A 57,671-nucleotide genomic window follows, 5' to 3' on the forward strand; every position below is an offset into this window, starting at 1 on the left:
TTCTTCGCGCAGCAGCTTGTGCAGGCTGACTTCGAGCGTCTGGCCATAAAGGTCTTCGTTCACGTCGAAGAGATGCACTTCAAGTCGGCTTTCCTGCCCGTCGTCGATCGTGGGGCGGCGTCCGATATTGGCAACACCGGGTGTGACCCGGCCATCGGGATGGCGCACACTCACTGCATAGACGCCGCGCGCCGGTTCGACATGACGCCCGAGCGGAATATTGGCTGTCGGAAAACCGAGAAGACGCCCGCGTTTGTCGCCATGGGCGACTTCACCGGTGATGAACCAGGGCCGACCGAGCTCCTCGGCCGCGCGTTCGGGATATCCTTCCTGAAGAAGGCGACGGATGCGCGACGAAGAGTAAGGCCCCCCTATATCCGTCAATGGCGGCACTACGGTAAGACCGATACCAAGACTCTCGAGCTTCTGCCCGAGATAGGCGATATTGCCGCTCCGTCTGTGACCGAAAGCGAAATCGGGCCCACAAGCCACATGGCGCACGCCGAGCCCCGCATGAAGCACGGTCTCGACAAACTGATCCGGTGTCAGATGGCTGAAATCAGCATCGAAGCGAAGCTGGAAGACGTGCCGCGCACCCTGCTCATGCAGAATGCGCGTACGGATCTCCGGCAGCATCAGACGCAAGGGAGGGTCCTGAGGACGAAAGAACTCGCGTGGGTGCGGTTCGAAGGTCAAGGCCCCGAGCGTCAGATCGGGGCGCGCCGCATGGAGCGATCTGAGAAGATGGACATGGCCCAGATGCACGCCATCGAAATTGCCGAGGGCCACGGCAGCTCCGCGCGCCTCTGGCGGGATTGCCGTCCAGTCCTCGTGCAGGGTCATGAAACAGGCAGCTCGAACTGCTGGCTGACACTGCGCAGGTCTGCGGCCTGATGGACGCCGGGGTGAGGCTTCGTACCGTCTTCTGCACGAACGAGCTGGCAGGTTCTGAGCCCTGCTTCGGCAGCGGCATCGAGTTCTGCGCCGATGTCGGAGAGAAACAGGATCTGCCCCGGTGCAACGCCCGCCCGTAAGGCGATCTGCCGATAGCTCTCGGCAATTTTCTTGCCACCCACATCGAGGTCGTAGAATGCCTCGAACAGGTCTGTCAGATCGCCCGCATCGGAATAGCCATAAAGCAGGCGCTGCGCGCTGGCGGAACCGGAAGAATAGACGGCAAGACGCAGCCCGGTAGCGTGCCAGGCTTTGAGCGCAGGCGGTACATCGGGGTACAGACGCGCCTTGAGATCGCCGCTCTCGAAACCGCTTTTCCAGGCAAGACCTTGAAGGGATTTGAGAGGGGCAACCTTTTCGTCACGTACCGTCCAGTCGTGAAGCTGCGCCACCGGATCGCAACCGGGATTGGCAGCCTCGATATCGGCCAGAGCCACTTTCACCAGCGGGTTTTCCGCCTGCTCTTGCAGAAGCGACGGCATGATCTTGTCGGAATAGGGAAAGAGCACGTCCTTGACGAAAGAGATCGGCAGGGTTGTCCCTTCGATATCGAGCAGGATCAGACGAATGGCACTCATGCGGCAATATCCGGAATGGTCACAGGAAACCGGCGCGCAATCTCGTCGCCCGTATAATCGGCGACCCAGCCGGTCGTATCCGTAAAGACGCGAAGCGCGACGACGTCGGGATCGAGCCCTGCATCGAACCAGTGAGGCGTTCCGGCAGGCACGGAAATCAGATCGCCCTGAACGCAGAGCACCGAATAGACACGGTCTCCCACATGCAGGACGAATGCACCCTGACCGTGGACAAAAAACCGGACTTCGTCTTCGCTATGCGTATGCTCGGACAGATATTTCTCGCGCATGGCCGCGATCTGCGGCGTATTGCGGTCAAACCGCACCACGTCAGCGCTTCCGGCTCCCGTCTCGCCCATCAGCCCGTCGAGATAGGGACGATAGGCTTCGAGGATATCCTCCGTCGGTGCATCCTTGGCGGGCGTGACGGGCGATTGCCAGCGCTCGAAGCGGACATTCAGCGGCCGAAGGGTCTCGGCAATTTCGCGCCCGTCCTGCGTGTCGAGCAGAATGGTTCCGGGAGCATCGTCACGATAGATCGTTAGTCGACTCATGATTTCCGTCTTTCCAGTTCGCAGGCCAGCAGGAACTCCAGACCCTCGAGACGGGCAAGCGCCATGGCCATATCACGCCCCCATACATAGACACCATGACCCCGGATGACATATCCCGCGGGCATGCCTCCGAGCGACGGAGCGATCACGCCTGCCAGCCGGGCGATATCCTGATCGTTGTGGAAAACGGGCACATCGATGCTCGTTTCATGGGTCGATTGCCTCTCGAACACCTTGAGCAACTCGTATCCCGCAAGGGTAATCGCCGGAGCGGGATCCATCATGGACAGAACGGTCGCCGCCACCGAATGCCCATGCAGCACAGCGCCGATTGCCGGATCGAATGCGTAAAGCTGTGTATGCAGCAGTGTCTCGGCACTCGATTTCTGAGAGGCATCGAGCGGACGACCCTGGGGGTCGATTTCGATCACGTCTTGTTCGGTCAGAAAGCCCTTGTGCCCACCCGAGCGCGTAATGGCGATGCGACCGTCGGCAAGACGTCGGCTGAGATTGCCCGCTGTTGCGGGCACCCAGCCGCGCTGGTCCATTCTGCGCCCCGCCTTGACGACGTCCTGCACCGCATCCGACCAGTGTCGGTCCGAAACCTGCATGATCGAAACTCAGTGATTGACGTTGTTCACATTCCCGCCGGAGACGGGGGGCGTGTACTGGGGAGACTGGAAATTGCCCTGGGGGGCACCGGGCGCAGCACCGTGAGGCGGCGGTGCGATCTGACCGTTAGGCTGCTGACCTGCATGGGAGTCCATGGACTCGTCTTCAGCCATGTTCTTCTTGAAGGATTTGATACCCTTCGCGAAATCGCCCATCAGACCGCTGATCTTGCTGCCACCGCCAAACAGGATGAGCACAACGGCAAGCACTATCAGCCAGTGCAGGGGACTCATGCTACCCATAATCTCTCTCCTCGCTCGACGGACTCATCCTGTCGTCTTGTCTCTTGCTTCTCACATGGCGTGATCGGGCGACACTTGCAAGCGCGCAATATCGTCCAGATCGCGAGGCACGATAAAGCCATAGGTCGGATAGGCACGTGCACCCATATTCCTTATCGGTGCCCAGTATACACGCACGAGTGACCAGTCGTTGTTTCTGGACACATCGATGATCGGAACGGAGCGATCGATACGGCCCGGCTCCCAGTTTGCATGTTCGACCAGAATCTTGCGCGATGACACGGTGCTGCGCACGATCGATACATGCCCCGAAGGCAAACGCCCGGTCGAGCGGAACACAAGAATTTCGCCTTGTGCGGGCGTCTGCGTGCGCCGGTACTTGCCCGATGCCCCGCGCCACCAGGAGGATGCCGCGCCATATAGTGTGACCCCTGTTTTCGCACGGGCATAAGGAGCGCATTGCAGCGGGCCGTTGAAGCTTGCGCGGCTGTATTCCCTCGGGCCACCCCCGCATGCCGCAAGCCCCAGACACAACCCGAAACCCAGCATGATCCTCTTCATGAAGATTTCAGCGCCATGACGCGATCCTCCGCTTCTTCGAGATTCATTGCCAACGCCCGCTCGGCCACGTCACGGCCGAACCCGGCACGTGCAAAAGCGGCCAATGCCCGCTGGTGCCGGTGCAGGCGGTTTTCTTCTTCCGCTGGACCGTCGTTCCCTTCTGTCGCGTCCCCCCGCATGAAAGGACCCAGTCGCCTTTTGCGTGCCAAGACAAGCGCGGCTCCCAGCTCACGCTCACGCGCCGCATCCTCGCTGCGATGACCGAGACTTTCTTCCAGCGCGTTGCCGAGAACCTCTGCCCCGATGCCTTTCTGAGCCAGGCTGGCGGCTACGGCGCGGCGCGAGCGACCGGACCGGGTTAGGCTGAGAGAGCGCGACCGGGCAAAAGCGGCATCGTCCAGCGCCCCGATACGCCGCATATCGCCAACGATCGTGTCGATCATGACCCTGCTCCGGGCTCGGTGAAGCTCGATCTGGTCGGTTTCACCCCCATTGGCGGCGCAACGACGTGCCCAGCGCATCACGGCACGGTCCAGTACCTGAGCCAGTCCCTGTTCGGTCGCAGCAAAGCGCGCGAGATGACGCAGGGCCGCCTCGCGCAGGTTTTCCGCTGTCGGCGGAGGAGTCTGATCCGGAATCGCTGACATGACGCCAATGTGCCATAACTTCGTGGCAGCACCATGGTAAAAACCTGCCGGAGATTTGCATGACCCGCGCCTCGCTCGACCGCCTGCTGGCGACCCTCCCTCTTTCCTATCCCGGGCCGGGCGGGGCCGTTGCGGTAATCCGCAAAGGCGAGGTCATTGCCCGGCACAGCTGGGGATATGCCAATGCCGAAGCGCGTCTGGCTTTTACCCCGCGCACCCAGTTTCGCATGTGTTCGATCACCAAGCAGTTCACCTGCGCCCTGCTCGATAATGCCCTGCGCGACAAATGGGCAGACAGGAACGCGCTCGATGCCTTCGTTGCGGCCTCGCTACCTGCGCTGCAGGAGCCGCCGCCCGGCATTTTCGATCTGGCGCACAACCAGTCCGGCCTGCGCGACTACTGGGCAGTAGCCATGCTGCACGGCGCCCCCACTGAATCGGCTTTCGGCGCCGCGGAAGCCAGACGCGTGATTGCCGGCACACGAAGCCTGCAGTTCAGGCCCGGCACAGCCTATTCCTACGTCAATCAGAATTTCTATCTGATCTCGGAAGCGCTGGAAGCCTGTTCGGGTCGCAGCTTTGCCGAGTTGCTGCAAAAACAGATCTTCACGCCCCATGGCATGGAAAGCGCCTTTCTGGCAGCCAACACGCAATCCATGCCCGATGGCACGCAGGGCTATGAGGGCAATGAGCAGAGCGGCTATCGCCCCGCAGTCAATAATATCATCTGGACCGGCGATGCCGGGCTTGGCGCCAGCCTCGACGACATGATCGCCTGGGAAAAAGCCATCGATGCCCAGCGCGACGATCCTGAGGGCTTTTATAACCGCCTCTCCGCCCCCGTCTCCTTCCGCAATGGCGCGCCGGCACGTTACGGGTTCGGTCTGCAAAGAGGCAGGCTGTTCGGTCATGAAATGACCGGCCATGGCGGAGCTCTGCGCGGCTGGCGGAGCCATCGCCTTCATCTGGCAAAAGAGCGCCTCTCGGTTGTCGTTCTGTTCAATCACATGTCCGAGGCCCATTCGGCTGCCGCAGAGCTGGCCGCGGCTGCACTCGGCCTGTCCCGCCCGCCCTCCGATGCGACGCAGGGCAATCAGGCAATGCTCGGACATTTTCTGGATCGCGGGACAGGGCTTTCGGCTTCCATTGCTCCCACACCATCGGGCGAGCGCCTCTCGCTGCGCTACGCCTATCCGCCCGAGACGCTCGACGGCTGGACCCAGGATCATGCCGGTCGGGACGGGACACGCCTGTCCCTTCATGACGAAGGGCTCATCATGTCCCGACCGCAGGAAAACCGGGAAGTTCTCCTGACGCCCCTGCCCGAAGGCCAGAGGAACACGGGCCAGAGGAGCACGGGCCAGAACAACCTGGGCCAGAATAACGCAGGCCAAGCGAAAACAGGGTTCGCCGGACATTATGAATGCAATGAACTGGAGAGTATCCTGACCCTGACCGATGCAGGCGATGTACTCTATGGCGGCTTTTCCGGCATGCTGGGCAAAGGACGCATGGAGCGCCTCCTGCCTTTCGGCGACGATGTCTGGCTGATCCCCTGCCTGCGCGCGCTCGATCATTCGCCGCCCGGTTACTGGACACTCTGGTTCCAGCGCGACGAAACCGGGAACGTGGCGGGAATACGCGTCGGATGCTGGCTGGCACGCGATCTGTTCTACAGGCGTATTCCAGAGTGAATTTGACGAAAGGGGCGGATTAACCCCATCATATGAATGCAGCTGCGTGTGCCCTGCCCTGTCTTTCAGGTGCGGGGCTCTTGCTGTTGCATTTTTCCAATCTTTTCGAACCGGGCTCTCTGATCGCCATGATTTCCGCTCTGATGCCAACATTCAAACGAGTCGACCTTGCTTTCGAGCACGGTCAGGGCGCTTGCTTGTATACGGCTGACGGGCGACGATTTCTCGATTTCGGGGCAGGTATAGCCGTTTCGTCTCTCGGCCATGGTCATCCCAGTCTGGTCAAGGCCATTGCCGATCAGGCCGCACGCGTCATGCATGTGTCCAATCTCTACCGGATTCCGCAGGCCGAGACGTTGGCGGACAGGCTGGTCGCGCATTCTTTTGCCGATAGCGTTTTCTTCTGCAACTCGGGCGCGGAAGCCAATGAAGGCATGGTCAAGATGATCCGCAAGACCCAGTCGGGTCGCGGTCATCCCGAGCGCACACGCATCATCTGCTGCGATGGCGCCTTTCATGGCCGGACGCTGGCCATGATCGCAGCAACGGGCAATCCGGCCTATCTCGAAGGGTTCGGCACACCTGTCGACGGCTTCGACCATGTTCCTTTCAACAACATGAATGCCCTGCGTGCTGCCATCACCCCGCAGACTGCAGGCATCATGCTCGAACCGATCCAGGGTGAGACGGGCATCAAGCAGGCCGATCCGCAATTCATGACCGGGCTGCGTCAGGTTTGCGACGAATTCGGCCTGATTCTGGCTCTCGACGAGGTCCAGACCGGTATGGGGCGCACGGGCAATCTGTTCGCTCACGAAGCCTATGGCGTAACACCCGATGTCATCTCCGTAGCCAAGGGCATTGCTGGTGGTTTCCCCATGGGGGCCATTCTCGCCAATGAAGAGGTTGCCTCTTCAATGGGCGCTGGCTCGCATGGCACGACATTCGGTGGCAACCCTCTGGCCTGTGCTGCGGGCAATGCCGTGCTCGACGTCATTCTGGCCGACGGTTTTCTCGACCATGTGGCCCGTACAGGCGAGGCTCTTGGCGAAGCCCTCAATGCGCTGGTGCAGGCACACCCGACCGTTTTCGAACTGGCGCGCGGCAAGGGCCTGATGTGGGGGCTGAAATGCCGCCTTCCTGTCGCCCTGGTGCAGGCACGCGTGATGGAAGAAGGCCTGCTGACCGTCACGGCAGGCGAGAACGTGCTGCGTCTTCTGCCTCCCCTGATCGTCACAGCCGAGGAATGCCGCGAAGCCTGTGCCATGCTGTCGCGTGCAGCACGCGCTCTGGAAGCTGAAATGGAAACAAAGAACAAGACACTGGAGAGCCAGGCATGAGCAACGGCACCGATCACTCCGCCTCTTCGGCAATCCGTCATTTTCTGGATCTGCGCGATCTCGATTCCGCAACGCTGCGCGATATCATCGATGTCGGGCGGGCGGTCAAGGCGATGCAGGATAACCGGCGCGTCCCCATGCACCCCGATCATCCCCTTGCCGGGCGCAGCATGGGTCTGATGCTTTCCAAGCCCTCGACGCGCACGCGTCTCTCATTTGAGGTTGGCATGCGCCAGCTCGGTGGTGACGTATCCGTTCTCTCACCGACCGACATGCAGATCGGTCGTGGCGAGAGCCTGGCCGATACTGCACGCGTGCTGTCACGCTTTCTGGATGTGCTGGTGGTCAGAACCGGCGAGACGGCCATGGTGGACGAGCTGGTCCGCTGGAGTTCCATTCCGGTGGTGAACGGTCTGACGCCTGATTCGCATCCGGTGCAGATCTTGGCCGATATCATGACCTATGAAGAGCATCGCGGCCCTGTTGCGGGCTCTCACTGGGCCTGGATCGGCGACGGCAACAACGTGGCCGTCTCGCTGATCGAGGGGGCCGTGCGTTTTGGCTTCTCACTCACTCTTGCCACGCCTGAATCGATGAAACCCAGACAGGAAGTTCTCGACTGGGCCGCATCGGAGGGCGGCAGGATACGCCTTGTGCATGACCCTGTTGAGGCTGTGCGCGATGCATCCTGCGTCGTCACCGACACATGGACAAGCATGTCGGATTCTGAATCGGCAGCACGCCTTGAAACGCTGCGTCCGTATCAGGTCAACACGGCCCTGATGCAGAAAGCAGCCCCCAATGCCCTGTTCATGCACTGCCTCCCTGCCCATATCGGAGAGGAAGTGACCGAGGACGTCTTCGAAAGCTCCGCTTCGGTCGTATTCGATGAGGCCGAAAACCGTCTTCATGCCCAGAAGGGCCTGCTTCTGTGGGTTCTGGGAGGCACGAACTGGCGGGATTTCGGTAAACCTGCCCGCCCCTGAGGGGGCCGGGTCTGACCCGCAGCCAAGAAGCAACCGACGAAACGACGATGATCGAGACACCTGCCTTTCTGGATACACAGCGCCCCGAAACCGTGCCCGACCTGGTCGTATCCCACGGAATAACGCCCTTCCATCTGGCCAATCGCCCGGTGCGCGGGCGTCTCGTTCGTCTGGGCAAACTGGCCGATATCATGCTCATGCGCCATGATATTCCCGATTGCGGTCGTCAACTGGCCGGAGAAGCCCTGTCGCTTGTTGCCGGGCTGAGCGCTGGTCTGAAATTCAAGGGATCCTTTTCCCTCCAGATCAAGGGCGATGGCCCGATATCGATGCTGGTGGCCGATTGCACCGATAGCGGTGAGCTACGCTTTTACCTGCGCGCATCCGGGGAACTCGAGCAGGCCCCGGCAAAGGCCCTGCTGGGTGACGGCTATTTTGCCTTCACCATCGATCAGGGTGCCCATACGGAACGCCATCAGGGCATCGTGGCGCTTGAAGGCGAAAATCTGGCCGATATGGCCATGCATTATTTCAATACCAGCGAACAGCATCAGTGCTGGATGCGTCTCTATTGCGAGAAGACAGCCGATGGCTGGCAGGCAGGCGCCCTCCTGCTGGAAAAAATCGCCGAAGAGGGCGGTATCGCCCGGAAAGATGCTGAAGGTGCCGGCACCGGCACTGACGGGGCTATCGACGAGGATAGCTGGGAAACGGCCTGTATTCTTGGCAATACGCTGACCAGCGCAGAACCCTTCGATCCCACCCTGAGTGCCACGACCCTGATCGAACGACTTTTCGGCACGCAGGATGTCCTGATAGACCGCCCCCGTGCGGTCAGTCTCGGCTGCCGGTGCAGCCGCGCCAGACTTGCCAGTGTCCTCGCGACATTCCCCGATGATGATCTCGATCACATGGCTGAAGACGGCCAGATCACCATGAACTGCGAGTTCTGCAATGTCGGGTTCAGTTTCGACCGTGCCGAGATTGCGCGATGAACCCTGCCGAAGCCTTTCTCGATACGGCAACCATGGACGGCGAGAAAATTACCTCGCTTTACGACCAGTGGGTAGCGAAAGATGTCGTGTATCTGGCTGACGACATCATCTGTCTGACATTGCAGGATGCCATGAGCGGCCGTCAGGCCGTCTGGTATTTCGATGAAAGCCGCTCTTATTGCGGCTCTCATATCGAGGTTGTGCAACGCCTGCAGCCAGCGGATATCCTGACCACGGTTTCTCCATGGTTCGACACGCTGGCACGTCACGCGCTCAGCGCCTCTCCGGAACCTCTTCCCGATGCCCGCCCCATCCCGCTTTTTCTGGCGACGCAGCTTGCGGCTGCCTGGTCGGTACGCATGATGGGCGATCTGCGTCAGCTGCAGACCGCATTGCTCGAACAGAACAAGGAAGTCGCGCGCATCGACGATGCCGTCCTGTCATCGCGCAGGATACGCCGCCTGCTCGGCACGCGTGTCGGGCCGGAAAGCCTGGTTGTGCTTTCGCCGTTCTCCGACGCACCCTTGCGGTCCCAGATTTCTTTCGTCGTCGATCACCAGCTGATCCATCGTTTTTACGATACAAAGCATGATTGCTGTTTCTACCTGTCCTGGTGGGAAAAACAGCTCGACCAGCAGCCGGGCTTTTATTGCCCCAAGGCCAATATCCTTATCAGCGATGATGGAATGGCAGGCATGTTACCCTCTCTCATACTGGGCTGGTATCTCAGCAATCCGGATCATGTTGGGGCGATCGAAGCTGCACAGGCTTTCGAGGCGCGCGATTACGGGTTGGGTCAGGCATCGTCCCTCACCATCGATACGGTTGAGGATAAACCCGCTCTGTCTTCTGCACCCTCTGCCTCCTCGGCAGATATGATTTCCGAATCATGGGCGTTCCTGCACCAGCATCATCCGGGCGACGATCCTGCACCGAGTCATAAAAACGATCACAAACCGTCAAGCGGCCTGCTCGGTCGTCTTCGCTCTCTCGTGAAAAAGAAATAACATCCGCCGCATTGTCAGGAGCAGGTCATGTCACGAGTCCGGTCTTTTCTTCGTTTCGGTTCAGTCTGTCTGGTTCTGGGCTGCGTTGCGCCCGTCCTGACCGCCTGTGGAGGCAGCGAGCCGCAAAGCTTTGCCCCGCTGGATTACAGCTATCTCAGCAAGATGCATCTCAATGTCGCGCATCTCGAAATCGTCGATTCTGCGCCGCCGGGTAGCGTGCCGGGCGATATCTCGGGCAAAGCCCCCACCACGCCCCAGCAGGCGCTCGAACAGATGGCCCGCGACCGCCTGATTGCCAGCGGATCGGAAGGGAACGGCACGTTCACGATCACCAAGGCAAGCATTCTGCATGCTCCGGGCGGTACCCTGCTGGGCGAACTCGAAGCGCATGTCGATGTCTCAGCCCCGGCGGGCGGTCGTGCAGGCTACGCGCTCGCTCATATCACACGCAGCCTCAACCCGGGCGACAAGGATCCGGAATCGCGCGCCGTACTGTACGATCTGACAAGCCAGATGATGCAGGACATGAATGTCGAGCTGGAATTCCAGATCAAGAAATCGCTGCGTGACTGGCTGGTCGATGCCAGTGGCGCACCGCTGGCCGGCGCGATCCAGCAGCAGAATATCGGGCCCGGCGCACCTGTCGCTGCCCCGGTCAGCAGCGCAGTTGCTGACACGCCTGCCGCATCGTCGATCTCGACCGCTAATGCCCCGATTGCATCGGCAGCAGCCACCACCGCACCTGCTGGCGATACGTCAGCAATCAGCAATGCAAAGCCGCAGGAGCCAGACGCCATATTCCCGCTTGGCGATGACACCAGTGCCCCAGCCGCTCCAGCAGTCAAATCGCCTCAACCCGGGGTTCTCACCCTGCCTGCCGGTCATTCCTGAGCAGTCATGGTCAAACCGCCTGCCTCGGTGTGGGCGGTAAACACCGGTAACCAACAGAATGCCGCTTGCATTTCCACCGGCAATCGCGAAGAACGATCATCGACCCATATGATGGGACATCCATTCCGTTGTTCCGTCAGGAGAACAGGTTGAGCGCGCCATCGCCTTCACGCAGACGTTTCGTCCGCAATGCCGCCGGAACAACGGCTTTCTTTCTTCTGGCCGGACAGGAATTTCCTTTCCCGGCCGTTGCCTCACCCATGCCAGACCGCAAACCCGCTTTCTTCTCTCCGGAAGAATTCCGGTTTCTGGATGCGGCCTGCGAATGCATCTATCCCCATGATGCACTCGGCCCCGGCGCCAGCGCACTGGGCGTGGCCTATTTCATAGACGGACAGATGCAGACCCCCTATGGCCGGGGAGAGCTCTGGTATATGTCCGGCCCGTTTCAGGAAGGCCCGGCAAATCTGGGCTATCAGCTTCCACTGGCACCCTGTGATCTCTACCGTCAGGGGATCGAGGCAGCCGATCACTATGCCCGTACCGAGCGCGGCAAAACCTTCGCCGATCTCACGCCTGAGATACAAGTAGAGCTGCTGACCGCCTTCGAGGGCGGTGCAGTCAATTTTCCGGCCTTCAATGCGCGTCTGTTTTTCGAGCAGCTGCGTACCAATACGCTCGAAGGCGTTTTTGCCGATCCTGCTTATGGTGGCAATCTTCACATGCAGGGCTGGATGCTGCTTGGCTTCCCGGGCGCACGCGCCGATTTTATGGATTGGGTCAACCAGGAAGGTGCAGCTTATCCTTTCCCTCCCGTATCGATCGGCGCCCGGAAAGCCTGATTCTTTTTTTGATGCCTGATGTTTCATTGTACCGAGTGCCAAACGCATGACTTCAAAACGGACCGACGTTGTCATCATTGGAGCTGGCTGGGCCGGCGCCATCCTCGCCAAAGAGATGCGCGAGGCAGGACGTCGGGTCGTCATGCTCGAACGCGGGCCAGAGCGCAAAACAGCCGATGAAGGAACATATCCGGGTTCGATCGATGAATTACGTGGTGCAATACGTCACCGTCTTTTCCAGAACCCGGCCAAGACAACCGTCACCATACGCAATACGATCAACCAGACTGCCCTGCCCTACCGCCAGCTTGCTGCCTTTCTGCCGGGTGAAGGGGTCGGGGGTGCAGGTTTGCACTGGTCGGGCGTGCATTTTCGCGCCGCCCCTGACGATCTGCGTCTGCGCAGTCATGTGATCGAACGCTATGGTGCAAAATTCATTCCCGAGACCATGAATCTTCAGGATTACGGCGTCACCTATGAGGAGCTGGAGCCGTTCTTTGACAAGGCGGAGAAAGTATTCGGCACCTCAGGCGAGGCCTATAAAGTTAATGGTCAGGTAGTCGGACAAGGCAATGTGTTCGCGCCATCGCGTAGCAACCATTTCCCGCTTCCCGCCATGCAGGATGTATACACCGCCAGTCTTTTCAGAAAAGCGGCTACCGAGTCCGGGTATCACCCCTACTCCCTGCCAGCAGCCAACGCATCAAAACAATATACCAATAGTTACGGTCTACAGATGGGCCCGTGCAATTTCTGTGGATATTGCAGTGGTTATGACTGCTATATGTATTCAAAGGCCTCGCCGAACATCAATATCCTGCCCGCCTTACGCAACGATCCAGAATTTACCCTCATCACCGATGCCCATGTACTGAAGGTCAATCTGGACAGCGACCGACGCCAGGCCACAGGCGTAACCTATCTCGATCAACGCGCGCAGCGTGAGGAAACGATCGAGGCCGATCTGGTCATTCTTGCAGCATTCCAGTTCCATAATGTTCATCTGATGCTGCTTTCGGGTATCGGCACGCCCTACGATCCGATCAGCAATACGGGAACGATCGGCCGCAACTTCGTCTATCAGACGATCACCACTTCACATGCCTGGCTATCCGAAACGCAGTTCACCAACCAGTTCATCGGCGCAGGTGGGGCGGGGGTCGCCATCGACGACTTCAACAGCGATAATTTTGACCACGGGCCGCTCGGTTTTATCGGGGGATCGCCTGTCTGGGTCAATCAGGCTGGTGTCAAGCCCATTGCAGCCGCCATGACGGGGGGCGGAAAATCCGCGCCACGCTGGGGCGCAGGATACAAGGCCGGACTCGTCGATACCTATCGTCACTCGCTTGCCATGGATGCGCATGGCAGCAACATGGCCTATCGCGATGTCTATCTCGATCTCGATCCAACGTGGAAAGACAGCTACGGCCAGCCTCTGCTGCGCATGACCTTCACCTGGAAGGAAAACGATATCCGTATGAACCAGTATGTGGTCGGCAGGATCGAACCGATCATGAAGGCGCTCGGCGCAAAGCGCTATGAGCTCGGCCGACTGGAGCATGGAGAGGCATTCGATACGCGGCGTTACCAGACGACCCATCTCGGCGGCGGTGCCGTTATGGGAACCAGCCCCAAAGACAGCGCCTTGAACCGCTATCTGCAAAGCTGGGACGTGTCGAATGTCTTCGTCATAGGCTCGAATGCATTCCCACAGGGCATGGGGTATAATCCCACAGGCACTGTCGCTGCGCTCGCCTATTGGGCTGCTTATCACATACGCACGCATTATCTTTCAAAGCCCGGCCCCCTGGTCTCCCTCTGATGCGCGGCTTCCTGCACAGCCGCGTCAAGCGCGGCCTGGTCCTCGGCCTTCTGGGCATCCTCGGCTCACAGGCAGCAAAGGCCTCCCCGCAATCCGATCTTATCGACAAAGGCCGCTATCTGGCCGCAGCGGCCGATTGCGCAGCCTGTCATACCCACGACCGGTCAGCACCTTACGCCGGTGGCAACCCGTTCGTTCTTCCGATTGGCACGCTTTACGCACCTAACATCACACCGGATAAAATGCATGGCATTGGCAATTATACCGAGGCCGATTTCACGAATGCGCTCCGAAAGGGGATCGGTCGCGATGGCAAGCCGCTTTATCCGGCCATGCCCTTTCCCTCATATGCCCGCATAAACGATAGCGATATCCACGCGCTCTGGACCTACTTTCATTATGGTGTCGCACCTTCCACCAAGGCCACACCGCACAACACGATAGCATGGCCACTTTCCATACGCTGGCCCATGACACTCTGGCGCCTGAGCTTCGCCCCGACGCCAAAAGCCGCTCTCGCCAACGCTGAGCGCTTTTCTTCTCCTGATATCGCCCGGGGCGCCTATCTTGTGGAGGGCATGGGACATTGCGGTGCCTGTCATACCCCGCGCGCATTGACCCTGCAGGAAGAAGCACTTTCCAGCGATCAGGGCGCCAGCTTTCTGTCTGGAGGTGCTGCCGTCGACGGATGGACCCCAATCAATCTGCGCGCTGACAACCGCACGGGGCTCGGACGCTGGAGTGAGGATGACATCGTTACCTTCCTCGCTACCGGGCGCAATCTGCACGGATCGGCCTTCGGGGGCATGAGCGATGCGATCGCGCATGGTACGCAACATCTGACCGATTCAGACCTTCACGCCATAGCACGCTACCTCAAGACATCGCTCCCGGCGCACAAGAACGAATCCCCTTGGCAATACGATCCGGCAATTGCCGATGCGCTGCATCATGGCAAGCTGCCCAGTCCCGGCGCGAAGGTCTATGTCGATCGCTGCGCCGCCTGTCACAGGACCGACGGGCATGGCTATGCCCCCGCCTTCCCTCCCCTTGCGGGCAATCCCACCCTGATGGACAAGGATCCGGGGTCGCTCATTCTGATCGTCCTGCGAGGGGCAAGTGTCCCAGCTACAGCCAAGGCGCCGTCATCTCTAACCATGCCGGGATTTGACCCTATTCTCTCCGATCGGGAGATTGCCGATGTCGTCACGTTCATCCGTCAGAGCTGGGGCAACAACGCTGCTGCCGTCTCTGTCGATCAGGTCAGGTCATTCCGTAGCCAGAATGCACGCTGGATCAAAGACACCGCATCCAGCCCTCTGAACTGATCCCTGCAATTGCACCGGATCCGAACCTCCCGGGCGCGGTTCTATCTCAGGAAACGATAAACGACGCAGCCTTGAAAACCGCGCCCGCCCGCCGTGCTTTCCCCGACGGCACGGGCGGCATAAGCGCCCCCTCCACCGGCCCCGTATTTGGTCGCCGTTATTCCCAGCTGGTAACCAGCCTTACCTGCGCCGCCCCAGGGTCCTTCACTGCCATTTCCGGCAAAAACCAGCGTTCCGTTCTGGCCATCGCTGCCTGCACCGCCATTCTGGTTCCACAAACTCCCTCCGTCAGCGCCCCCACCGCTGCCACCGACAGAAATCCGGGCGCTCGAAAACGCACCGGGCCGACCGCCCTCGGCGCTGAGCAAAGGCTGACCACCATAGGTCACAAAGCTTGCTCCGCCGGACTGATCGGGACCGCCCCCCAATCCGATCGTGATAGAAAGCCTGTTGTCTATGCCCGGATCCAGCGCATAGATCCCCCAGGCATCCCCGCCGGCCCCACCACCTGCACCGGAAAATGACCCCGCTTCCGGTGAAATGGCTGTGCATGATGCGCCTCCCCCCCCAGCCCCAACGGCGCGCAGCTCGATTTGCCGCGCCCAGTCGGGGATGGTCAGAATACAACTCGTAGCGCAGATTTCAGGCGGCTGTGTGATCTGCTGGGCGAAATCCTTGGTGGCAAGCTCCGTCAGATCTGGCAGGAACGCAGCCCCCGGCTTAACGACGAGGCCACCCAGATTATCGACCGTGGGGGGTACGTCCAGGCTGTACAATGCAACCACAACAGCGCCCGCAACCACCGGCGCGCGCGTTGCGACATCGAAAGCGATCCGTCCGGTCCTGCGCGTAGGGAGCGACTTGCCGCGATTATCCGGCCCCGCCATGGTCTGATCGGGCTGATCGGCATTATAGAATGGCAGAATATCCGGACAGTCATCCGTCTCGCTACAGATGGCATAAACGGTCAGTGCTGCCCCCGTTACGGGTACCGGAACATGCAATGTCTCATCGTGATGAAACAGACATTGCGTCCTGGCTGTGTCAGCCTCAAGCCCGGCCGTGATACTGCCTATATGCGCCGCATCGACCATATAGGGGGCAACAATGGTTCCCGGTCCGATCGCAAGAGACAGATCTGTGGATGAAGGCTGACAGGCAAGCCCCGCAGCCATGACTGTCTGACGTCCAAGGACAATCTCGGCCAAACGACCGATGCCCTCCTTCGCGTAACGGCCAAGTCTCAGCAGATCCGTGTCGAAAGGTACGGCACCCGCATAGATAATCGGTCGGTCCATTACATTTCCACCCTTACCCAGGCCGTGACACCGCAGGCTTTGACAGCACACAGCGCAGCATGAAGAGCCCGCTGCTCGACAGGCTGTTTGGGATAGATCTCGATCATGAACTGCCCTCCCTTTGTCGATCCGTAGCGGCTTTGCGCAGCGCCATATCCGCCGGCCCTGCACCAAGCGCCGCAGTCACGCACCGTCATCGGTTCGATAATGCGTGGGGGCGCCCCCGCAAGCTCGGTAACCGCCTGCACAACGGCTTGCCGTGTGTTGCGTTGTGCGTTCAGCCGTTCCACCATGCGCCGACGCAGACGCGTATCTCTTTCGAGCGGCAGGCGTATCGGCCCGGCTGCGCCAAAATAGTCTTTCGCTGCCATGTCGAGAAACGGTCCCGATGTCGTGCCCATACGGGTCTGTGCGCGCACTACGATCATCAATGCCCATATATGGGCCAGCACAGAACCAAATCCGGTCAGAAGCGCCTGCAGAACGGGCGCATCCTCGACCTCATCCCCACGATAGGCGGGAAACCATCCCTGCGGCAGAAGCAGGCGGATACGACGTGCAAAATCACGCGCTGTGCCTGGTGCAATACCAGTATCGTAAAGCGTCTTGCGATCGGTCGCCTGCAAGGCAGAAAGATCGCCGTCTTTCAGAACAGCCATCAGCCCCCCACCTGCTCGACCGAGAAAAGCGGAACGCGATAATCCTTGCCATTGACATTGAGATGCAGAAATCCTCCCTCAGCCGAAAGCGGCACAGCACCGCCGGGGCTGGCAACAGGGGAAGACATCTGGATTTCACCCCCCTCAGCCGGATAAAGCCCGAGATTGGGAGACCCTTTCTCACCTTTTTGCACGTAGATTCCAGCTGCCGCGAGCCCGCTCCCTGCCTGCACATTGAGCGTATTGGTCGGCATCGTATTGGGTGAAATCGAGAACAGCAGGTTCCCCGTCATGTTCGTGACAAGCAGCCCGTCATCGGAAAACTGCACACGCTGCCCGTTATCCGTGTGTGCCACGGTCGAAAAAAGCATGGCTCCCGCATCGAGACCCTGCACATTCTCGCGCGTCTCGGGTGTGCGCCATTCGATACCCTGATTGCGCGCCATGGAAAGAGCATTCCCATAGCCGCCATCCTCACCGTTCGTCCCCGTCAACGCCGTGTTGCTGAAAAGGATGCCCGTTTTCCAGGAATCAGGATTACTCACGAAAACGATCCCGGCCTCGCAATCGGCCGTACCCTCGGTCTGGCCGCCACCTGCACCGATCTGGATTGCATAGGTGCCGCCGCCGCAATTGGGATGATACGGTGTCGACATGCCATGAGCCGCACCGCCAAGATTGACGGCTTCGAGTTCCATGACAAAACTGGGCTGATAATTGACGCCCGGCATGCGCCAGGCCTCCCCGTAATAGGCATAGGCCGTCGTCAGGGTCGGGTTTGTCGTATCATCGGCAATTCCCCATGACGCCACACCGATGGAACTTGGAATATGCCCCAGCTTGCTCCGCGAGTTCAGTGCATCCGAGGTGCGTGATCCTGCAACGAAGCCACTGCACCCGAAGCGGGACAGTGAGGCAGCCTGGGCATTTTCCAGCGCCCAGGGACCGATGGATGTCGTTGCCATGAGCGCTGAGAGCCAGTCCTGACGCGCAACGTCGCGTGTATTGAGCGCAGGGTAATCCGAGGCGGCACCGATAAAGAACCTGTCACCGAAACGACTGACCTTGGCGCCTTCCTCAGCAAAAAATTCCCCACTGGGTGGTGAATCGGCAGGCGCACCGGCAATCTGACTCGCCGTGGCATTAAGCGTTTCCACACCACTCGGCGTTGCGACCACAAGAATTTCCGCCCCATCGATCGCGGGGATAGGGAAATAACTGTTGAATTTCGGCATTACCCCTCCTGAACGATCTGTACGGAAATCATGCCTGGCAAAAGCGACTGACGTGCCTGCCCGGGAACATCGTTCTGCGCGCCGTCGAGACTGATCTGTGTCACGGTCGTGACAGCCTCTCCGGCCGCTGCATAAGCAAGATAGGCAAGGCGACTGAACGCATAACCACCGCCTATGCGGGCCGCACGAATATCCTGGTCTATGGCAGCCATGACAGCCGTCTGTACGCGCGCAGCATCTGCATCCTTCACGATATGCACCGTCATGGCGATATCCAGCGACAGGATGAGCGGGCGCTGCACACTAAAGCCAACGCCGAGAGCCTTGCAGTTCTCGACCTGTGCATAGACCTGGCGCAATACCGGCTCCGGCACCCGGTCGCTGCCATCGTCGACGACAACCGTGAAATATCCGGCGCGAGACGCTCCATCCGGCGTCTGACCGTCAAAAACCGCGTAAGCCAGATTATTCTGTACGCCCGCCACCGCGTTTTCAATGGCCCCACGCGAGGCGCTGGCCTTCGCTGCCAGCCATAACGGAAAACGTGCGCGCAGCTGGGCATCAGTTTCCTGATCCGACCCATTGGCAAAGGCTCGTGGATTGGTCACGATGTCGATACCTGCAACCGAAGTACCCATCAGGGAAATGGCTCCGACCGGCACATTGCCCTGCACGCCCTCCATGAGCGCCTCAACCGGCACGGTCACAGATGCCACGCCGGCCGGTCTGATATACCCGCCCGTCTCATGCGACCACTGTTCATGGGCCTCATCGGTCACAACCTGAAAGGTCGTGGCCGATGCCGTGCGCACCAGCACGCCAGGCCGGATCACCGCAGAAATATCACCATAGGAAAAGCAGGTCATCGTCACCGAACCGAGCGACCGGACACCGGGCAGACGTGTCATGCCGAAATCACCGACGAAACTGTCGCAATCCGCGCCCACCGATGTCGCCAGCCGCGTCCTGCACAAAATCTGTACCAGAATATACTGTAGCCATAAGCCAAGCGCCGAAACGCTCTCAATGAGCGCTCGACCCGGTGTCCCTGTGGCCAGTGTAAGTTTGCCTGTGCAACTGGCCTGAGCGGTCGCAACAGCCGTTTGCACCAGAGTGGAGAAAGAACGCAGGGATAACGACATGATCGTTCCAGTGCTGAGCCGACATGAGCCGAGCTGCGCTCAGATCGTGCCATCCTGATTGAAAATCACTGTTTGGCTGCCCGACATGTCCACTCCGGTATACGAGATCGTACAGAGGTACATGCCCGGGGTCTGGGGGGTGAGCACAACCATTACCGGCTGGTCCTGATCGATCCCGGCTTCAAGAGCGAGCTGACGCACGATCAGCCCGCGTGTCTCGTCTTCAGCAATAGGCATACCGATACGCGACGGCAGGCCAGCTCCATAAGTCAGGTGCCAGAGATACGCCTTCGGATTGGTGCAAAGACGGCGCAATACGGACTGACGTGTCAGAAGCGCATCCGAGGCTTCGCGCAATGCGCCATTTTCTTCGCATTGCAGATCCTCTCCGAAATAATGAAAGAAATCGCTCATCCCACGGCCTTCCCGGTCATGCCGTTCGCATAAGGATGAACATGCTCTGCCAGACTGTGCATATCGGTGCGCACATCGCCGCCAGAGACGAATACATCCCCTCCCGAGACGCGAACACCCGCGCCCGAGACGGAAACACCTTTCCCGTCAAGCGTCAGCGATACATCGCCAGCATGAAACTCGATCGAGGTCTTTCCGATAAGACAGCGCAGGGATCCCGCGCCAAAAAACAATCCGTCGCGCCCGATATGAAGCCAGCCGCCACTATCGCTCTGCCCCGGAGAGTCCCTGTCCGATGTCCCGCACCCCGCTCGTACGAGCATTTCACCTGGCTGCGCCACTTTTCCGGTCTGTGGAGAAATTGCAGGTCCCGCAACCACATCGAAAACAACCGAGACGATCACGAAAGTTTCCCCATCACCCTCGACGGGCATCAACAGAACCTGCGTCCCTATGGCGCAAGGACATGAAATACGCAGGTCACCCGCCTGTGCCAGGGCTGCATCGGGTAACCACCCGGTTTCGATATCGTCGGGTTGCAACCGTACCTTGACGGCGTGACTCGATGGATCGACGGCAGAAACAATGCCGTGAATGGCATGCGCGGTGCGTGTCTGATGCGCAGCAACCCAGAGCGGGCTCTCCATGAGACCTCCCTTAAAAGATACGATCCCGCAATGTTACATCCTGCCGATATCCATTGGTCAGATCGAAAAAATGCTCTACCGCATCGACCGAAAGCGTCCTCGAACGCTCCATCGCGGGTTTGTCCAGCAGCATGAAATGACGCGGTTTGAGCCCGATCATTGCAGGTAATGATACCCGTGCCTCGACAGCGTGAGAGACGATCCGCTTATGCTTGCCCTCAGCCAGACGTCTGACATCTTCCATACGCTGTCCGGGACGGCGAAAAGTATGCAGTGTTACGCCGGACACTGGCGGCTCGGCGGTATAATTCTTTCCATCGAAATAGATTTCGCTTTTCGCGCGCTGCCGCGAGTCCCACGAACGCACACCGACAACAACGCTGTTTTCCAGTCCCAGATCGTACCGGCACGAAGCCAGGCGTACACCCTCTGGTTTGAAAATCTGCGACATCTCGGCAGAAACGGGCCGTTGCAGCTGTAGCGTCCGCCCGTTCATGCAGCATTCATAGCCATGATCGCGCGCGAGCGAAAAAGCCAGATCGAAAGCCGTCTGGTATCGATGCTGCGTGCTCGCCGAAAGCCGCCTGTGCTCCAGCTGCCAGAATTGACCGCAATACAGGCTATCCCCCGTCGGATAGGCCGCCAGATCGGACTGGAACGCAAGGCCTGCCTCCTGCACAGCCTGCTGCACGATTTCCAGAGCAGTGCGGTTGCTCCATGATGACGTCATGCGCGTATCGAGCAGATAGGCCATATAATCCCGGCATTCGAGACCGAATGAAGACGGATCGTCCCCAAGGGTGACGGCATCGAGGATACCGTTAAAAACGGTCGTCCATCCCGACTGGGGCAGATTGTCATCGCACACCTGAATCATGATATCGGGTCGATCATGTCCGGTGCGTCCATCCAGAGAAGACAGAAAACCAGCTCCATCGCGAATGGCAACCATGAGATGAGCCGTGTCGCAGCGCTCGTAACGATTGCAGTCGATATGAAAGCCGCAGACATACACGCCCTGACGGCATGCGCCGTCGATTAGCAAACGCGCTTTCCAGCGCCTCATACTGACCGTCATGTTTCCGGTACGCCTCCACTTGCCTCGATCAAGTCAGCACTCGGCAATTCGATCTGCACAGGCACTTCGAACCCGGTCAGATCGGGATCCGTCATGACGTTGCGCTCGGCAATGCGCCACCACTGCATTGCATCGTCAAAATAACGCGCTGCCAGATGGAACAATGAAATGTCGTCCGCCGTAACCTGAATTCTCACAGACATGCTTTCCGCCCCCCTGCGTTCTATCCGCCTCGCTCACTCCGGAGCGCATCAATCGGACATCAGACTTCGAGCTCGTCTGGCATAACTCCCAGCCTCCACAGCGATAACCGCTACACCGGCATTCCGGGACAGCCCGAGCAGATCGCCCGCATCGCTCGGAGACGCGTTATCGAGTGCATCCCCGGCATCTTCTCCAGCGCGCATCAAATCTGACATGGCCGCAGACAGGGGGCTGGACACGGCAAGCGCTGCGGTGGGTACACGCGACACGGCTGACGCCGTCTGCCAGAGCGCACTTGCCTTGCCCAGCGCAGCCTGCGCCTGAGCTACTGCCCCGCCTGCACCAAGGCTCTGCGCCACCGGTGCGATCTGGCCGGCAAGAGTAGAAATCATGGTCGTTCCGATCCAGCCAGCCTCGGTCATTTCAGCAAGCCGGTCAGTGATCGCCCCCAGACCTGCCCGCAGATCAAGATCGATACCCTCGCCTGCGCTCGCTCCCTGCGACAAGGGAACGACCTCGCGCTCCAGCACGAGACGATAAGGGCATATCGTGCCACGCGCCTGGTATGCCCAGGAAAACTCGGCAATCCAGACATCGGCAGCAAGATCGGCAACGGAAAAACTCAGCACACGTGCGGCCTGCCTCATCGCCTCCACACGACGCGCACGTCGTGTCGCCAGGGGACCGATAAAGCGCCCACTCAAGACAAGACGCGCAGGATCGTTCCCTACCGCGTCGATCACACGCCCTCCACCGAGAAGTCGATGAACCACGAGAATCTGCTTGCCACCCATCACAAGTGTATCCGGCACTTCCGGCCCACTCAGGACAAGATCACCCAGTGTCACAGGCGTTGCCCGGTCGAGTTGCCCTATCGCACCGAGAGCATTCTCGACATCGAGAAGCGATCCACCCATAGGCTCCCCTTCACATAAAACCGACACTCAGATTCGGATACTGAGGCAGGGCGATTTCATCGACCATGGCCCCTTGCGCACGCATCGAGACATGGCAGGATCGACCGATTGAAGCAAAAAGCGGGCTGTCAGAAGAAAAATAACCCTCCACGTCGCCAGATATCGAATTACGCGGGCGACCCTGTGTTTCTGGGGTTCCGGCATCCATTTCCGCCCCCTTCGATGCAGGAGAGATATGGGGCGGCACAGCGACAAATCCGCGCGACATCGGCACTCCCGGGAAGAATAATTTAATATTATTCTTTGTTTGCAACAAATGCCCGGGGCGTGGATGCAGCACTTTTTCGGCTACCGGATCAAAGCGTCCTGTCCGATGCTGCCCCGCACACGGATAGTCCGATCCTTCCAGTCCGACCGAACCCTTCCCAATGGCGCGTCGATCCGACGATGCATCATGTCCCGGAACGACCAAAACCTGGCTCATCCGGGCTTTTTTCGTTGTCGTCAGCATGTTTGCCGATTTACCGGCCAACAGATTATCCAATCCACGCCGTACTTCATTCCTGCCGGAAGGTCCAATGGATCTGGATCCTCCTTTTCTGACAGTCAGCAATGCAGATCCGGCCTGCAAGCCTCCGAAATGCGCAATTTTCTCCTGAAAGACAGGAAGGCAGACAGATCGCCTGTAAGGCTGCAGAAGCACCGTGTCTCTATGGCCTGTTCGTGCGTGCGCTGCGACAACACTCATCGATAAATTCGATGTCGATCGCATCGGATATACGTCAGGCATTTTTCTATCCGAGCGACCCTTGCCCAAAGCGGGCGACAACGTTGCAGCCTTTCTCCCCCCCCCACACGACACCCCATGATCATGGACCCGGAACATTCCCGTATCATGATTATATGCCCCCCCTGCGGATGCACCTCTCCAGGATTTCAGGAATTTATTCGCCGTCAAGAGGCGATCTTGCCGAGCCCCTGGAAGTCGGAGGCGAAAAGGAGGAACGAAAGACGAGAAACGAAGCGCCGTCTTACCTGACAAAACCGGAAACCGCGCAAATATTCCTGCATCCATCACGCTCCGCCCTTTCCCGATAATGATTTATGCCTCTCGGTAACACCGCTGCCCCCAGTCGAAGACATATCCCTCCATCCCGGCAAGAGTGATACAGGCCGCTATGCGTCGTGCATGTGACCACCTCATGACCACTGACCATGGCACCCCGTTCTTTGCGAGATAGAGACTTTCTCGAAAGTCGGGGTGCCCGATCAGTTTTTTGCCGTTTCCAGTATGGCGTCTTCCTGCATGGCTTCATCGGCAAAGAGATTCTGGAGCGCCGCAACACCGTCATTGCCGATACGCCGTGCAAGCTCCCTTATTTCTTCTTTCGTATTCGGCATCTGCACGGGCACAGCATCGATGGCGCGTACCGAACAGATCATCTGTGCGTAGGCCAGCCAGGCCGATGCAGATGGTCCGGAAACCGCACTGCCAGCAGCCTCGATAAGATCGAGCATATCGCCCGGATCGAGTTCACGCAGGCTCAGTCTGCGCCCTGTCCCGATATCCAGTATTTCAGGCAGCATGGTCATGAAATTCTGCTCCGCAAAGAAGCGTAAAACTGGACATGCTGATGAATCATGCCCTCGGCCTGCCAGCGATCCGTCTTGAGCGACAGGGATACACCGCTATATTCCCAGGTGGTCGTCGTTCCATCCGGTTCACGGATATACTGATAAAGCGTCCCGCTACCGATACTTCCGGCATTCCAGAACGCAGCCTCGATTGCCGCGACAAGGCTGTCGAGATTGGCATTGGCACGGGCAATGGTAAACACGCCGCGCCAGCCGCTCGGCGTATTGAATTCGACCGGCAGACCATTCAGCGGTGTTGCCCGCTGAATAATGGTGTGCTGTTCGGACTGGAAACCCGTCACGTCACGCAAATCGATGCGCGATCCGTTCCACAAAAGGGTAATCCGACAGTCCCGGCCGATGCTATAGGGGTTGGCCATGGTTCAGACACTCCCGCTGGCAGTGCTGACGCTGACCGACGCGCCTCCCTGCAGATTGATAATGAATTTCTCGTTGATCCCCTGATACTGGACCTGCACGTCGGCCTGCACATAGCCAGTGGCAATGCGATCCGTCGGATTATTCGTCGTATCGCACACGACGGCATAAGGCAGCCTCCCGCCCGTCACGCCCAGAATACCCTGCGACAGCAATCCGGATAAAAACCCGAGCAGTGAGGCGCGTATATTGCCGAAAAGCGTGTCGTTGATCACACTGCCGACATACTGTCCCATCGTACCCTGCAAAGCGCGGGCCAGATAATTGGTCAGTCTCGTATAGGCATCGCTTTGTACGCTGGCATTTTGTGCGGTGTTATGCCCTGCCCTTATCGACCAGTATTGCCCACCCGGAGACGGGTTGCAGATCACATCAATCCCGTTCTCGATCAGCAATCCAAGCTCAGCCAGCGTATACCCGAAACGTGTTGCTTCAAGACCGTTTTTTTGGCTGCCGACAATACCCGACAGAGGTTTGTTCAGCCCTGACTGCTCCGGAGAAAGCGCGGCCAGTTTACCGGCTGCAAAAAGAGCCGGATTGACAAGCTGCAGACCGAGCGTGTCGTCATTCCACCACAGCCAGTCGCCATGCATGTATTTCAGCGCATGAGACCACAATCCAAGCGCATTCTTGACCTGCACCGCCTGTGCAGGACTCTCGCCTTTCGGACCGGCAGCAATCATGTAAACGCCCTCATCCCGACCGAAAGCCAGCATGGCTGCCATGACTGTCGTATCGCCCAGCCCTGCCAGCGTTGCCACGGCACACCCCTGACTCGTCAGGGCATAAAGACCGGTTCTGACATCTGCAGATCCGATAAAGCGCTCGGGTCTGGGGTCGGCGCCATCGCTACCGCCCCCAAGTCGCACAGAACCTGTATCGGTGATCGCGCTATCGCCAGACAGATCGACCCGTACAAGAGCACGCGTATCACTGTTCAACGCATCCTGAAGGCTACTCCAGTCCGATCCTGTATAGGCTGTAACGCCCAGTTCTTCATGCGAGACAGTGAGCACATACATGCCTTCGCGATAATTCTGTCGCGTGAGGGTCAGCGTCAGCCCGTTTCCTGCCGATCCCGTATAACGGGCCGTGAAATGGGCATTACCCAGACTTCCCTGTGCTGCCGTATCGGCACCGTCCGTCACCCGGACAAGACAGAACTGGCTAGCCCCCTGATGCAGGGCAACATCCACCGCTATATTGAGGTTATTGGGCGTGGCGCGCTTGCCTGCGAACACTTCGCGACACTGCGCCAGAGAACCGATGACTGTCGGCACGTCTTTTGGGCCCCATGAAGCCGTTCCGACAATACCGAGCAACCCGGAAGAGACGCTTGAAACAAGAAGCGTTTCAGGCTGGGCAATCTGGATATACAGATCCGGCACAGGAAGCGCCGCCGTATTGAGGGCACCATTTTGTATGAGTTGCGGCATAAATTATCCTTTTTCGTTAGGAAATGCCTCCTGCAGAAGATGGCGACCAAATGACCGTGCCATCGGAATCGACGCACCAGTCCCGATAATCCATCGGCATATCCTGTTGGGCAGAAAGCCGTACAAGCGTATCGACGGGGATTTCGGATCGGTCATTACCCGGCGTGACGCCCAAGGGCTGGATCGATCCGGCCGTTCGCAACCAGCCGCCGCCTGCAATCATCTGAGGCGTCCAGTCCGTTTCCCACCGATCCCATATGACCCTGACCCGGATATCGCGACGAAACAGGATCTGTGTCTGTATCTCGTCATGCTCTTCTTCCCCGTCGAAAATAATCTGGGCGCATCGCCCATCGGGAAGATCGAGCCAGTCTTCCGGCAGGAGACGGTCGTTCAGCAACGTCCCAAGAGCCGTGCGCATGGTGCGTCGATCCGTCCATATCGACAGGCGAAAGCTCTGGCTCTGCCTGCTGGCAAGACGCGTCGATCGGCCATAACCCGCCACCTGTGCTTCCAGACGACCCGAAGGGACGCGCAGTACCGACCCATCCGCCCTCGCGCCGGCAAATACCTTGCAGAATGCCGCTACGACATCCTCCGGCGTTTCTTCATCCTGCACGACCCGGTATCCGGAAAAGGTTTTCCCGTCTCCTCTCTCCCAGAAGATACCGACAATACCCGGCGCAGCCCTGGGCGATAATCGCCGGATCGACAGTCCCGACACGACAGGACTGACCTCCATGACGGGCGGAAGACGAAAATCCTCGCTCCAGTTCCGTCCGAGCGGCGTGGCAAGACGCTCATATCCCACCGTCATCGGGGTGATCGTGACATAGGAAAAAGCCTCTCTCAACGAAGGCGAGGCAAACAGATCCGACGGCATCAGTGCTCCGGCACGGAAAATGACAGCCTCTCCGGACCAGCGCATATCGCTCTGCGCGATCTGCCGCATGCGTGCGGCACAGCACAGGGCAAGCCCATGGGTGATCAAGGTTGTCCCTCCCATGATCAGACCTGCTGCATACTGAGAACGGCGCGGAAACCGCATTCAGAACGCTCGACGGCATCGATCAGATAACGGGCACCGATTTCGTCCGTAACCTGCATGTACGGCATGAGACAGAACCCTGGGAGCAGGGGGAGGTGAAGCATATAGCTCCCCGATCTCACGGCCCCAGGCATGCCACTGCGACGGTCGTCTCCCTTGCCTGTCAGGCGCAGGCTTGCAGGGCAACGCGCCACATACAGGCCCTCCGCCCCGCGCATTCCTGTTACGGACACGAGCCGGTTGCAGCAAACGAGCAAAGCCGGCCGTAACGGTTCTGTTTGGGCAACAAAATAAAAACAGTCATCCTGCTCGAAAAGATCGCCTGTGCGTAACGCCGCATCGCTGATCCCGTAGGCCATGGCCTGTGCCCATCCACGCGGTCTGCGCAGGCGAAATCCATGATCGAGATCGACACAGAGACAGGACATACCGCATGGCATGGAGAGGGGGGAAAGCGGGTCGACCAGACGATAATGGCGCGCCTTGCGGCCCAGTTTTCGCGCCACCTTTGCAAAGCTGAAATCGACTTTTTCCTGTATCGCTTGCATGAGGGTCCTCCTGCTCCCTGTCGCACCCCAAGCTGGCGAAAGGGCGTTTATCAGATTGCGATACCGCCTCGCTCCTGAAGGTCGCGCCCCGGTGGAACACCGAGAAAGCTGCAGACACGACGTCTCCACCAGTCGAACAGACACACACGTTCGGTCAGCTCACGCGTATTGCGAATCCAGACCGATGCGGCCTGTGTATCGAGCGCGTCCGAAGCATGCAGAATTGCCTGCTCCATCTGGGCAAGTGTTTTCAGAAAATAGCGCAGTCTCTTCCGTTCCACGCCCGAAAGCGTATTGAGACGGAATTCGAGCACCCCCGCACTCTGGAAAAAGCGCCAAGAACTCTCGCCGCTCGCCTCATCCCCTAAAGCCGCGTACCCGCAAAAACGCCGGATCTCGGCTTTCTCTTCGTCGTCAAGCACCTCACCGGATGGTGTCGGGCCACACGCCGCCAGACACCCGTCGCTCATGCGGCATCCGTACCGAGACTCTCGATCACCACGCCGCGCTTGAGATAGGCATTGGTCGCCGTAGGAATGATCGACGCATTGGCCGTCACATCGGTGGGCAGGGCAAACCCGCCGATCCAGTACCACGATTGCGCGATAATCTGCTTCAGGCGATCGAGCGGCTCACGCGTCACCATTGCCACACCGTCCACAATCTCGATCAAGGCGCGTTCCGCGTCTGGAATGTCGGAATGCCCGACACAGGCGCAATCTCCCTCGATCAACGCTCCCTGTCCAAGCAAAAGGGCACGATGGATCGCCCCTCCACCAAGAGAGGCCTGCTGCGGAGCCTCAGTCGTCGGGACGAACCGTACACCCAGGAGCTCGATCACCTGACCGGATCGGTACTCTTCCGAACCATAAGCGCCACGATAGAGATATTTGAAATCGGCATCGCGAAACAGCGAAAGAAGCTGCAGATCGTCGAGATAGCAATTATAGGCGCCATCGATCATCGGCACATTGTTGCGCCTCAATGCCGCCACACCGGCCAGAACATGCTGTATACTGAGTGTATCGCCATCGTCCCTTCTCAGATCGGCCGTCGTACGCTTGCCATTGGGTCGAAGCACGAGCGGCGCCGTCGAGGCGATAACCGCCATTCCGGCCGTCGCATCCGCTACGGACACAGCCGAAGAAAACAGCAGCTGACCGGACACGCCGCCGGGAGCCGTCGAGATGTTCGTCGCATCCGCCGTGACCCCCACCAGGGTATAAACGCCACTTCCCACCGTAACGGTCATACCGGAACTGGCGCTCACCGGCCTTACTAGACCGGACACGATCACGAACTGGAAGCCGCGTATATCATCCACGGCAATCGAACTCGCCTTGGCCGATGCCGAGACGCTCACGCGGGTATTGCCTCCGAGATAGCCGCCCACGCCACCAGGCACGCCCCCATACAAGGCATTCCGCGCCAGACGATCGAGCGATTGCATCGCCTGCATGCCGTTCGTCTGCGCATTGGCGAGAAACTGCGAGGCAATCCCGACGCCGGTCGTGACCATATTCAGATCGATCGTATCGCCATACTGATTGATGCTGAGCGTGTATTGCTCGATCGACCAGCCGCTCGGAGACAGTCCGTTATCGAAATTCGTATTGCCGGAGGGCTGCAACGGGGTTGTCACCGGAGCCTTGAGGCTTTTGCGTGTCTTTGTCAGCGTCTCGCCGATCGCGTTGGGAAAAACCTCCCGATCCGCAATGGCCCGAAAGCCCAGACGGGCATGAAGCCCGGTCTGGAATTCCCGCGCCAGAAAGCCTTGCTGAATGGCCGCACGAAGCTGCTCGGGAAAATTCTCTATACCCATCAATAAAATCCCCTGACCCGTTTTCAGATAATTCCGGCAAGAAACTGCCGTTTACGCGCCGTGTAATCCGGCTCTGACAAAAGACGGGCATCCTGCCCCTGCATCGCTGCCGGCTTCGGAATGCTTCCGCTTTCCAGGGGTGCCCCCTTGCCTTCTGCAGGCGCAGTCTCACGAAAAAGAAAACCACGCGCCGCGCGTGCAGCGCTGATCGCCTTTTCCACATCCAGCGGCAGCCCTTCCGCCGACCATCCGATCGTTGCGCGATCGATCTGCATCGTCACCAGATCGGGATCGTGCGCACCCTGTCGGGTGGCTTCCGCGCGCAAAGCCCCGGTCAGGACAGTATCGCGCGCCTGGGTCCTTATTCGCGCCAGTTCTTCTTCGTGCGCCTGAACAAGGGCATCGCGTTCAGCAATACGTTCAGCAAGAGCGAGACGAAGCGCGTCGACGTCATCCACCATTTCCATCTATCCCCAGAGGGTCCGTTTCAGCCGCTTCAGCGGTTCTGATCGTCGTCCATTCGCCAGCCGGATCGACAAGACCGGCCGCACTTGCAAAAAGCCGTGCAGCTGTCTCGCGGCTCAGCAGGCCATTTGTTACCGCCGTACCCAGACCTTGCGCCATGGGCAGCAACTCCCCTTCATCCGCAGTAAACCAGGCAGGCCAGTGCAGTGACAGACATGCCGGGTCGAGATCGCGATAGTGATTTTCACCGATGCGAACTCCGTCGGGCAGAATTCCTGACAAATGGCAGATCAGCCGATAAAGCGGCAGAATTCCCCCTTCGCCGTACGATCCGCGCAAACGATCCGTCAGCCAGATCAGGGGCTGGCACATCAGCTCCATGGCCCGCCCCGACTGGGGAACACCCAGACGGTCGCCATGCATGCGATTACCATGCAACTGCTCCAGCACGAGCTGACGCAATTCCCTGTAATGTGCCAGAACCGCACCGGCAGCAGCGCCGTTGATTTCAAGCAGTTTGGCATCGCCCTCAGGCGGCAAGGTCAATGCCGTGGCGGCCCCTCCCTGTCGGGCGAGACCATCGGGAATATCGGGCGTCTTGAGCACAAGAGTCGGGTCGGATCCATATTTCAGGCCACGCCCCGCCTGAGACAGCAGATAATCCGCCTCGATTACCGTATCGATCGCTTTTTCGAAGCTGCACTCGCCGTCAGGCTCGTCCGCCATGCCGCCAAGGTTTCTGATCCAGACGAGCGGCACAACCCCCATTCCATGAGGGAACGACCTCCCATGATCCACCTGCATATCGCCAGTCTGATCGACAGGCTGCGGTATGAAGTACTGTACGACTCCGCGCGTCCAGCGCCGTTGCCACCAGTATCGCGTGGCATGGCACGCAGGATCGATCCTGTAGCCACTCGCCACAAGGTCGCCTCCGGTCACGATATAACGCTCCGTCACATGATCGAGCGTACCCGACCGGTCGCGCTCCGGCGTCAGATACGCCGTTTCCAGCATACGCACATGCGGCCGCCCCTCGATGAGCTCCACAAGCAGCGCGACTGACCCTACAGATCCCCGAATGGCAGCCTGCATCAGCAGAACAGGCAATCCTGCTTCCCTTGCAAAGCGGTTCATCGCATCGGCGGTCTCTCCGCATCTGGAGACGGCGAGGGGCCAATGCGTGTTCCCGAACAGAAGCGACACCGCTTCATCCACCACAGTGCGACAGAGATTGGTACGCACCGAAGGCCTGCGTTGCGACAACGGAATATATTCCCCTGCCGGATTACGCTCTGTCGCAAACGGATAGGGCAGAACGTCGTACTGGGTCCCGTCAAGAACGCGTTGCAGGGCCAAGAGCCGCGCCGTGCGAGGGGCAAGTCCTGCGGGTGTCTCATATCGACGCTGCAAAGCCACCCAATCCATTAAAAACCTCCTATCTCGAGAGGCTGAACCACCCCTGATCCTGCCATCGTCCACGTGCGGGTTGCGGATCGATCATCAGATCGGTCAGGGCCCAGATCAGAGCATCGGCCCGATCGGGCGATGTGGTTCCTCCGAAGCCTTTCGTCGAAAAAAGACAGAGCTGCGTTTCGAGCGACGGAAACCGACCACGATGAACGACACGCCCCTGTTCGTACAATGCGGCAACGGGCTCTGCGCGTGCCGTTTTCCCGCGTGAGGCCGTCACCATTCTGAGCGATGCCTTGGGGTCGATGCTTCTCAGCGTGGCCTCGACAAGAGCCCCACCGAAATTGCGCTCTGCGACAATTCTGTCTGCCTGCCAGAGCGATGCCGCCTGTATGGCCTGTCGTGCCCACGCCATTGGCGTGTCACGTAACGAGCAATCCGCCAGTACATGACCGATGCCCTCACGATCCACGGCTGCAACGATGATGCCGATTTCGTCGCAATCCAGATCCGAAGGACCCGATGCCCCGGAAGGATCGATAGCCACCACGACACGTCGCATCTGCGATACGACCCTGTCGCGCTCCTGCTCCGTCACCGCTTCCTCACGCCGGAAGCATTCCATACGCCATAATGCGCCTTCGATAACGGTCTGGTATTCACCCAGTAAAAAGCGTCTTCGTTCACGCTCCGGCAGAGCCTCGAGTTGATCGAGATAGGCCTCGCTCAGATTGACCCGGTTATGTTCCGGATTCATGACCATAGAGGCATAAAGTCCCGGATCTGCATGACGAATACCCGAGCGTGGCTCAACGCCGCCCTCAAAAAGAGCATAGAGCCAGTGATCGGTCGCGGGAGGATTGGCGTCTATGTATTCGCGCGGTATCAGGGCGCAACGCTGCGCAAGACGCGTCAGCAGCATGTTGCGGGCATTGTAGCTGATCTGGCTTGCCTCGTTCAGATAGATCGTTGCGAATTCCAGACCCAGGATTTTCTCGGTTCGTGCAGAATCATCCAGTCCGCCAAACAGGATCGACGATCCGTTTGAGAAAACGACCCGATTGCTTTGCCAGTCCCATTTATAGTCAACATGCGGGAAACAGGAGCGCATGACCTTGGGAAAAGTGTCCTGTATGACGCTCGCGCGCAACGCAATCTGGCGAAAGCGAAAAACGCCATGACGTGACTGGGGCACACGCAAGGCCCTGACGATTAGCGCCCTGATCAGAATGAACGTCTTGCCTGAGCGCGATCCACCTCGCAGAAAAATATGACGCGCACGCCCTCCGAGAAGGCGATTGGCTTCCTCCTGAATAGGGGTAAGAGAAAAACCCCGCTCAGAGAATGTCATCACCTGCAATCAGGACCGGCGCCGGTACAGGCTCAGTACTTTCTGTTCGTCCGTCGCGATATTGCGCAGGGCGATGTGCTCGCAAAAGCATACGCAGCAGCCCATCACTGTAACGCTTCCGGATCACTGGCCTGCCCTCAGCATCGCAGATCAAACGACCGCCATAGATCAGAGGTTCATCATATCCCTCGATCGCACGGCGACGTGCTTCCGCCTCCAGAACATCCGCCGCCTCTTCCAGCGCCTGTTTCCACTGATCGCAAAACAGCGCGTTATCCCGCCGCCAGTTATAGGCCGTCTTGCGATCTATACCGGCGGCACGCGCTGCATCGGAGACATTCGCTGTCCTGCGAAGCGTCTCGAGAAACGTGCTCCGAAGCAAAGCGCTTTCGGGTCGTTTACGAATGGCGCGCTTGCATGTCATTTCAGCTCCATTATGTTTCTATATGGATATGATGTTTGTCGGTAAATATCGGTTTTTTCCGACCCGTGCCGTGCATCGGCGCTTACGTCGAACAGGGCGCCTCGATACGCATCCTGACGCAACGGTTCCTTCGTCCTTCAACGCAAAGACCCGCCATTCAGATTCAGGCGCATAGCCGTTGATATGACTGTATCCAGACTTAACCCCCGCATGGCACTTCGTCTGCACGATGAAAGACGCACACACCCGTGGAATCACGGTCCCTGCCGATCCCGCTGACGTAATTCATGCGTCATCCGTTTCGAAATCAGATCGGCGCATGCCCATGGCACCGAACCCAGTCTTACCAGTGGGCCTTTTCTATATACGCGAGGCACTGCCCTAACTCTCATATAAGGAGAAGGCAGATTGGCCTCGGCAATATCGAGCAGAGACAGATCGAGATCGGCACGATGACGCAATTCCGAGCAGCCTACCAAAGGACACAGAACAGTTCCTCTCGCAGAGGTAGCGACAACGATGAAAAAACCGTTCCGGCAAAACACCACATCTCCAATGTTTATGTTGGAAATGTTCATTTGCGCTACTTATTTATTATAGAATAACTATACATCATTGTTTATAATAATGCAATCTATTTATTTCTATAATACTCTGACAGCCGCTCGAGGGCGAGGGCGCATTGCGCTGCGGTCTTCGTCCTGGCCTGAGCACGCACACATTCAGGATAGATGAGCCGCGCCATATCGGGGAAACTCATGTCACGTACCAACATCATGTCGATCCGGCTATACAGGCTGGCGCCCAGAACCTGCCGGAGATGACGTAAACGCGCGGCGCATTTTCCGCGTCCCAGCATCCAGGTGTGGATGTCGCCTTTCTCGACGGGCGGCCCATTAATCGCAGCCACAACAATACCGTTCTCGGCATAGTCGAATTCGGCGCGCCATCGCTGCGCTGCCGTCACCTCGTCGTCACCGATATCGCCAGCGTCGTATAGCCAACGCACGGTAGACCAGAGACGCAGCGCCTCTCCCTCTCTCCTGAAGCGGTTACGCTTCATGCGCTCTGCCGTCGGTGCGTTATCGTTACAAACCGGATGTGCCCTGTCTTTCATGATCTACCTCGCTTGTAACGCCCCCGGTCACCCGGTGTCTTTTTCTCGTGTCGAGTTCTGCACCAGCGTACTCAGCTACGGGGAAGCCATCGCCCATATCCGCAGACATCGCGATAAACCGGCATCTGCTCGCCGCGCCATAAAGCCCCCCAGGTCACACAATGCCCTGCAGGCAGGGCACCCGTTTCATCACGCTCCTCTTCCATAACAGCCACAGGGCGGGACACTGACTTTTCAGCGTCTCGATCCTTCCTCGCGAGCAGGGCGACAAGCTCTTCGCCGGTTGTGGCCCGAAAGGCTTTCCCCCGTCCGGGCCTGTCCTTCGAAATCCTCATCTGACCTTTCTCCGATCATTGCATTATTTGGCAAAATGCCACTAATGGAGACGCTGACTGGATGAACAAAAAGCCACTGGATTTGGCAATGAGCCATTGCTATGAATGTCCCATGGCCAAAAACAGACGCCCTGATTCACTTGCGATTGTTCAACGCGCCATTGGGCAACGCATCACCTGGGCACGCGAACTCGTCTTTCCCAATCAGAGCGAATGCGCGCGCCTTCTAGGCGTGGATGCCTCGACCCTGAACAAGATCGAAAAAGGCGATCGTGCACCGAGCGTCTTTCTCATCATGTCTCTGTCCAATCGCCTTCGGGTCTCGACCGATTTTCTTCTGAAGGGCGTCCTGAACGGTCGCACGGATGAGGAAATGGCCCTTCGTCTTGCCGCTCTGCACCCAGAGTTGGTGCTCCAGCAGCAGGACAAGGCGTTTCACAGGGACAGAAACACATCTTCCGACATGCCTGAGCCGCCCAGGAGACAAGATGGGGACCATTGTTAGCGTCCTTGTTTTCATCGCACATCCAGAAAACAGCCTTCTTCACACGCAGACATAGCGCTTGAAGCCGGACGCAGCAAGAACAAAACAAGAACGTATCCCGTTCCCAAGCATTCCCTGCGCCTCGCGCCATTGCGTTTTGATCAGCATTAACCGACCAGCTGCGCCTTGAAGTCAGTCCGACTCCTGGACGATTAACGTCTTATTAATGGCATTGAGCCATAATGTCAAGAATAGGCTGTGGCGATCGGCCATGACGCTGGTCAAAGCTGATACTGTCACAGGTTTGTAAAACAACATTTATGCGACATTTTATGTCAGCGCCTATACGATCCGAAGATGAGTGATCTGGATAAGTAATGATGCGCTGCAAGCAGCCGCTATCATTTTCTTAATGTTAATTCGGATTAATGAAACAACACAATCTGCCGTAAGGCATCTTCCCTTCGCAAGAGAAGAGAGCGCATGAATTCATGAACGCCATCGTCGTAACTGCCTTAAGGCGGCCCCTGACCTTCGTCGTTTTTTCGATCCTGATCCTGATGTTCGGAATCATGTCGATCTTTAAAACGCCGACCGACGTATTCCCCGAAATCAAGGTACCTGTCGTCTCGGTTATCTGGACCTATCCGGGTCTGCTACCGAACGAATTTGCAGGACGAATCACCTATAATTTCGAGCTGGCAGTCACGACGACTGTGCAGAATATCGAGCATATGGAGTCGAACTCCTATTACGGGCGTTCGATCGTCAACATCTACTTCCAGCCCGGCACCCCTGTCGGCACGGCAGAAGCAGAAGTGACGGCCATTTCCCAGACGATCCTCCTCGGCCTGCCGCCCAAGGTTCCGGCCCCGATGATTGTGGCGCTCGACCCCTCGCAGGTGCCTGTCATCGCGCTTCAGATCACCTCCGAAAAACAGACTCCGTCCGATCTGTTCAAGCTCGGCGTCATTCGCGTGCGCCCTCTTCTTGCTACCGTTCCCGGTGCTGTCGTCGCCCATCCCTATGGCGGCATGGACAGCTTCGTGATGGTGTCGCTCAACCAGGAACAGCTTCGCGCCCATCACCTCTCTGCCGCCGACGTTCAGGCTGCCCTCACCGCCCAGAACATCGTGCTTCCCGCAGGCGATCAGAAGATCGACGCAATGGACTGGATGGTCCAGACGAACGCCGCCCCGGAATCGATGGAAGACATCGCCAATATCCCGGTCAAGCGTGTGGGCAATGCTGTCATCTATATTCGTGACGTGGCCGATGTGTATCGTGGCGGTCATCCCCAGACCAACCTCGTGCTCGTCAAGGGCCGCCAGGCGGTCGAAATGATCACCCAGAAGGGTGGCACGGCGTCCACGCTGGATGTGGTTTCCGCCACCAAGGCCCTGCTACCGCGCCTGCGCGCCATTCTCCCTCCGGACGTCCAGGTCTCAATCCTCGCCGATGCTTCTGTAATGGTGAAGGAGCAGATCAAGGATGTGGTGCGTGAAATGATCACGGCCTCCATCCTGACCGGTATCGTGGTGCTGCTGTTTCTCGGCTCGTGGCGCTCCACGGTCATTATCGCCACGTCGATCCCGCTCGCCATTCTCTGCTCGATCATCGGGCTCGGCTGGGCCGGTCAGTCCATCAACATCATGACCCTCGGCGGTCTGGCGCTGGCTGTCGGCATCCTCGTCGACGATGCCACCGTGATGATCGAGAACATCGATACCCACCTCGAAATGGGCAAGGATCTCGAACTCGCCATCATCGATGCTGCGAACCAGATCGTCATCCCGACCTTCGTTTCCACCACCTGCATCTGCATCGTCTGGCTGCCGCTCTTCGAGCTGTCGGGGGTCGCGGGCTATCTTTTCATGCCCATGGCACTCGCCATCATGTTCGCCATGATCGCATCCTTCATCCTGTCGCGCACCCTCGTGCCGACGATGGCAAAGTTTCTGCTTGCCGGTCAGATCCATCACGCTCACGGACATGAGGACCATGCTCCGGCGCCGAAGGGCTTTTTCGGTCGATTCCAGCGCGGTTTCGAGCATCGCTTCAACAGCTTCCGTGAAGGCTACAACACGCTTCTCGCGCGCTGTGTCGCGCGCCGAGGCATGTTCGTTGGCGTATTCCTTCTGATTTCCATCGCCTCCATGGGCCTCTACACTGTGGCAGGTCGCGACTTCTTCCCCGAGGTCAAATCCGGCTCGCTGCAGATGCACATGCGTGCACCGCTCGGCACCCGTATCGAGGTTGCAGGCCGCATCGCCGCCCTTGTCGACGACCGCATCAATCAGCTCCTGCCGGGCAAGGTCGAAAACATCATCTCCAATTGCGGCCTGCCTGAAGGACCGCATAATCAGGCCTTTATCCCAACGCCGACCATCGGCACACAGGATTGCGACCTGACCATCGCGCTCAAGAATGAGGCGTCCCCCGTCTGGGATTACCGCGCCCTGCTCCGCAAGGATCTCTCGGCACGTTTCCCCGGCACGGTCTTCACCTTCCAGCCCGCCGATCTGACCGACAAGATCCTGAATTTCGGATCGGCCGCACCGATCGACATCCAGCTCTCCGGCCCAAGCGTTGCGGATAACTACAACTACGCCAAGCACCTGATCGGCAAGATCCGCCAGATCCCGGGCACGGCCGATGTTGTCATCCAGCAGACCATGTCGACACCCACCCTCATGGTGAATGGCAACCGTACCTTCTCGCAGGCAACCGGCCTGAGCGAAAACGATCTTGCCACCAACGAACTCCTGACCTTGGCAGGTTCGGGCGTGGTCGATCCGCAGTTCTGGCTCGATCCGGTCGATAACGTGACCTTCCCGCTCAACGTCTACACGTCGCAGGATCAGCTCACCCATCTGAACGATCTGCTCACCGTCCCTGTCGACAAGGGCGATGGCGATCCCAACGACCAGACACAGCTTCTGGGCGCTATCGCCGACATCGTCCCCACCGGGACACCGGGCGAGGTTTCGCATTACAACTCGATGTCTGAAATCGATATCTATGTGAATGTCGAAGGCACCGATCTCGGCAATGTGCTCGATGCCGTCAACGACACCATCGCCAAGGATGCGTCCAATCTGCCGCGCACCACGGCAGTCGATGTGCACGGTCAGGCCACCACCATGCATGGTGCCTATGTCCAGCTCGTCTTCGGTCTGTGCGTATCCGTCGTGCTGATCTATCTGCTGATCGTCGTGAATTTCCAGTCCTGGCTGGACCCGTTCATCATCATCACAGCACTTCCCGGCGCGCTTGGCGGCATTGCCTGGGCCCTGTTCCTGACGGGCACACGCCTGTCGGTTCCGGCCCTTACAGGTGCAATCATGTGCATGGGTACGGCAACGGCCAACTCGATCCTGGTGGTCTCCTTTGCCCGTGAGCGCCTCGAAGTCCATGGCGATGCCCTGCGCGCTGCGATCGAAGCCGGTTACGGTCGTATCCGTCCGGTTCTCATGACCGCACTCGCCATGATCGTCGGCATGATCCCGATGGCAACATCCAACTCGACCAATGCGCCGCTCGGTCGCGCCGTTATCGGCGGCCTGATCGTCGCTACCATCTCCACCCTGCTCTTCGTGCCCTGCGTCTACGCGATCCTGCACAACCGCTCTGCCCGCCAGAAGGAAATCGTCTAATGGCCACCTCCCCCAAGACCATCGCCATCGCGGGAGGATGCGTCCTCGCGCTCTGGGTCGGCGCACTTGTTGTCGGTCGCGTCCACCACAATCACGCCCTCGCCACCGAGACGTCACAGAACGCCATTCCCAATGTGGCCGTGCTCAACCCCATCCAGTCGCCCGACAAGGTCGCCCTGACCCTGCCCGGCAATATCGATGCCTGGTACCAGGCCCCGATCTATCCGCAGGTTTCGGGCTACGTGAAAATGTGGTTCAAGGATTACGGTGCCCATGTGAAGGCAGGCGACGCGCTGGCAGAAATCAACGCGCCCGCGCTCGATGCTCAATATGCCCAGGCTCAGGCCGATCTGAACGCGGTGCTGGCCAAATACCACCTCGCCGCTGTCACGGCCGAACGCTGGCGCGCCATGGGCAAGTCACAGTCGGTTTCCGGTCAGTCCGTCTCGGTCTCGAATGCCAATGAGCAGTCGGCCAGAGCCGAAGTCGATGCCGCACAACGCAACGTCGACCACTTCGCCGCACTGGAAAAGTTCAAGACCATCGTGGCCCCCTTCGACGGCATCGTGACATCGCGCAGCATCAATGTGGGTGATTACGTTCATGATGGCGGCGGCAATCTCAACGCGACGGGCGGCGCATCCGAGCTTTTCACTGTGGCAGATGTCCACAAGCTGCGTCTGTTCGTCTCCGTTCCCGAGGTGTTTTCCTATATCCTGCAGCCCGACATCACCGCCGATGTCAGCGTGCCCCAGTTCAAGGACAAGAAGTTCCATGCGAGCTTCCTGACCACAGCACGTGGCTATGACCCCAACACGCGCACCGTGACCTCGGAATTCACCATGGAAAACCCCGGTGAAACCCTGTGGCCCGGCACCTTTGCCTCTGTCCAGCTCAAGGCCCATAACGAAACGGCTCATCTTTACGAAGTTCCGACTTCGGCCCTCGTTTTCGAGGAGAAAGGCATGCAGGTCGTCGTCGTGAATGACGACAACACGGTCCATTTCAAGAAAGTCGTCGTAGGCCGCATGGCAGATACCGCAACCGAAATCCAGGCCGGTGTCGACCCCAAGGACCGTATCATTGCCAACCCGCCAGCCGATCTGCTGGAAGGTGACAAGGTTAACGTCACCACACCGCAGCGCGGCTACAACCAGTCCGGATTCGGGGCCTCGGAATGAGCACAAACAAGATCAGAAAGCTGGCTCTGGCCTGCGGCACGGTTCTGACGGCCTTTGGCCTGTCAGCCTGTGACCTCGCGCCAACCTACACGCCGCCCACCTTCATCGTGCCAGCCAGCTGGCACGGTCAGGGCCCCTTCGCCAAGGCGACCCCGGCTGATACGACCCTGCCCACCGACTGGTGGAAGCTGCTGAACGACCCGCTTCTGAACGAAATGGAAGCGACGCTCACAACGTCGAACGCCGATCTTCAGGCTTCGGCAGAGCGCTTCATCCAGGCGCGTGCGCTTGTGGTGCAGGCCCGCTCCGAGCTGCTGCCCCATCTGGCCCTCGGGGCCGGTGCATTCGACAACAAGCAGTCGGAAGACCGCCTGTTCCGCTACAAGGGCAACGTTACCGAGACGGATGAGGAATATCATGGCCTCGCGTCGTGGGAGCCCGATTTCTGGTCGGCCATACGCAACCATGTCCGTGCACAAAAGCAGTACGCGCAGGAAAAAGCTGCCGATTTTGCGATGTCACGCCTGAGCCTTCAGGCTGAGCTCGCGTCGGATTACGTCCAGCTGCGTGGCTACGATGCCCAGATCGCCATCTATAACCAGTCAATCGGCTATTATCAGAAGGCTCTGCAAATCACGCAGAACCAGCTGCTGAACCAGGCCGCACCGCGTCTCGATGTTGCCCGTGCCCAGGCCCAGCTCTATTCGACACAGGCTGCAGAGCTCGACGTGCAGGCTGCACGCGAGGTGACGGAACACGCCATCGCCATTCTGACCAATGCGTCGCCGTCGTCATTCCATATCGCACCGACCCAGGTCATGGGCTTCCACCAGCCAAACCTGCCGGCAGGCATTCCCTCCGAGCTACTCCAGCGTCGCCCCGATATCGCCAGTGCTGAACGCGAAATGGCACAGGCCAATCGCGAGATCGGCATCGCACGCGCTGCATTCTATCCTCATGTCTCGCTTCAGGCAGGCGGCGGTTTTGCGCAGAACGGTTTCGATCTCGCCAATCTCGCCAATTCACTCTGGTCCTACGGCGCTTCCTTCGAACTCCCCATTTTCGAGGGCGGCCTGAGACGCGCCGAACTCCAGCATGCCTGGTCGGCCTATCGCGAAACGCGTGACAATTACCGCAGCAAGGTGCTGGATTCCTTCCGCGAAGTGGAAGACGGGCTGTCGCGTACCAGCCGTCTCGATCAGGAAAACCGCACACTCGAAAAGGCGGTCGATGCCACACTGGCCACGCAGAACATGACCATGACGCTTTATCAGGGTGGTATTGGCACATATCTCGAGGCGATTTTCGCACAGGTCCAGACACTGGAGACACGCATCCACCAGATCGAGGTCGCAACACGCCTCTATCAGGCGGATATCGGCCTGATACGCGCCCTCGGCGGCGGCTGGAACGTCAAACTCCTGCCGACAATGGATCAGACGCTTTCCATCGCACCGTTGCAATATGACGATCTGCACCATCCGCAGCCCGTCGGCGGCGTGAACATCTCACAGCATCCTGAAAGCTTCGAAAACCTGAGCAGCGCCGCGCCACAGGCTCCCGCTGCAGCGACGGGCAAAACGCTTCGCCCGATATACGACCAGTAAGACACACGACCGGTAACAGGCTTTCGTCCCGGCGGATGGTTGGGCTTTCCTACCATCCGCCACGCCGCATCCCGGCTTTGCGATGACGATCCCTTATCGGTACCAGGAGCACCTGCCGTCGTTCGCAGTGCCGATTACCCCTCTGATCCCGAAATCGCGTCAGTAGCCAATTTCGCGACTGACCGGATCCGGCATCACACCCCGATCGTAAAAATCCTGAATATTGCGCGCGGCCAGATCGGATGCGGTGCCCGTCTGGGTCGGTGCCGTGATATGCGGCAATACAGTCACCTTCGGATGACTCCACAACCAGTCATCCTCTGGCAGTGGTTCATGCTCGAACACATCGAGTACAGCATGCGACAGCTGCCCCCGATCCAGCGCGCGACCGAGCGCAGCCTGATCGACAATAGGGCCTCTGGCGAAATTGATCAGCGAAGCACCTTCGCGCATCTGACCGAAACGCCAGTCATCGAGCAGATTGCGCGTCTGAGGCGTCAGGGGCAGCAGCACGATGATAATCGCATTATCGCGTAGCAAAGCTTCAAGCCCCGAAGGGCCGTAAGTCATCGGCATATCCACGGCAGCACAAGGCGTGCGACGCCAACCTGTCACCGGAAAGCCGTTCTCCATCAGCTTGCGGGCCGCCGCACGCCCCAGATTCCCCATACCGAGAATACCCACCGGTCGGTCCTGAGGCAGTACCAGCTTGTGCTGCTGCCAGCATTTCCGGTTCTGCTGATCACGATAGCGCGGCATGTCCCGATGGAGATAAAGCGTCCAGGCCAGAACGGCCTCAGACATGGTCAGCGCCAGTTGCGGATCGGTCATCCTGACGATGCGAACCGCCTTGTCAGGCATTTCCTCCACAAGACGTTCCACCCCCGCCCAAAGGCTTTGCACCCATTCGAGCATGGGCAGTCTGGCGAGATCAGCAGGATCGGGATTGGCTACCACAGCCATACATGCAGCGCGCCTCTCTCCATCGGTCAGAGCCTCGAATGGGATAACCCGTATGCCGTTCAGCCGGGCATTGATGGCCTCAAGCGCTTCTTCCCTCTCACGTGGCAGTATCCTGCCGCAAAAAGGCACCAGAACAGTCACGATGCGCTTACCTTGCGTCGGGAAACAGGAGGCGATTTCTTCTTCCGCGCTGGCGCTTTCGGAGTCATCGCGGGGGCCGGAAGAAGAGGCCCGAGAAAACGCCCGGTATGGCTCTCCTTCGTCGCAGCAATCACCTCGGGCGGCCCTTCGGCGACGATACGACCGCCGCCATCGCCCCCCTCGGGGCCGATATCGATCAGCCAGTCCGCTGTCTTGATAACGTCGAGATTATGCTCGATCACCAGGACGGTGTTCCCCTGATCCACCAGTGCATGCAGCACGTCCAGCAATTTGCGCACGTCTTCAGTGTGCAGCCCCGTCGTCGGCTCATCGAGAATATACAGTGTTCGCCCGGTCGCCCGGCGCGCCAGCTCCTTCGACAGCTTCACACGCTGCGCCTCACCGCCCGAAAGGGTGGTCGCCTGCTGCCCCAGAGTCACATAGCCCAGCCCGACCTGCTGCAGGATCGCCAGCCTGTCACGAATACGTGGCACTGCATGGAAGAAGGGCAGCGCCTCATCCACCGTCATGGCCAGCACATCGGCAATCGACTTGCCGCGGAACTTCACGTCCAGCGTCTCGCGGTTATAGCGCTGCCCTTTGCAGGTATCGCAGGTCACGAACACATCGGGCAGAAAGTGCATCTCGATCTTGAGCACACCATCGCCCTGGCACGCCTCGCAACGCCCGCCCTTGACGTTAAAAGAGAAGCGCCCGGGCTTGTAGCCGCGCGCCTTGGCCTCAGGGAGCTCGGCAAACCAGTCGCGTATCGGCGTGAACAGATCCGTATAGGTCGCCGGATTGGAACGGGGTGTACGTCCGATCGGCGACTGGTCGATATCGATGATCTTGTCGAGATGCTCCACCCCCACAAGCGCCCTGTAAGGCAGAGGCGACTGGTTCGCGCCCATCAGTTCACGCGACAATGCCTTGTAAAGCGTATCGACCACGAGGGTCGACTTGCCACCGCCAGACACGCCGGTCACCGCCACGAAACAGCCCAGCGGGATACGCGCCGTGACGTCGTGCAGATTATTGCCCGTCGCCCCGACAAGCGTCAGCATACGCGTCTCGTCGGACACGCGACGCTTTTCCGGCACCGGAATAACGCGTCTGCCCGAGAGATAATCTCCCGTAATGCTGTTCTCGTTTTTCGCCACGTCTTCCGGCCGCCCGCTTGCAACGACCGTTCCACCCAGAGCGCCCGCACCCGGCCCCATATCGATCAGCCAGTCGGCAGCACGAATCGCATCTTCGTCATGCTCGACCACGATAACCGTATTGCCCAGCTTCTTCAGCCGATCGAGCGTCCCGAGCAGGCGTTCATTATCGCGCTGATGCAGCCCGATGGACGGTTCGTCGAGCACATAGAGCACACCGGTAAGTCCTGAGCCGATCTGACTCGCCAGCCGGATGCGCTGGCTTTCTCCACCCGACAGCGTGGCAGACCCACGCGACAACGTCAGATAATCGAGCCCCACATCGTCAAGAAAACGCAGGCGATCCAGAATCTCGCGCAGAATACGATGCGCGATTTCGGCTCGCTGCGGCGTCAGTGACGCCTCGACCCCACCGAACCAGTCAAGTGCCTTCCTGATCGTCAGATCGGAAGCCTGCGCGATGTTCATATCGTGCACCCGCACACAAAGCGCTTCGGGCTTGAGGCGCGCACCATGACAGGCATGACAGGGCACGGCTGACTGATAACGCGACAGTTCTTCTCGCACCCACATGCTATCCGTCTCGGCCAGACGACGCTGTAGGTTGCGCATCACCCCTTCGAAAGGCTTGGTCAGCTCATAGGCGCGCTTACCATCCTTGTAGGTAAACAGAACCGAGTCCTCGCTGCCTTCCAGCAGGGCCTTGCGAAATCCCTCCCCCAGCTTCTTCCAGGGTGTCGTCATCTTTTCCCTGAAGTGACGCGCCATCGCTTCGAGCGTCTGGTCGTACCAGGGCGTTTTGGCATCGCGCCATGGCGCGATCGCGCCCTCGGCCAGAGACAGGTTCTCGTCAGGCACGATCAGGCGTGCATCGAAATGCGTCTCGGTGCCGATACCGTCACAAACAGGGCAAGCCCCCATCGGCGCGTTGAACGAGAACAGACGCGGCTCGATCTCCTCAAGCGTAAACCCGCTCACCGGGCAGGCAAACTTGGCAGAGAACACGATATGTTCGCTCTCGCCTTTCTCACCGGCACGACGCACCTGCTCGGCATAGGCCACACCATCGGCAAGACCGAGCGCGGTCTCGAAACTGTCGGCCAGACGCGTCTCTATGCCCGGCTTGACCACCACGCGATCGACAACGACTTCCACCGTATGCCGAAGCTTGCGGTTCAGATGGGGGGCATCTGCAATCTCGTAGGTCTCGCCATCGACCTTGACCCGCGTGAAGCCCTTGCGCTGAAGTTCGGCCAGCTCCTTGCGATACTCCCCCTTGCGATCGCGAATGACCGGAGCCAGCAGCATCAGCCGCGTGCCCTCTTCCATCGCCATGACGCGATCCACCATCTGGCTGACCGTCTGCGCCTCGATGGGCAGTCCCGTCGCCGGCGAATAGGGCACACCTGCACGCGCCCAGAGCAGACGCATGTAGTCATGAATTTCGGTAATGGTGCCTACAGTCGATCGTGGATTTTTGGACGTGGTCTTCTGCTCGATCGAGATCGCGGGCGAGAGCCCCTCGATCGAATCCACATCCGGCTTGCCCATCAGCTCCAGAAACTGACGCGCATAGGCCGACAGGCTTTCGACATAGCGCCTCTGCCCCTCGGCATAGATCGTATCGAAAGCGAGCGACGACTTTCCCGAGCCCGAAAGCCCCGTAATCACCGTCAGCTGGTCCCTGGGAATATCGGCATCGACATTCTTCAGATTATGCACGCGGGCACCGCGCACACGAATGGACTGGTTGTACGGCAGATCGGACATCGGCACCACGCAAAGCAGATTGGGAGATCGGAACAGGAGAACGTTTCGAGACCTATGTAGGATTGCCCGACGCCGGATTAAAGGCAGGATTAAAGTCGGCAGCAATGCGGGCCAAGACGTGACGGCGGCGCTAGGCTGGGCTAAGATGGCGCGATTTTCAGTATTTAGGGTCGGTCGCCATGGCAGGAAGTGTAAACAAAGTCATTCTGGTGGGAAATCTGGGCCGCGACCCGGAAACACGGAATGCCCAGTCCGGCGCGAAGATCGTCAACCTGACCGTCGCCACATCCGAAAGCTGGAACGATCGCGCTTCGGGCGAGCGCAAGGAGCGCACCGAATGGCATCGCGTGGTGATCTTCAACGAGCGCCTGGCCGATGTGGCTGAGCGTTTCCTGCGCAAGGGCCGCAAGGTCTATGTCGAGGGTCAGCTCCAGACACGCAAATGGACGGACCAGAGCGGTCAGGAACGCTATACGACCGAAATCGTCCTCGACCGTTTCCGCGGCGAGCTCACCCTGCTCGACAACAACCGCGACGGCGAATCTGGCGGTGGCACGGGCGGCGGCTACGAAAGCGGCCCATCACGTTCCTATGGCGGCGGCAATGCCCCTGCTCGCAGCAGTGGCGGCATGAACCAGTCTCCCTCGCGCAATCAGGGTGGCAATAACGGCGGTGGCTGGGATGCACCGGGCGGCGATCTGGACGACGAAATTCCGTTCTGATCGGCGTCTCCCCGCTTTTCTCCCTGATCGACACATCAACAAGACGGACCTGCCTTGACTGACCTGACGCCGCCAGCCGCACCCTTTGACCAGATCCCGGTGACCATTGAGGAGGAAATGCGCTCCTCCTATCTCGCCTATGCCATGTCGGTCATCGTGTCGCGCGCGTTGCCGGATGTGCGTGACGGCCTCAAGCCGGTCCATCGCCGCATTCTCTACGCCATGCGTGAAAGCGGCTTTACTTCCGACAAGCCCTACCGCAAATCGGCCCGTGCGGTCGGTGATGTCATGGGTAAATACCATCCCCACGGCGATAGCTCGATCTATGACGCTATGGTGCGTATGGCCCAGTCCTGGTCCATGCGCGTCCGTCTTATCGACGGTCAGGGCAATTTCGGCTCGGTCGATGGCGATAGCCCGGCCGCCATGCGTTACACCGAAGCACGTCTTGCCAAATCGGCGTCCTTCCTGCTCGACGATATCGACCGCGACACAGTTGATTTTCAGCCGAACTACGATGAAAGCGAAAGCGAACCCAAGGTTCTGCCCGCCGCCTTCCCCAATCTTCTCGTCAATGGCGCCTCCGGTATCGCCGTCGGCATGGCGACCAACATTCCGACGCACAACCCCGGCGAAGTCATCGATGCGACGCTGGCCCTGATCGAAAACCCCGAAGCCACGCTCGATGATCTGATGAAGATCATTCCCGGCCCGGATTTCCCGACAGGTGGCATCATCATGGGCCGCCGTGGCATTCGTCAGGCCTTTGAGACGGGCCGTGGCTCCGTGCCCATGCGCGCCCGTGCCGAAATCGAGGATATCCGCAAGGACCGTCAGGCGATCATCGTCACCGAAATTCCTTATCAGGTAAACAAGGCGACCCTGCAGGAAAAGATCGCCGATCTCGTCCGCGCCAAGGAAATCGAGGGGATTTCCGATATTCGCGATGAGAGCGATCGCTCCGGTATGCGTATCGTGATCGAGCTCAAGCGCGATGCGACACCCGAAGTGGTTCTGAACCAGCTCTACCGCTTCACCCAGCTTCAGACCTCGTTCAGCGTCAACTGCCTGGCCCTCGATGACGGCAAGCCCCGCACGATGGGGCTCAAGGACGTGCTGGAAGCCTTTATCCGCTTCCGTGAAGACGTCATCCTGCGCCGCGCACGCTTCGACCTGAACAAGGTGCGCGATCGCGGCCACCTGCTCGTCGGTCTCGTCATTGCGGTCGCCAATATCGATGAGGTCATCGCCCTCATCCGCAGCGCCCCCGATGCCGCCACCGCACGCGAATCCCTGATGGCCCGTGCCTGGAACGCCGCCGATGTGCAGCCGCTCATCGAGCTGATCCATGACGAAGGCAATGTCATTGTCGACGGCAAGGTCCATCTGACTGAAGTGCAGGCCCGCGGTATTCTCGAACTGCGTCTGCAGCGCCTGACCGGTCTGGAGCGTGACAAGATCCAGGGCGAACTGAGCGAAGTCGCCACCAAGATCAACGAACTGCTCGAAATCATCGGCAGCCATGTTCGCCGCATGGAAGTCATGCGTCACGAGCTGCTTCTGGCCCGCGCCGAAATCGCCACGCCGCGCATGACCGAAATTTCGGATGCGCTGGGCGACCAGTCGGATGAAAGCCTGATCGAGCCCGGCCAGATGGTCGTCACCATCACACGTGACGGTTTCATCAAGCGCACACCGCTCGAAATCTTCCGCGCCCAGAACCGTGGCGGCCGTGGCCGTACGGCAGCAGGGCGTCGCGGTGACGATGTGATCGTCAACAGCTTCAACGCCCACACCCATCAATGGGTCATGTTCTTTTCTTCGGGCGGCAAGGCCTATCGCGAGAAAGTCTGGCGCCTGCCAGAGGCCTCTCCCACCGCCAAGGGACGCGCCCTGGTCAACCTCCTGCCCGACCTCGGCACGGATTCGATCACAGCCATCCTCGCTTTGCCGCAGGAAGAGGAGCAGTGGGAAGATCTGCACCTCGTCTTTGCAACAGCCAGCGGCAATGTGCGACGCAATCGCCTGAGCGATTTCAGGAACATCCGTGCTTCCGGCCTGATCGCCATGAAGCTCGATGAGGGCGACAGCCTGGTGGGTGTCGCAACCTGCCGCGAGGGTCAGGACGTGTTCCTTGCCACACGCAAGGCCCGCTCGATCCGCTTCCAGATCACCGATGACACACTGCGTGTTTTCGCCGGTCGTGACAGCTCGGGTGTACGCGGCATTCGCCTTGCCACAGGCGATGAGGTCAATTCGCTCTGCATCCTCAATCACGTCGATGCCAGTGTCGAGGAACGCTCCGCCTATCTGCGTGCGGCCAATGCCAAGCGCCGTGCCGAAGCCGCAGCCAATGCGGCCAGCACCGAGGAGGAGATCGAAGAGATCGCCTCTGACGATGCCGATGAGGCCATCGATGCTGGCGACCTGACACAGGAACGTTTCGACGAACTCGCCGCTCAGGAAGAGATCCTGCTTACCGTTACCGATGCCGGCTTCGGTCGTCGCTCTTCCGCTTACGAATATCGCGTGAGCGGCCGTGGCGGTCAGGGCATTGCCAATATGACGCTCACAAACCCGAAACGCGGTCGTGAAGTCGTGGCCACTCTGCCCACGCTCGATGGCACGGACGTCATGATGGTAACCGATGTCGGTCGTCTCATCCGTGTGCCGGTCTCGCAGGTGCGTGTCATGGCCCGTCAGGCCAGCGGTGTCACCCTGTTCCGCGTCGGTGCAGAAGAACGCGTGACCAGCATCTTCCCGGTTGCCGAATCCGAAGGCACCGAGGCCGATGATGCCGATACCTCCCTTGAGGAGTCGGATGCGGTCGCCGCTGCTACGCAGGGGGACAACCCCGAAGACGCCACAGCATCACACGATACGTCTTCCGATGCGGCAACACCGGATGACAGTGAAAACTGATCACGCCGCGAAGGGAACGCGTGTCGGGTTCTATCCCGGCACGTTCGATCCTTTCACCCTTGGCCATCTCGACATCGCCCGTCGTGCGTGCGGGCTTGTCGACCGCCTCGTGATCGGCGTGGCCCTCAATCCCGGCAAAGCACCACGTCTCTCCGTACAGGAACGTTGCGCCCTGATTGCCGGGACCGTTGCCGATGAGGGGCTGACGCAGATCAGTGTCGTTCCTTTCGAAACCCTCATGGTCGAGGCAGCCCGCGAGCATGCCGCACAGTTCATTATCCGCGGTCTGCGCTCGGAGTCAGACCTCACCAGCGAAATGCCCATGGCGGCCATCAACCGGCGCCTTGCACCCGAACTCGAAACCTTTTTTCTCACGTCACGCGAAGAGCATCGCCTGATTGCCTCCAGCCTCGTACGTGAGCTTCTGGCCTATGGGGGTGATATCCGTCCCTATGTGCCAGAGAATATTGCCCGGTATCTCTTGTCCAGAACGACAGAGAGGCCGACATAGGCCGTAGGGCCCTTCAAGGCCCCGCAAACACAAGGATGGAAGTCAATGTCCGAGACCAATAACCGCCTCGTCATGAAGCTCAAGACCGGCGATGTCGTGATCGAACTCCGCCCCGATATCGCCCCGCTTGCTGCCGAGCGTCTGCGCACCCTTTCCGAGCAGGGCTTTTATGACGGTGTGAAGTTCCATCGCGTTATCGAAGGCTTCATGGCACAGGGCGGCGACCCGACCGGCACCGGCTCGGGCGGTAGCGAACTGCCCGATCTGAAGGCCGAATTCACGCGTGAAGCGAAGTTCGAGCGTGGCACGCTGGGCATGGCCCGCACCATGAACCCGAACTCTGCTAACAGCCAGTTCTTCATCATGTTCCAGCCCACGCCTTCGCTCGACGGCCAGTACACCATTGCAGGCCAGGTCGTGTCCGGCATGGAGCATATCGACCAGATCAAGCGCGGCTCCGGCGCCTCGGGCATGGTGAAAGACCCCGACACCATCATCTCCATGCGCCCGGAAGCCTGATCCAAGGCAAAGCGGCAGCAAAAGCCGCACGAAAACCGACTGAACCCGATTCAGTCGGTTGACGGCCTCTGGCTCATATTGTAGCCAGACGCCTCACGTGAACCGGTAGCTCAGCCGGTAGAGCATTCGACTTTTAATCGAATGGTCGTGGGTTCGAGTCCCACCCGGTTCACCACTCCCCTTCTTAAAATCCGACTACCCATAAAACGCTCGTGCACCATGGTGTCCAAACCATTCGGTGTGCCTTCTCCATGCCATTGATCGGAAAATTCGATCCAGAAATGGCATGGAGTCAGGTCGGACCAGGTGATAATCCAGCCACAGCCAAACTGAAATACCTGATTCTCCTCTGGGAATTACATAACGTTATTGGTTATTTTACTGATTGTACGATGATATTTCCGCCGACTCTCTGCTATGTCGGATACTATCATGCGCATCCTTTATCATCATATTCTGTGCAGAGCCTTTGCTCTTATCGGATCATTCTCGTGTCTCTCTCCTGCTCTGGGTAATCCGGCATCCGGTCCGGTCATACTCGGGTTCGATCGTGATCTGATCCGACATGACAGTCAGACGAATGTCGATTACATCACGGTGCGCGATATCTACGGCATCAAGAATGCGATGGAAGCAGGCGACAGGTCGCGCCTTGAGAGCCTGCGTGCAGTTGTTGCATCGGCAGAGAATGTCCCCGCACTGAGAAAAATGATGATTGCCCTTTGCGATGCTTCTATCGCTCGTGTGGATGGCGATTTTGCCCGTTCCTCGAACATCATCCTGCAGGCTCTTCATCAGGCGGGAAAGCTCGGCGATCTTTCCCAGACCATCAATCCCTTCGTGATCTTGCTGAAAAGCGTCCATATCGGCAATCTCATGCTTATGGGGCGCGTCCGCGACTGGGCAGACGAAACCGAACATATGCAATCCGGTTTCTATGCGCCACTCAGGGCCTATTACAACAAACCGAATCTGGAATTCCGCAATATGGAATTCCTGCGCCTCTCCGTCCCTGCCCGGACCATACCAGATGCCAGTGTCGAGGGACCGTCATCAGACAGCGTCGAGCTGGATCCGACAGAAAGCCAGTTTGGTGACCAGACTGCGATTTCTGCAAAAGCGACTGTACAGATCGATGGCGTTCCGGCAGCCGCCACATTCGGCACGGCAACCATTATCGGCTCGATACCCTTCACCCTGCAACGCGATCATCACTGGCCAATCATTGGTCGCATGGCCGGAAGCAAGGATATCTCCTCTACACCACGCCCTCAAGCTGTCGTTCTGATTCCCTCTATCAGGATCGGGCAAACAGTCCTGACAAACCAGATCATGACCGTCACGCACGCGGAAACCGTGCTTATCGGTCTGCAGCAGCTGACACGTCTGCGTCATCTGACAATTACCAACAGGCATATCAGTTTCGGTCCTGCCGCACCGATCTCCTGCAACCAAAGACCTGTGGTAAGCAGTTTCAGGGCGGGGGTCAGCATGTTTCTGCTCTTCCCCGTGTCCTACGAACGAGGCGACACACAGGGTATCTTAGGTATCGAGGATAATTCCCCCGATATCCTGACGGTCAATCTGGCAAGCTTCGAAGGCAGGATGGCGCATCGCAGTCACGCCGAATATCTCGATACATCCTATGGACCACGTGCCCATGAAACAGTCTCGCAGAACGACACCGTAGACATCGGAGGCAAGAGCCTGCGTTCCACAGTGCGATATCAGATCGGTGACCCTACCGACCTGCCAGTCATTTCGATGGCGGCCCTCAAGACGCTCGATTTTTCACTGGATCTGCCGGAAAGCATGGCCTGCCTGCGCTGAGTACGCCTTGTGCCTGCCTCGTCCGTTCTCCAAACCGGAGCGGATAGATAAATATCGAGCATGCAACCAGAATACTTCTTGCGTATCGATAGGCGGTGAATAGTCTCGACTGCCTGTTCTTTCACCGTGGTAAACATTTATGCGCTGCGAGTTCTTCATAATGACCGTCTACCGCCTGCCAGTTCTCGCAGCCTTCCTGATCGCACAGTTCTTCATCCCTGTCAGTCAGGGTTATGCGGAAACGGCCCCGGGGACGGTCCATTCCCGACCGGGACAGGCGGGGCCAGTCCATTTCTTCGAAACCGACATACTGAACACCGATAAGCGGGGCAGAACGACACTGGCAGTCAGCGATTCACGCGGCATTCTGGATGCGCTGGAAGAGGGAGATACAGACCGCCTCGTCCAGATCAGGGATGCACTCGATGCAAGCGCCGGCCCGGAACCCGGCTTCAATGTCATGCGCAATGCCCTGTGCGATGCTGCCATTGCGCGAACACGGGGCGATCTGCCCCGTTCCAACCGGATCATCCACGATGCCCTGCGTCAGGCTGAGCCCTGGGGCAATCCGGCCCTGAGCGTCAATCCCTTCAATTTCATGCTGCTTACATTATTCGCCGGCAATCTTCTGCTTGAAGACCGTTCAACGGAGTGGGTGCAGGGCAAAGCCTATCTCGACCATTTCTTCCGCTCTCCTCTCAAGGTCCATTATGGCAAACCCGGCCTCGTCTTCAACGATCTCGATCAGGTCATGCTCTCTGCCCGACAGGATGCACTCCCCCGGCTGGAAGCACGGGGCCCGCGGCATGATACTGTCGTTTTCAACCCGTTCCAGACCCTTGTTAACGGCCTTCCAACGGCAACAGCCGGTGCCAGAGTTACCTTGGATGGAGCGCAGGAGAATGCCGTCATCAATACAGGAACCATGCTCGGTTCCGTCCCTGAGAGCCTCTATCAAAGTCATCACTGGCAGGTCATCGGTACCGTCTCACCCTTGCACGATGACACGATTACCTCGTCAAAAGCCCTGCTGGTTCTTGTCCCGAGCCTGACACTCGGGCACACGACCTTCACCAACCAGATCATGCTGGTCACAAAAAGCAGCCATGTCGTCATCGGTCTGCAATCACTGGGCGTGCTGAGCCATATTACCATCACAGACCACGATATGAGCTTCGGCCCAGATGCTCCCTTCTCCTGCAAACGCCATGCTGCCCTGCGGTCGGATATCTCAGGTCTGCAAGCCGGCCTCCTCCTTCCGGTGTCCTATGATGGCAGAACCCGGAAGGCTGTAATGGTGACGGGCGACAATACACCTGAACCTCTCGTCATTCCCGTAAGCAGTCTCTCCGGCCTCAGGGGCACCCCGATCCATCAGAATTTCGAGACAGGCGCAGGCATGATCGGCGAAAACGCCATCATACGTCATGCCACGCTCCATATCGACGGTCACACCGTCAACGCCAGCATACGCTACCGCGTGGATGATACGACCCAACCGCCGGTTCTCACCATGTCGGCCCTTGAAGGAGCCAAATTCTCGTTCGACCTGCACGAAGGTGTCGCTTGTCTGGATTGAGCAAACGGCCTTCAGACCGGCAATTCCGGATCTGCTTTCACCTCTTCCATCACGGTATAGGTATGGGTCTGCCGAACACCCGGCAGACGGGTCAGCGTCTTGCCCAGAAAGGCACGATACGCATTCATGTCCCTTACCCGCGCCTTGACCAGGTAATCGAAACCGCCCGCCACCATGTAGCATTCGCTGACCTGTGGCATGGCCCGTACAGCTTTGGCGAATGATTCGAAAATATCGGCGCTCGTCCGGTCGAGCGTCACCTGTACAAAAACCAGCAGACCCAGATTGACTCTCTCCGGGTCCAGACGCGCCATATAGCTTCTGACGACACCGTTTTGCTCGAGTTTGCGCACGCGCTCCAGGGTCGCTGCTGGGCTCAGATTGACCAGACGCGATAGTTCGACATTGGTGACTCGCCCATCCTTCTGCAGAATTCGCAGTATCTTGCGGTCGATCTCATCCAGCACCATGATTGCCACCATATAATATTCGTTATTATTTTTTTATACAGAACAATCGCTTCTCTCCCCAGCATTCTTCCGTAGCTCATTTGGTCAGACCCGCCGTAAGGGATCATAAACAACCAGCAACGATATGGCTCTCGATGAACGCTTCTTTTGCCGCCTTTCGCATGATCACCCCTGAACGTTCGCCCCTCAGACAGGCGATCACGGATCACACCCGCGCCCCCGAAGCCGAACGGGTCGCCATCCTTTCCGGTCAGGCTGCACATACGGCAGAGCAGGAACAGCATTCACGCACCACAGCCCGCAAACTGGTCGAGGCCCTGCGTCGCAACGGTACGCCCGGTCTCGTTCAGGGCCTCATCAGAGAGTACGACCTTTCCTCGCAGGAAGGCGTAGCCCTGATGTGCCTCGCCGAAGCATTGCTCCGTATTCCGGATACAGCCACGCGTGACGCGCTGATCCGCGACAAGATCGCCAGCGGCAACTGGCAGGGACATATACGCAAAGGGACGCCACTTTTCGTCAATGCCGCCACATGGGGACTGATCGTCTCCGGTGGCTTCCTTTCCACCACCCAGACACGCCGCCTTCCCCAGACGCTCGATGCGCTGGTCAAGCGCTGTGGCGAACCCGTCATACGTCGTGGCGTGGATATGGCCATGCGCCTGATGGGCGAGCAGTTCGTCACAGGCCAGACCATCGATGAAGCGCTGAAAAACGGTCGAAAGCTGGAAGCAAGAGGCTTCCGCTATTCCTATGACATGCTGGGCGAAGCCGCGATGACGGCAGAAGATGCCGAACGCTATTATCGTGATTACGAGACAGCCATCCATGCCATTGGCAGAGCGGCCAACAAGCTTGGCGTGTATCGCGGGCCCGGCATTTCCATCAAGCTCTCAGCTCTTCATCCACGCTACGCGCGCCTCCAGCGTGATCGCGTCATGGCAGAACTCCTGCCGCGCGTGACGAAACTCGCCCATCTCGCCTGCTCCTACGATATCGGCTTCAATATCGATGCCGAAGAAGCCGATCGTCTGGAGCTGTCACTCGACCTGCTCGAAGCGCTGTGCTTCGACGAGGCGCTGAAGGACTGGAAGGGTATCGGTTTCGTCGTTCAGGCCTACCAGAAGCGCGCGCCCTTCGTGCTCGACTGGATCATCGATCTCGCTCGACGCAGCGAACATCGTCTCATGGTTCGTCTGGTCAAGGGCGCCTATTGGGACAGCGAGATCAAGCGGGCCCAGACCGACGGACAGAGCGATTTCCCGGTTTATACGCGCAAACTGCATACAGACATTGCCTATCTGGCTTGCGCGCGAAAACTGCTGGATGCTCCCGACGCCATCTTCCCGCAATTCGCCACCCATAATGCCCAGACGCTTGCCAGCATCTATGCTTATGCCGGCCCTGATTTCTCGATTGAGAAATACGAATTCCAGTGCCTCCACGGCATGGGCGAAGGGCTCTATAACGAGGTCGTCGGCCCAGACAAGCTCAACCGCCCCGTTCGTATCTACGCGCCAGTCGGCACCCATGAAACGCTTCTGGCCTATCTGGTACGACGCCTCCTCGAAAACGGAGCCAACTCCTCTTTCATCAACCGCATCCAGGACCCAGCCGTTCCGGTCGAGGATCTGATCGCAAGCCCGGTCACGCTCGCCCGGCGTGAAGGCACCCATTATGCCGTGACCCTGCCACCTGCGCTTTACGGCGCTGAGCGCAACAACTCGCGTGGCCTCGACCTGTCGGATGAAAACACGCTACGCCATCTGGCCAGAAGCTTTCTCGATACGACGACGCAGCTGTCTCATGCCGAGGGGGAAAGCAAGGGTGAAGCAATTACCAATCCGGCCAGCAGGACCGATATCGTCGGTCATATCGCTTTCCTCACCCCCGAAGCGATAGACGAAGCCATAACACGCTCCGCAGCAGCCTTCCCTCTATGGCGTGATACGCCCCCGGACCACCGGGCAGCATTGCTTGAAAAAACGGCAGAGGCGCTTGAGGCGGAAACGCCACGTCTTATGGCGCTCATCATTCGCGAAGCTGGCAAGACGCTGGCGAATGCTGTGGCAGAGATACGCGAAGCTGTCGATTTCCTGCGCTATTACGCAGCCCAGACGCGACAGTTCGGGCCTGCGGCCAGCCCTCTCGGTCCCGTAGCCTGCATCAGCCCGTGGAATTTTCCGCTCGCTATTTTCATCGGTCAGGTCTCGGCAGCCCTCGCTGTCGGCAATACGGTTCTCGCCAAACCAGCTGAGGAAACGCCGCTTATCGCCAGAGAGGCGATCGACCTGATGCATAAGGCTGGCATTCCGGAAGATGTCGTACAGCTCATCCCGGGCGATGGCCGCGCTGGCGCACAGATCGTCGCCGATGCACGTGTCACTGCCGTCCTCTTCACGGGTTCGACCGATGTTGCGCGCCTCATCCAGCGTCAACTTGCCGGCAGGCTCAATGAAGACGGATCGCCTGTTCCGTTCATCGCCGAGACAGGTGGTCAGAACGCCCTGATCGTCGATAGCTCCGCCCTGACCGAACAGGTCGTGACCGATGTGCTCGCTTCAGCGTTCGACAGTGCAGGCCAACGATGCAGCGCCCTGCGTCTGCTCTGCGTGCAGGAAGACAGCGCAGACCGTCTTCTGACCATGCTCAAGGGCGCCATGCAGGAACTGCGTACCGGCACACCTGAGCGTCCCGACACCGATATCGGCCCTGTCATCAGCGCCGAAGCCCGGAAGATGATTGCCGACCATATCGTCGCATTCAAGGAGAAGGGACACAGAGTCTTTCAGTCTGCGCTCTCACCCGAAACCGATCAGGGCACATTCATTCCTCCCACCCTGATCGAGATCGACGCAATTTCCGATCTGAAAAAAGAAGTTTTCGGACCCGTCCTGCATGTCCTTCGCTACAGACGCGAAGACCTGACCGAAGTGATGTCCGCTATCAATGCGACCGGTTACGCCCTGACCTTCGGTGTCCATTCCCGTATCGACGAGACGATCGAAACGCTCAAGGCACAGAGCCATGCAGGAAATGTCTATATCAACCGCAATCTCGTCGGTGCCGTCGTGGGCGTTCAGCCTTTCGGCGGGCATGGTCTTTCAGGCACAGGCCCTAAAGCCGGTGGGCCACTCTATCTACGGCGCCTGCTGAACCAGCGCCCGTCTCTGCCTGCCGACTTTCTGCACCCCGTTCCTTCTGACGCGAGACTGTTTGCTGACTGGGTAGCCACCGCTCTGCCCCATCTGAGCATCGAGCGCGATGAAACAACATTGCTCGACACCGCGCTTTCTCTCTCTGGACCTGTCGGTGAAACGAATATCTACCGTCTGGCTCCGCGCGGAACCGTGCTGTGTGCCGGACCGACCCAGGCAGATCTCTGCACACAAATCCTCGCCGCATTGAACACGG

General features: G+C 58.9%; 53 protein-coding genes and 1 tRNA gene (2 of these 54 cut by a window edge). 21 read left to right on the forward strand and 33 right to left on the reverse strand.

Features of this window, described 5'->3' with window-relative positions:
• The 7 genes in view from NF685_RS12110 to NF685_RS12140 are tightly spaced (at most 51 nt apart) and all read right to left on the reverse strand, a layout consistent with a single transcriptional unit that may run on beyond the window.
• A protein-coding gene (locus NF685_RS12110) for a bifunctional riboflavin kinase/FAD synthetase (RefSeq protein WP_252849803.1) crosses the window boundary here: on the reverse strand, positions 1-843 show its 5' portion. It extends 117 nt beyond the left edge of the window; the window shows 843 of its 960 coding nt (coding positions 1-843); it begins with the start codon at positions 841-843; the stop codon falls past the left edge of the window.
• A complete protein-coding gene (gene mtnC, locus NF685_RS12115; RefSeq protein WP_252849804.1) occupies positions 840-1,532 on the reverse strand; it encodes an acireductone synthase in 693 nt (230 codons plus the stop codon). The genes NF685_RS12110 and mtnC overlap by 4 nt, the downstream gene beginning before the upstream one ends.
• Positions 1,529-2,086: a 1,2-dihydroxy-3-keto-5-methylthiopentene dioxygenase gene (locus tag NF685_RS12120; protein WP_222548369.1), complete on the reverse strand. Its 558-nt coding sequence runs from the start codon at positions 2,084-2,086 to the stop codon at positions 1,529-1,531. Before NF685_RS12120 ends, mtnC begins: the two co-directional genes overlap by 4 nt.
• Positions 2,083-2,697, reverse strand: a complete 615-nt coding sequence (locus tag NF685_RS12125) for a methylthioribulose 1-phosphate dehydratase (protein WP_252849805.1) — start codon at positions 2,695-2,697, stop codon at positions 2,083-2,085. The genes NF685_RS12120 and NF685_RS12125 overlap by 4 nt, the downstream gene beginning before the upstream one ends.
• Positions 2,698-2,706: 9 nt before the next feature.
• The gene (locus NF685_RS12130; protein WP_252849806.1) at positions 2,707-3,000 is read right to left on the reverse strand and encodes a Sec-independent protein translocase subunit TatA; all 294 of its coding nucleotides are present in this window, start codon (positions 2,998-3,000) and stop codon (positions 2,707-2,709) included.
• 51 nt (positions 3,001-3,051) lie between these two features.
• A complete protein-coding gene (locus NF685_RS12135; RefSeq protein WP_252849807.1) occupies positions 3,052-3,561 on the reverse strand; it encodes a CHAP domain-containing protein in 510 nt (169 codons plus the stop codon).
• A complete protein-coding gene (locus NF685_RS12140) occupies positions 3,558-4,208 on the reverse strand; it encodes a regulatory protein RecX (RefSeq protein ID WP_252849808.1) in 651 nt (216 codons plus the stop codon). The genes NF685_RS12135 and NF685_RS12140 overlap by 4 nt, the downstream gene beginning before the upstream one ends.
• A gap of 59 nt (positions 4,209-4,267) precedes the next feature.
• Between NF685_RS12140 and NF685_RS12145 the strand changes: the two genes are divergently transcribed.
• The 9 genes from NF685_RS12145 (at position 4,268) to NF685_RS12185 (ending at position 15,116) form a co-directional block, all read left to right on the forward strand.
• Entirely contained in the window at positions 4,268-5,902 is a 1,635-nt protein-coding gene (locus NF685_RS12145) for a D-aminopeptidase (RefSeq protein ID WP_252849809.1), read from the forward strand.
• Positions 5,903-6,030: 128 nt separating this feature from the next.
• A complete protein-coding gene (locus NF685_RS12150) occupies positions 6,031-7,242 on the forward strand; it encodes an aspartate aminotransferase family protein (protein ID WP_252849857.1) in 1,212 nt (403 codons plus the stop codon).
• The gene (argF, locus tag NF685_RS12155; protein WP_222548375.1) at positions 7,239-8,228 is read left to right on the forward strand and encodes an ornithine carbamoyltransferase; all 990 of its coding nucleotides are present in this window, start codon (positions 7,239-7,241) and stop codon (positions 8,226-8,228) included. Before NF685_RS12150 ends, argF begins: the two co-directional genes overlap by 4 nt.
• Positions 8,229-8,275: 47 nt before the next feature.
• Positions 8,276-9,223, forward strand: coding sequence for an Hsp33 family molecular chaperone HslO (gene hslO / locus NF685_RS12160; RefSeq protein ID WP_252849810.1), 948 nt, complete (start codon positions 8,276-8,278; stop codon positions 9,221-9,223).
• Complete coding sequence (locus NF685_RS12165) at positions 9,220-10,230, forward strand: hypothetical protein (protein ID WP_252849811.1); 1,011 nt, start codon at positions 9,220-9,222, stop codon at positions 10,228-10,230. Before hslO ends, NF685_RS12165 begins: the two co-directional genes overlap by 4 nt.
• Before the next feature lie 27 nt (positions 10,231-10,257).
• On the forward strand, positions 10,258-11,121 hold the full coding sequence (locus NF685_RS12170; protein WP_252849812.1) for a hypothetical protein: 864 nt from the start codon (positions 10,258-10,260) through the stop codon (positions 11,119-11,121).
• Between the two features lie 149 nt (positions 11,122-11,270).
• Positions 11,271-11,963 (forward strand): gluconate 2-dehydrogenase subunit 3 family protein, encoded by a 693-nt coding sequence (locus NF685_RS12175; RefSeq protein WP_252849813.1) that lies wholly within the window; start codon positions 11,271-11,273, stop codon positions 11,961-11,963.
• Between the two features lie 46 nt (positions 11,964-12,009).
• Positions 12,010-13,788, forward strand: coding sequence for a GMC family oxidoreductase (locus NF685_RS12180; protein ID WP_252849814.1), 1,779 nt, complete (start codon positions 12,010-12,012; stop codon positions 13,786-13,788).
• Positions 13,788-15,116 (forward strand): c-type cytochrome, encoded by a 1,329-nt coding sequence (locus NF685_RS12185; protein WP_252849815.1) that lies wholly within the window; start codon positions 13,788-13,790, stop codon positions 15,114-15,116. Before NF685_RS12180 ends, NF685_RS12185 begins: the two co-directional genes overlap by 1 nt.
• 41 nt (positions 15,117-15,157) lie before the next feature.
• Here NF685_RS12185 and NF685_RS12190 read toward each other — a convergent pair whose 3' ends face one another.
• The 23 genes from NF685_RS12190 to NF685_RS12300 all read right to left on the reverse strand — a co-directional run bounded on the left by NF685_RS12190 (position 15,158) and on the right by NF685_RS12300 (position 34,742).
• A complete protein-coding gene (locus NF685_RS12190) occupies positions 15,158-16,414 on the reverse strand; it encodes a glycine-rich domain-containing protein (RefSeq protein WP_252849816.1) in 1,257 nt (418 codons plus the stop codon).
• Positions 16,414-17,073 carry a hypothetical protein gene (locus tag NF685_RS12195; protein WP_252849817.1) on the reverse strand — a complete coding sequence of 220 codons (660 nt, stop codon included), beginning with the start codon at positions 17,071-17,073 and terminating at the stop codon, positions 16,414-16,416. The genes NF685_RS12190 and NF685_RS12195 overlap by 1 nt, the downstream gene beginning before the upstream one ends.
• Entirely contained in the window at positions 17,073-18,308 is a 1,236-nt protein-coding gene (locus NF685_RS12200; protein ID WP_252849818.1) for a hypothetical protein, read from the reverse strand. The genes NF685_RS12195 and NF685_RS12200 overlap by 1 nt, the downstream gene beginning before the upstream one ends.
• Positions 18,308-19,450 (reverse strand): baseplate J/gp47 family protein, encoded by a 1,143-nt coding sequence (locus tag NF685_RS12205; protein ID WP_252849819.1) that lies wholly within the window; start codon positions 19,448-19,450, stop codon positions 18,308-18,310. The genes NF685_RS12200 and NF685_RS12205 overlap by 1 nt, the downstream gene beginning before the upstream one ends.
• Before the next feature lie 39 nt (positions 19,451-19,489).
• Positions 19,490-19,864, reverse strand: coding sequence for a phage tail protein (locus NF685_RS12210; protein WP_252849820.1), 375 nt, complete (start codon positions 19,862-19,864; stop codon positions 19,490-19,492).
• Positions 19,861-20,511 (reverse strand): baseplate assembly protein, encoded by a 651-nt coding sequence (locus NF685_RS12215; protein WP_252849821.1) that lies wholly within the window; start codon positions 20,509-20,511, stop codon positions 19,861-19,863. Before NF685_RS12215 ends, NF685_RS12210 begins: the two co-directional genes overlap by 4 nt.
• A gap of 10 nt (positions 20,512-20,521) precedes the next feature.
• Complete coding sequence (locus NF685_RS12220) at positions 20,522-21,589, reverse strand: hypothetical protein (RefSeq protein ID WP_252849822.1); 1,068 nt, start codon at positions 21,587-21,589, stop codon at positions 20,522-20,524.
• Positions 21,586-21,792, reverse strand: a complete 207-nt coding sequence (locus NF685_RS12225; RefSeq protein ID WP_252849823.1) for a hypothetical protein — start codon at positions 21,790-21,792, stop codon at positions 21,586-21,588. The genes NF685_RS12220 and NF685_RS12225 overlap by 4 nt, the downstream gene beginning before the upstream one ends.
• A 48-nt stretch (positions 21,793-21,840) precedes the next feature.
• The gene (locus NF685_RS12230) at positions 21,841-22,710 is read right to left on the reverse strand and encodes a hypothetical protein (protein WP_252849824.1); all 870 of its coding nucleotides are present in this window, start codon (positions 22,708-22,710) and stop codon (positions 21,841-21,843) included.
• Between the two features lie 10 nt (positions 22,711-22,720).
• A complete protein-coding gene (locus NF685_RS12235) occupies positions 22,721-23,458 on the reverse strand; it encodes a hypothetical protein (RefSeq protein WP_252849825.1) in 738 nt (245 codons plus the stop codon).
• A gap of 521 nt (positions 23,459-23,979) precedes the next feature.
• Positions 23,980-24,303, reverse strand: a complete 324-nt coding sequence (locus tag NF685_RS12240; RefSeq protein ID WP_252849826.1) for a hypothetical protein — start codon at positions 24,301-24,303, stop codon at positions 23,980-23,982.
• Positions 24,300-24,725: a hypothetical protein gene (locus NF685_RS12245; RefSeq protein WP_252849827.1), complete on the reverse strand. Its 426-nt coding sequence runs from the start codon at positions 24,723-24,725 to the stop codon at positions 24,300-24,302. Before NF685_RS12245 ends, NF685_RS12240 begins: the two co-directional genes overlap by 4 nt.
• A gap of 3 nt (positions 24,726-24,728) precedes the next feature.
• Entirely contained in the window at positions 24,729-26,219 is a 1,491-nt protein-coding gene (locus tag NF685_RS12250; protein ID WP_252849828.1) for a phage tail protein, read from the reverse strand.
• A gap of 16 nt (positions 26,220-26,235) precedes the next feature.
• Positions 26,236-27,225, reverse strand: a complete 990-nt coding sequence (locus NF685_RS12255; RefSeq protein WP_252849829.1) for a hypothetical protein — start codon at positions 27,223-27,225, stop codon at positions 26,236-26,238.
• A gap of 2 nt (positions 27,226-27,227) precedes the next feature.
• Complete coding sequence (locus tag NF685_RS12260; protein ID WP_252849830.1) at positions 27,228-27,815, reverse strand: hypothetical protein; 588 nt, start codon at positions 27,813-27,815, stop codon at positions 27,228-27,230.
• Between the two features lie 50 nt (positions 27,816-27,865).
• Entirely contained in the window at positions 27,866-28,285 is a 420-nt protein-coding gene (locus tag NF685_RS12265; RefSeq protein ID WP_252849831.1) for a hypothetical protein, read from the reverse strand.
• Positions 28,282-29,637 carry a DUF4043 domain-containing protein gene (locus tag NF685_RS12270; protein ID WP_252849832.1) on the reverse strand — a complete coding sequence of 452 codons (1,356 nt, stop codon included), beginning with the start codon at positions 29,635-29,637 and terminating at the stop codon, positions 28,282-28,284. The genes NF685_RS12265 and NF685_RS12270 overlap by 4 nt, the downstream gene beginning before the upstream one ends.
• A gap of 23 nt (positions 29,638-29,660) precedes the next feature.
• Complete coding sequence (locus tag NF685_RS12275) at positions 29,661-30,098, reverse strand: phage scaffolding protein (protein ID WP_252849833.1); 438 nt, start codon at positions 30,096-30,098, stop codon at positions 29,661-29,663.
• Positions 30,088-31,530: a phage portal protein gene (locus tag NF685_RS12280; RefSeq protein ID WP_252849834.1), complete on the reverse strand. Its 1,443-nt coding sequence runs from the start codon at positions 31,528-31,530 to the stop codon at positions 30,088-30,090. The genes NF685_RS12275 and NF685_RS12280 overlap by 11 nt, the downstream gene beginning before the upstream one ends.
• 10 nt (positions 31,531-31,540) lie before the next feature.
• On the reverse strand, positions 31,541-32,866 hold the full coding sequence (locus NF685_RS12285) for a phage terminase large subunit (protein WP_252849835.1): 1,326 nt from the start codon (positions 32,864-32,866) through the stop codon (positions 31,541-31,543).
• The gene (locus NF685_RS12290; RefSeq protein WP_252849836.1) at positions 32,853-33,290 is read right to left on the reverse strand and encodes a hypothetical protein; all 438 of its coding nucleotides are present in this window, start codon (positions 33,288-33,290) and stop codon (positions 32,853-32,855) included. Before NF685_RS12290 ends, NF685_RS12285 begins: the two co-directional genes overlap by 14 nt.
• Before the next feature lie 634 nt (positions 33,291-33,924).
• Positions 33,925-34,407 carry a hypothetical protein gene (locus NF685_RS12295; protein WP_252849837.1) on the reverse strand — a complete coding sequence of 161 codons (483 nt, stop codon included), beginning with the start codon at positions 34,405-34,407 and terminating at the stop codon, positions 33,925-33,927.
• Positions 34,408-34,478: 71 nt separating this feature from the next.
• Positions 34,479-34,742 (reverse strand): hypothetical protein, encoded by a 264-nt coding sequence (locus NF685_RS12300; RefSeq protein WP_252849838.1) that lies wholly within the window; start codon positions 34,740-34,742, stop codon positions 34,479-34,481.
• Between the two features lie 88 nt (positions 34,743-34,830).
• On the opposite strand from NF685_RS12300, the gene NF685_RS12305 reads away from it, so the two are divergent.
• The 4 genes from NF685_RS12305 to NF685_RS12320 all read left to right on the forward strand — a co-directional run bounded on the left by NF685_RS12305 (position 34,831) and on the right by NF685_RS12320 (position 41,670).
• On the forward strand, positions 34,831-35,247 hold the full coding sequence (locus NF685_RS12305) for a helix-turn-helix domain-containing protein (RefSeq protein ID WP_252849839.1): 417 nt from the start codon (positions 34,831-34,833) through the stop codon (positions 35,245-35,247).
• 470 nt (positions 35,248-35,717) lie between these two features.
• Positions 35,718-38,882: an efflux RND transporter permease subunit gene (locus tag NF685_RS12310; RefSeq protein ID WP_252849840.1), complete on the forward strand. Its 3,165-nt coding sequence runs from the start codon at positions 35,718-35,720 to the stop codon at positions 38,880-38,882.
• On the forward strand, positions 38,882-40,063 hold the full coding sequence (locus tag NF685_RS12315) for an efflux RND transporter periplasmic adaptor subunit (RefSeq protein WP_222548405.1): 1,182 nt from the start codon (positions 38,882-38,884) through the stop codon (positions 40,061-40,063). The genes NF685_RS12310 and NF685_RS12315 overlap by 1 nt, the downstream gene beginning before the upstream one ends.
• Positions 40,060-41,670 carry an efflux transporter outer membrane subunit gene (locus tag NF685_RS12320; protein WP_252849841.1) on the forward strand — a complete coding sequence of 537 codons (1,611 nt, stop codon included), beginning with the start codon at positions 40,060-40,062 and terminating at the stop codon, positions 41,668-41,670. Before NF685_RS12315 ends, NF685_RS12320 begins: the two co-directional genes overlap by 4 nt.
• A 159-nt stretch (positions 41,671-41,829) precedes the next feature.
• Here NF685_RS12320 and NF685_RS12325 read toward each other — a convergent pair whose 3' ends face one another.
• Together NF685_RS12325 and uvrA are read right to left on the reverse strand one after the other, a co-directional pair.
• Positions 41,830-42,774 (reverse strand): 2-hydroxyacid dehydrogenase, encoded by a 945-nt coding sequence (locus NF685_RS12325; protein ID WP_252849842.1) that lies wholly within the window; start codon positions 42,772-42,774, stop codon positions 41,830-41,832.
• Positions 42,771-45,704, reverse strand: a complete 2,934-nt coding sequence (gene uvrA, locus NF685_RS12330; protein WP_252849843.1) for an excinuclease ABC subunit UvrA — start codon at positions 45,702-45,704, stop codon at positions 42,771-42,773. Before uvrA ends, NF685_RS12325 begins: the two co-directional genes overlap by 4 nt.
• Positions 45,705-45,883: 179 nt before the next feature.
• Between uvrA and ssb the strand changes: the two genes are divergently transcribed.
• The 7 genes from ssb to NF685_RS12365 all read left to right on the forward strand — a co-directional run bounded on the left by ssb (position 45,884) and on the right by NF685_RS12365 (position 53,787).
• Positions 45,884-46,426 carry a single-stranded DNA-binding protein gene (gene ssb / locus NF685_RS12335; RefSeq protein ID WP_252849844.1) on the forward strand — a complete coding sequence of 181 codons (543 nt, stop codon included), beginning with the start codon at positions 45,884-45,886 and terminating at the stop codon, positions 46,424-46,426.
• 117 nt (positions 46,427-46,543) lie between these two features.
• Positions 46,544-49,348, forward strand: coding sequence for a DNA gyrase subunit A (gyrA, locus tag NF685_RS12340; RefSeq protein WP_252849858.1), 2,805 nt, complete (start codon positions 46,544-46,546; stop codon positions 49,346-49,348).
• Positions 49,332-49,859, forward strand: a complete 528-nt coding sequence (gene coaD, locus NF685_RS12345) for a pantetheine-phosphate adenylyltransferase (RefSeq protein ID WP_252849845.1) — start codon at positions 49,332-49,334, stop codon at positions 49,857-49,859. The genes gyrA and coaD overlap by 17 nt, the downstream gene beginning before the upstream one ends.
• 45 nt (positions 49,860-49,904) lie before the next feature.
• Complete coding sequence (locus NF685_RS12350) at positions 49,905-50,378, forward strand: peptidylprolyl isomerase (protein WP_222548412.1); 474 nt, start codon at positions 49,905-49,907, stop codon at positions 50,376-50,378.
• A 99-nt stretch (positions 50,379-50,477) separates the two neighbouring features.
• Positions 50,478-50,553 (forward strand) — tRNA-Lys (locus NF685_RS12355).
• A 257-nt stretch (positions 50,554-50,810) separates the two neighbouring features.
• Entirely contained in the window at positions 50,811-52,208 is a 1,398-nt protein-coding gene (locus NF685_RS12360; protein ID WP_252849846.1) for a hypothetical protein, read from the forward strand.
• Positions 52,209-52,368: 160 nt separating this feature from the next.
• Positions 52,369-53,787 (forward strand): hypothetical protein, encoded by a 1,419-nt coding sequence (locus NF685_RS12365; protein ID WP_252849847.1) that lies wholly within the window; start codon positions 52,369-52,371, stop codon positions 53,785-53,787.
• Between the two features lie 11 nt (positions 53,788-53,798).
• On the opposite strand, the gene NF685_RS12370 is transcribed toward NF685_RS12365, so the two are convergent.
• On the reverse strand, positions 53,799-54,269 hold the full coding sequence (locus NF685_RS12370; RefSeq protein WP_252849848.1) for an Lrp/AsnC ligand binding domain-containing protein: 471 nt from the start codon (positions 54,267-54,269) through the stop codon (positions 53,799-53,801).
• A 122-nt stretch (positions 54,270-54,391) separates the two neighbouring features.
• Between NF685_RS12370 and putA the strand changes: the two genes are divergently transcribed.
• On the forward strand, positions 54,392-57,671 hold the 5' portion of the coding sequence (gene putA / locus NF685_RS12375) for a bifunctional proline dehydrogenase/L-glutamate gamma-semialdehyde dehydrogenase PutA (protein ID WP_252849849.1). It continues 302 nt past the right edge of the window; 3,280 of the gene's 3,582 nt are visible here — the first part of the coding sequence; the start codon lies at positions 54,392-54,394; its stop codon lies off the right edge, out of view.

This window comes from Asaia lannensis NBRC 102526, assembly GCF_024054035.1.
Lineage (GTDB): Bacteria > Pseudomonadota > Alphaproteobacteria > Acetobacterales > Acetobacteraceae > Asaia > Asaia lannensis.

Excerpts from the sequence above, each read along its gene's own strand:
- mtnC (WP_252849804.1), bottom strand. The coding sequence starts at position 1,532 with ATGAGTGCCATTCGTCTGATCCTGCTCGATATCGAAGGGACAACCCTG.
- NF685_RS12120 (WP_222548369.1), bottom strand. The coding sequence starts at position 2,086 with ATGAGTCGACTAACGATCTATCGTGACGATGCTCCCGGAACCATTCTG.
- NF685_RS12125 (WP_252849805.1), bottom strand. The coding sequence starts at position 2,697 with ATGCAGGTTTCGGACCGACACTGGTCGGATGCGGTGCAGGACGTCGTC.
- NF685_RS12130 (WP_252849806.1), bottom strand. The coding sequence starts at position 3,000 with ATGGGTAGCATGAGTCCCCTGCACTGGCTGATAGTGCTTGCCGTTGTG.
- NF685_RS12135 (WP_252849807.1), bottom strand. The coding sequence starts at position 3,561 with ATGAAGAGGATCATGCTGGGTTTCGGGTTGTGTCTGGGGCTTGCGGCA.
- NF685_RS12140 (WP_252849808.1), bottom strand. The coding sequence starts at position 4,208 with ATGTCAGCGATTCCGGATCAGACTCCTCCGCCGACAGCGGAAAACCTG.
- NF685_RS12145 (WP_252849809.1), top strand. The coding sequence starts at position 4,268 with ATGACCCGCGCCTCGCTCGACCGCCTGCTGGCGACCCTCCCTCTTTCC.
- NF685_RS12150 (WP_252849857.1), top strand. The coding sequence starts at position 6,031 with ATGATTTCCGCTCTGATGCCAACATTCAAACGAGTCGACCTTGCTTTC.
- argF (WP_222548375.1), top strand. The coding sequence starts at position 7,239 with ATGAGCAACGGCACCGATCACTCCGCCTCTTCGGCAATCCGTCATTTT.
- hslO (WP_252849810.1), top strand. The coding sequence starts at position 8,276 with ATGATCGAGACACCTGCCTTTCTGGATACACAGCGCCCCGAAACCGTG.
- NF685_RS12165 (WP_252849811.1), top strand. The coding sequence starts at position 9,220 with ATGAACCCTGCCGAAGCCTTTCTCGATACGGCAACCATGGACGGCGAG.
- NF685_RS12170 (WP_252849812.1), top strand. The coding sequence starts at position 10,258 with ATGTCACGAGTCCGGTCTTTTCTTCGTTTCGGTTCAGTCTGTCTGGTT.
- NF685_RS12180 (WP_252849814.1), top strand. The coding sequence starts at position 12,010 with ATGACTTCAAAACGGACCGACGTTGTCATCATTGGAGCTGGCTGGGCC.
- NF685_RS12185 (WP_252849815.1), top strand. The coding sequence starts at position 13,788 with ATGCGCGGCTTCCTGCACAGCCGCGTCAAGCGCGGCCTGGTCCTCGGC.
- NF685_RS12190 (WP_252849816.1), bottom strand. The coding sequence starts at position 16,414 with ATGGACCGACCGATTATCTATGCGGGTGCCGTACCTTTCGACACGGAT.
- NF685_RS12195 (WP_252849817.1), bottom strand. The coding sequence starts at position 17,073 with ATGGCTGTTCTGAAAGACGGCGATCTTTCTGCCTTGCAGGCGACCGAT.
- NF685_RS12200 (WP_252849818.1), bottom strand. The coding sequence starts at position 18,308 with ATGCCGAAATTCAACAGTTATTTCCCTATCCCCGCGATCGATGGGGCG.
- NF685_RS12205 (WP_252849819.1), bottom strand. The coding sequence starts at position 19,450 with ATGTCGTTATCCCTGCGTTCTTTCTCCACTCTGGTGCAAACGGCTGTT.
- NF685_RS12210 (WP_252849820.1), bottom strand. The coding sequence starts at position 19,864 with ATGAGCGATTTCTTTCATTATTTCGGAGAGGATCTGCAATGCGAAGAA.
- NF685_RS12215 (WP_252849821.1), bottom strand. The coding sequence starts at position 20,511 with ATGGAGAGCCCGCTCTGGGTTGCTGCGCATCAGACACGCACCGCGCAT.
- NF685_RS12220 (WP_252849822.1), bottom strand. The coding sequence starts at position 21,589 with ATGACGGTCAGTATGAGGCGCTGGAAAGCGCGTTTGCTAATCGACGGC.
- NF685_RS12225 (WP_252849823.1), bottom strand. The coding sequence starts at position 21,792 with ATGTCTGTGAGAATTCAGGTTACGGCGGACGACATTTCATTGTTCCAT.
- NF685_RS12230 (WP_252849824.1), bottom strand. The coding sequence starts at position 22,710 with ATGGGTGGATCGCTTCTCGATGTCGAGAATGCTCTCGGTGCGATAGGG.
- NF685_RS12235 (WP_252849825.1), bottom strand. The coding sequence starts at position 23,458 with ATGAGTGTTGTCGCAGCGCACGCACGAACAGGCCATAGAGACACGGTG.
- NF685_RS12240 (WP_252849826.1), bottom strand. The coding sequence starts at position 24,303 with ATGACCATGCTGCCTGAAATACTGGATATCGGGACAGGGCGCAGACTG.
- NF685_RS12245 (WP_252849827.1), bottom strand. The coding sequence starts at position 24,725 with ATGGCCAACCCCTATAGCATCGGCCGGGACTGTCGGATTACCCTTTTG.
- NF685_RS12250 (WP_252849828.1), bottom strand. The coding sequence starts at position 26,219 with ATGCCGCAACTCATACAAAATGGTGCCCTCAATACGGCGGCGCTTCCT.
- NF685_RS12255 (WP_252849829.1), bottom strand. The coding sequence starts at position 27,225 with ATGGGAGGGACAACCTTGATCACCCATGGGCTTGCCCTGTGCTGTGCC.
- NF685_RS12260 (WP_252849830.1), bottom strand. The coding sequence starts at position 27,815 with ATGCAAGCGATACAGGAAAAAGTCGATTTCAGCTTTGCAAAGGTGGCG.
- NF685_RS12265 (WP_252849831.1), bottom strand. The coding sequence starts at position 28,285 with ATGAGCGACGGGTGTCTGGCGGCGTGTGGCCCGACACCATCCGGTGAG.
- NF685_RS12270 (WP_252849832.1), bottom strand. The coding sequence starts at position 29,637 with ATGGGTATAGAGAATTTTCCCGAGCAGCTTCGTGCGGCCATTCAGCAA.
- NF685_RS12275 (WP_252849833.1), bottom strand. The coding sequence starts at position 30,098 with ATGGTGGATGACGTCGACGCGCTTCGTCTCGCTCTTGCTGAACGTATT.
- NF685_RS12280 (WP_252849834.1), bottom strand. The coding sequence starts at position 31,530 with ATGGATTGGGTGGCTTTGCAGCGTCGATATGAGACACCCGCAGGACTT.
- NF685_RS12285 (WP_252849835.1), bottom strand. The coding sequence starts at position 32,866 with ATGACATTCTCTGAGCGGGGTTTTTCTCTTACCCCTATTCAGGAGGAA.
- NF685_RS12290 (WP_252849836.1), bottom strand. The coding sequence starts at position 33,290 with ATGACATGCAAGCGCGCCATTCGTAAACGACCCGAAAGCGCTTTGCTT.
- NF685_RS12295 (WP_252849837.1), bottom strand. The coding sequence starts at position 34,407 with ATGAAAGACAGGGCACATCCGGTTTGTAACGATAACGCACCGACGGCA.
- NF685_RS12300 (WP_252849838.1), bottom strand. The coding sequence starts at position 34,742 with ATGAGGATTTCGAAGGACAGGCCCGGACGGGGGAAAGCCTTTCGGGCC.
- NF685_RS12305 (WP_252849839.1), top strand. The coding sequence starts at position 34,831 with ATGAGCCATTGCTATGAATGTCCCATGGCCAAAAACAGACGCCCTGAT.
- NF685_RS12310 (WP_252849840.1), top strand. The coding sequence starts at position 35,718 with ATGAACGCCATCGTCGTAACTGCCTTAAGGCGGCCCCTGACCTTCGTC.
- NF685_RS12315 (WP_222548405.1), top strand. The coding sequence starts at position 38,882 with ATGGCCACCTCCCCCAAGACCATCGCCATCGCGGGAGGATGCGTCCTC.
- NF685_RS12320 (WP_252849841.1), top strand. The coding sequence starts at position 40,060 with ATGAGCACAAACAAGATCAGAAAGCTGGCTCTGGCCTGCGGCACGGTT.
- uvrA (WP_252849843.1), bottom strand. The coding sequence starts at position 45,704 with ATGTCCGATCTGCCGTACAACCAGTCCATTCGTGTGCGCGGTGCCCGC.
- ssb (WP_252849844.1), top strand. The coding sequence starts at position 45,884 with ATGGCAGGAAGTGTAAACAAAGTCATTCTGGTGGGAAATCTGGGCCGC.
- gyrA (WP_252849858.1), top strand. The coding sequence starts at position 46,544 with ATGCGCTCCTCCTATCTCGCCTATGCCATGTCGGTCATCGTGTCGCGC.
- coaD (WP_252849845.1), top strand. The coding sequence starts at position 49,332 with ATGACAGTGAAAACTGATCACGCCGCGAAGGGAACGCGTGTCGGGTTC.
- NF685_RS12350 (WP_222548412.1), top strand. The coding sequence starts at position 49,905 with ATGTCCGAGACCAATAACCGCCTCGTCATGAAGCTCAAGACCGGCGAT.
- NF685_RS12360 (WP_252849846.1), top strand. The coding sequence starts at position 50,811 with ATGCGCATCCTTTATCATCATATTCTGTGCAGAGCCTTTGCTCTTATC.
- NF685_RS12365 (WP_252849847.1), top strand. The coding sequence starts at position 52,369 with ATGACCGTCTACCGCCTGCCAGTTCTCGCAGCCTTCCTGATCGCACAG.
- NF685_RS12370 (WP_252849848.1), bottom strand. The coding sequence starts at position 54,269 with ATGGTGGCAATCATGGTGCTGGATGAGATCGACCGCAAGATACTGCGA.